Genomic DNA, 52236 nt, shown 5'->3' with positions numbered 1-52236 from the left:
GCGTCGACCCGCACGCCTGGCTCACTCAAACGCTTGACCGTATCGCAGGCGGCTGGCCAAACAGCCAGATCGCCGACCTCATGCCATGGAACTTCAGCCGGTAACGGCTCCGGCTAACCGCTTACATTGCATTGTTCCTTTGACAAGCCGCGTAACTGCGACGTCCGTACAACGTCAAAGGTATGGTGTAGTTGCGAGCTCGGTGATTTCGTGATCGGGCTCTAGCTTTTACATCAGACAGAAAAAGCCCGCCGGGTGGAGCGCCAGCGGGCTAGCTGGGCATGAATAAGGACTTGGGAGGAAGCGCGGCGCCGACGCTCTGGTTCCTCGCCCAAAGAAAACCCCGCTCGATGGCGGGGCTGAGTGACTTTGGAAACTGGTCAGGCGGGGGGCGGAAGCCTGGGGGCGATAAGCCCTCCCAGAGCCCAAAGGCCTATTATGATCAGGCATTGCGATAGTGGCAACAACAAGCCCGCTCGGGTAGGGAGATGGCGGGCGCCGGATTAGCTGTTAACGCGTCTCGTGGGAAAGAGGCTGACAAGCTGAGCAGACTTACGGCTTCTGCTGCTCAGGGCTCCTGAGAGCATAACTTTGACGGTTACATCAGCTGGCTTCCTGCCAAGTGGCAGCCTCATATTCCTGCCATCGATCTGAGCGTGGATGACGCCGCCCTCAACGAAGTATGAGGCAGATACGACCCGGCCCTCGTGTGTGACATCAACAGTTTGGACGACGTGTTCAAGGAGCATTTGAACCTCCGCATGGAGTTTCGACTTCCTCCGTGCATCGGGGAAGGGCACCTAGATAATTGCGCAGGGAGCGCCCGGAAAACAGCAATGCTGGAGGGGCCCGCAGGGCCGCAGCTTGGTCCGGTCGAGAGGGAGCGTAGGCCCGTTCCAGTCGAGAGTCGACCCCAGAGCTTGCCAACAAAAAAGCCCGATGGCAGAGGGCGGGTGTTCATTCCCCGAGCTTAGCGCGACCCTCGGCTGAAAGGGAATAGGGCCACCTGGCTGCCCGCTCCGACATGCTTTGAGTCGCCCGCAGGCGAACGTGCGGGGAACAGAATTGTCCCACATTAAAATGCCTTGAAAAATGTGGGACAATTTGGGGAGAAAACATCAGCGAAATCAACGTGCTGATAAATAGATGGCGATCCCGGGAGGACTCGAACCTCCGACCAACAGCTTAGAAGGCTGCTGCTCTATCCGGCTGAGCTACGGGACCGGCGCATGTGGCTTCATTTAGCGTATTTCGGCACAAAGGAAACGCCCTTGTTGCCGCAAGTTCATTCTGATGTGGCGGATTGGTCGAGGGCAGGGGCCCGCGCTGTGCTGCCCCGTATAATTATCTCCGAACTCAGCACCATATGCATCGGCACCCGGCTCTGCTGCTGGCCTTCGATGATATCGATCAGTGCGCCGGCCGCGATCCGGCCCAGCGCGGCGCGCGGCTGCCGCATGGTGGTCAGCGGCGGCCAGATATTGGACGCCACCTCCAGATCGTCAAAGCCGATCACCGAGATATCGCGCGGGCATTCCAGCCCGTTCCGGCGCAGCCCGGCAATGAAGCCGATGGCGCTCTCGTCATTCGCCGCGAAAACGGCCGTGGGCCGGTCATCCAGCGCCAGATAGTGCCGGGCGGCGGCCTGGCCCGACGCCATGTCGAAACCGCCCGCCAACAGCCACTCCGGGCGAATGGCGAGGTCGGCGGCTCTCATTGCCTGGGTGAAGCCGGTTTGCCGTTCGCCGGTCAGCACATTGTCGGCCGGCCCCCTGATATGGCCGATCTTGCGGTGCCCCAATTCGATCAGATGCCGCGTCGCTTGCGCCGCAGCGAAGACATTGTCGGTCTTGACGGTGTGGAACGGGGCGTGCGGAATTTCCTCGCAGGCCACGATCAACGGCACCGGCATCGGATCGCCGGCGAGCATCATCAGCTGCTCGAGGTCCACCGAGCCATCGAACAGCAGTAGGCCGTCGACCCGGTTGGATTGAAAATAGTCGCGCATCCGCCGCCCTGACTCGGCGCTCGAAAACCGGTTGGCCACCAGCACGCCATAACCGCGCGAAGCGGCCTCGCGTTCGATGGCATCGAGGATGGTTGAAAAGAACGGATTGCGGATATCGGGCAGCGCCACGAGGATAGTTCGGGCGGTTCGCTGGCGCAACGAGCGGGCCGATTGGTTGGGTGTGTAGCCGGTGACGCGCACCGCCTCGGAAATACGGTCGCGAGTGCTCTCGCTGACCCTTTCGGGGCTCGAAAGGGCGCGGCTCACGGTGGCGGTTGAAACCTCTGCAAAACGTGCAACGTCTTGAATCGTCGGTGTTTTGTTCACCAAATTCATGCCTGACAGCGCCCCCTTTCGCTGTCGGAAAGTCATTCTGTCTAAATCGGTATTGACAGGCGCGCAAGACGTGTATGAAACTAATGAAATCGATTGCAGAGATTTCGGGGACGGAGCATGCAATCGATTACACGCTCGCCAGCAGGGGAGGCCTCACAAGAAGGCAACCCTGTGGCTGGCAGGCTCGCAGGGGCGTTTCGCTCCAAGTGATCGTTGGGAGGACAACTATGAAGAAATTTGCAGTGGTTGCCGCTATGGCAACTGCTCTCCTCGGCTCCACGGCAGTCAATGCTGCGGATGTCGAAGTTATTCACTGGTGGACGTCGGGTGGCGAGCAAGCCGCCGTGTCCGTCTTCGCTCGCGAGTTCGACGCCCTGGGCGAAGACAAGTGGGTCGATACGGCCATTGCCGGTGGCGAAAACGCCCGCTCGGCCACGCTGCAGCGCACTCTTGGTGGCGATCCTCCGGGCGCCGCCCAGTTCAACATCAGCCGTCAGTTCGAAGAGCTGGCCCAGGCTGGTCTGCTGCTCGACCTGACCCCGCTTGCCACTGAAGAGGGCTGGAAGGACTTCATCCGTCCCGCCGCGATCCTCAATGTCTGCGAGTTCGAAGGCAAGATCTACTGCGTCCCTGTGAATATTCACTCGTGGCAGTGGGGCTGGGCTTCGGTTCCGGCGTTCGAAAAGGCCGGCCTGAGCCTGCCCAAGAACCTCGACGAATTCATCGCCGACGCGCCCAAGCTGCAGGAAGCCGGCATCATCCCCTTCGCCATCGGTGGCGAAGCCTGGCAGATCGGTGGCGCCATGGGCGTCGTCATGCTGAGCCAGCTCGGCAAGACCGGCCATGAAGCCATCTACAAGGATCGCAATCTCGACGTCGCCGGCGGGCCCGAAGTCAAGCACGCCATCGAAATCTTCAAGTCGCTCAAGCAGTATACCGACGAAGGTTCGGCCAACCGCACCTGGAACGACACCACCAACCTCGTGATCAATGATCAGGCAGCAATGCAGATCATGGGTGACTGGGCTCGTGGCGAGTTCGCCGTTGCCGGCGAGAAACCCGGCGTCGATTACGCCTGTATCGCAGGCCCGTCCGAGCAGCCTTATCTCGATACCGGCGGCGACATCTTCCTGTTCCCGAAACAGGATGACGCTGCGGTTGAAGCCGCTCAGCTGAAGATGGCCTCCATGATGGTCAATCCGCAGGTCCAGGCCCTGTTCAACAACGCCAAGGGTTCGCTCCCGGTGCGTGACGACGTTGACATGTCCCTGGCCGACGATTGCATGAAGGTCGGCCTCGAGATCCTCAAGGACCCCGATCACGTGATCCAGGGCGCCGGCATCTATCTGACCCAGGACTCGGTCGGCCAGATGGACGACCTTTGGGCCGAAGCCTGGGCCAACCCCGACCTGAGCGTCGAGGAAATCCAGCAGCGCTTCGTCGACATCATCGCGTCGGCTGAATAACCATCGCTGACAAGCCGGGTGGCTCCGCATAGGGCCGCCCGGCTTGGCATTTCGGGGCAAACCTGGTCGCGCCTGAGTCGGACCGCCCTTCACTACGACCCATAGGGAAATCGTCATGGCTCAGCTTGCTACGGCCAAAGAGGACGGGACTGCCGTTAGGGTAGTGTCTTCCTCTGGGCGGAAGCCGTTCCGCCTGTCGACGCTCATGTCCATCTTCGGCACCATCCCGATGATTGTCACGGCGGTCGGCGTTTTCGTCCTCTGCATCATCTACGCCTTCGTGCTGTCCTTCACCAATTCGCGCATTTTCCCGGCTTTCGCGCCGGAGAATTTCGTCGGGCTCGATCAGTATAAGCGCCTGTGGTCCACCGGCCGCTGGCTGGTCTCGGTCAACAATATCTGGTTCTTCGGCCTGCTCTCGATCGGCGCCAACATGACGGCAGGCTATCTGCTGGCTGTGTTCATGGATCAGCGCATCAAGGCAGAGGACTGGTTCCGCTCGATTTTCCTCTATCCCTTCGCCATGTCGCTGGTCATTACCGGCCTGGTCTGGCGCTGGATTCTCGATCCGAATTACGGCATCCAGGCCACCGTCCGCGGCCTTGGCTTCACCGAATTTGCCTTCGCGCCGCTGGTCAATTCCGGCACCGCCATTTACGGCCTCGTCGTCGCCGGCATCTGGAACGGCGTTGGCGTCACCATGGCGATCATGCTGGCCGGCCTGCGCGGCATCGACAGCGAAATCTGGAAGGCTGCCCGTATCGACGGCATCCCGACCTGGAAAACCTATCTCTTCATCGTGCTGCCGATGATGCGCGGCGCCATTCTCACCGCCTTCATCCTGCAATGCGTCGGCGTGGTCCGCGTCTATGACCTGATCGTCGCCATGACCCAGGGCGGCCCCGGCATCTCCACCCAGATGCCCGCCGTCTTCGTCATCCAGCACATTACCGACCGCTCCAATGTGGGGCTCGGCATGGCCGCCGCCACCATGATGCTGCTGCCGGTGATCGTGTTGCTCGGCATTCAGGCCTTTGCCCAGTGGCGTGCCAACCAGGTCAAGGAGAGCGCATAATGACCACCGAAATTCTCGCCGCCTCCGCCGCCACCCGTACCCGTATCGAAGCCGGCCCGCGCGGCGCCAAGCCCAAGACGCTGACCATCGGTCGCGTCGGCGTCTATGTATTCCTCGTCCTGGCCGCTCTGTTCTTCCTCATGCCCCTCTGGGTCATGGTGGTGACCTCGCTCAAGGCCATGCCGGAAATTCAGATGCGCCACATTTTCCAGTGGCCGCAGCAGATCACCTTCGAACCCTGGCTCAAGGCCTGGGACACCGCCTGTACCGGCCGTGACTGCAACGGCCTCAAGCCCGGCTTCCTCAATTCGGTGAAGATCACCCTGGTCGGCACCACCATTTCCATCGTCATCGCCGCCCTCAATGGCTACGCGCTGTCGTTCTGGAAATATAAGGGCGCCAATATCCTGTTCGGCCTGCTCGTGTTCGGCGCCTTCGTGCCCTACCAGGTGGTGATCTATCCGTTGATCATCGCCCTGCGCGAACTGGGGCTGTTCGGCACCTTCCCCGGCATCATCATCATCCACACCATCTTCGGCATGCCGATCCTGACGCTGCTGTTCCGCAATTTCTTCGCCTCGCTGCCGCCCGAACTGTTCAAGGCAGCGCGCGTCGACGGGGCAGGGTTCTGGCAGATTTTCTTCCAGATCATGGTGCCGATGGCGGTGCCGATCACCATCGTGGCCGTCATCCTGCAGGTCACCGGCATCTGGAACGACTTCCTGTTCGGCACCGTGTTTGCCGGTCGCGAGAACATGCCGATGACCGTGCAGCTCAACAACATCGTCAATACGACAACCGGCGTGCGCGAATACAACGTGCACATGGCGGCGACCATTCTGACCGCTGCCGTGCCGCTGGCTGTCTATTTCATCTCAGGCAAATGGTTCGTCCGCGGCATCGCCGCCGGTGCGGTGAAGGGTTAAGCAGATGCAACACAGTGTTTCCATCCGGGATCTATCGCTCAGTTTCGGCAGCGTGAAGGTTCTCGAACATCTCGACCTCGACATCGCGCAGGGTGAGTTCATCGTGCTGCTCGGGCCTTCGGGCTGCGGCAAGTCCACTTTGCTCAATTGCATCGCCGGTCTGCTCGACGTGTCCGATGGCCAGATTTTCATCGGCGGCAAGAACGTCACCTGGGAAGAGCCCAAGGATCGTGGCATCGGCATGGTGTTCCAGTCCTATGCGCTCTATCCGCAAATGACCGTGGAGCGGAACCTCAGCTTCGGCCTGCGCGTCGCCGGCATGAAGAAGGACGAGATCGACAAGCGCGTGCAGCGTGCTGCCGAAATTCTGCAGATTCAGCCACTCTTGCAGCGCAAGCCGGTGGAACTGTCCGGCGGTCAGCGTCAGCGCGTCGCCATCGGCCGGGCCTTGGTGCGCGACGTTGATGTGTTCCTGTTCGACGAGCCGCTGTCCAACCTCGACGCCAAGCTGCGCAGCGATTTGCGCGTCGAGATCAAGCGTCTGCATCATCGCCTGAAGAATACCATGATCTACGTCACCCACGACCAGATCGAGGCGCTGACCCTGGCCGACCGCATCGCCGTGATGAAAAACGGCGTCATCCAGCAACTGGCCGATCCGCACACCATCTATAACAAGCCGGTCAATCTCTATGTCGCCGGCTTCATCGGTTCGCCGCAGATGAACATGCTGCATGGCACGCTGGACGGCACGACCTTCACCGCCGACGATGGCACGGTAATTCCGGTGGGCACCTATCACTTCACCGATCCCGTCAGCGCCAGCACCAAGGCGGTGCTTGGCGTGCGTCCCGAACACATCGTGCTGGGTGAGGACGTCAAGAAGATGCCGTTCTCGCTCGAAATCGAGATCGAAATCGTCGAACCGATGGGCTCCGACACCTTGGCCTGGACCAAGATCGCCGGCCATCCGGTGACCTTCCGCGTCGATAGCGATGTCCATCTCAGCGTTGGTCAGAAGCTGGTCGTCGGCTTCGATCCGGCGCGCGGTTCGATCTTCAGCGCCGAGTCCACCAACCGTCTCTAAGTCGATTTTCCTGCATTGCGGCAGCGCCTTCGGGCGCTCCGCTTCTGTCTCGCCTCAATGCATCCGGCCAATGTTACTTTTGCGGTGATTGGTCTGCCGCGCAGGCGCGACGGCTTCCCGAAACCACGCTATCCCAAGCATCTCCAGCGGATGCGATTGCCCATTCTAACGTTACAACGAGGCCCTAATGACCGTTTTGTCATTCCAGCTCTACAGCGCCCGGAATACCCCGTCGCTTGAAGATTTTCTCAGCAAGCTTGGCGCGCTGGGCTACACCCAGGTCGAGGGCTATGGCGGGCTTTATGACGACGCTGCCGGCCTGGCCGCCAGTCTCAAGAAGAATGGCCTCGCCATGCCGACCGGCCATTTCGGCCCGGCCCAGGTGGCCGATGTGTCGACCACGCTCAAGACCGCCGAAACCCTCGGCATGAAGAAGATCTTCTGCCCCCATATCGGCCCTGAAGGCCGCAGCGCCGACGAGTCCAAATGGCTCGAACTGGCTGAAATGCTGGCCAAGGCCGGCGAGACCTATGCCAAGGAAGGCTATGGCTTCGGCTGGCACAACCATGATTTCGAATTCGTGCCCACCAGCTCGGGCCGCACGCCGATGGAAATCATCCTCGAAACCGCGCCCAATATTGAATGGGAATGCGACGTGGCCTGGGTGGTGCGCGGCAAGGCCGATCCACTCGCCTGGTTCGACCGCTATGGCAGCCGCATCACCGCCGTCCACGTCAAGGATATCGCCCCCGCTGGCGAATGCCTTGATGAAGACGGCTGGGCCGATGTCGGCCATGGCGTGCTCGATTGGGACAATCTGATCGGCAAGGTGCAGGCCAAGACCAAGGCGCAGTATTTCGTCGCCGAGCACGACAAGCCCTCTGACGAGCTGCGTTTCGCCACGCGCTCGATCGCTACCGCCAAGAAGTGGAAATAAGCTAAAATGGCCAAGACCTTTGGCGTCGGCATCATGGGTGCCGGCAATATCTCCAGTGCCTATCTGCGCCTCGCGCCCCTATTCAAGGGGCTCGAGGTGCGCGCTATCGCCGATATTCTGCCTGCCGCCGCTCAGACCCGCGCCGAGGAATTCGGCGTTCGGGCGCAGACGCCCGATGAGTTGCTCAACAACAGCGAAATCGACGTCATCGTCAACCTGACCATCCCGGCGACCCATTATTCGGTGTCGATGGATATCGTGTCGGCCGGCAAGCACGCCTATTCCGAAAAGCCCTTCGTGCTGTCGCTCGAAGAGGGCATGGCGCTGAAAAAGGCCGCCGATGATCGCGGCCTCAATGTCGGCTCGGCCCCGGACACCTTCCTCGGCGGTGCACACCAGCAGGCCCGTGAAATCATCGATAGCGGCAAGCTCGGCAAGATCATGAGCGGCACCACCCACGTCATGAGCCGTGGCATGGAGCATTGGCATCCCAATCCGGACTTCTTCTTCCAGCCCGGCGCCGGCCCGATCCTCGATCTCGGCCCCTATTATGTCACCGATCTGGTCCACCTGCTCGGCCCGGTGAAGCGCCTGTCGGCCTTCACCAACATGGCCCGCACCGAGCGCGAAGTGACCGCCGAAGGCCCCTATAAGGGGACTTTCGTCAAGGTCGGTACGCCCACCACCATCCATGGCATTCTCGAATTCGCCTCCGGCGCCATCGTCACTATCGGCGCCAGCTGGGACGTGGCGGCGCATGGCCACCACAATATCGAGCTCTACGGCACCGATGGCTCGATCTTCGTGCCCGATCCGAACTTCTTCGGCGGCGATCTGGTCACCGCCAACATCGCCGGCGAGCGCAGCAACGTCACGCCGTGGGATCACCCCTTCGGCAAGGCCAATCAGGAACTCGACAAGCCAATCCCGCGCGCCAATTACCGCGCGGCCGGCCTCGCCGACATGATGGCCTCCATCGAGGGCGGCTATCGCGCCCGTTGCGGGCTCGACGTGGCGCTGCATGTGGTCGACGTGATGACCAGCCTGCTCAAGGCCGGCGAGAGCGGTCAGGTGCTCACCCTGTCGACCACCTGCGAGCGCCCGCTGGCCCTCAGCCCGACTGACGCATTGGCGCTGCTGAAGTAATTGAGGTGCGTACCTCATTGACAGGCCCACGGGCCTGTCGAACAATGCAAATAACAACAGACCTCATCCTGGGCCAGTCAAAGGGGCAGGGTGGGGTTTCGTGCTGAATCGGTAAGGAACAAGGCGCCGCCATCTAGCAGGGGCCACACGAGGAGAATCGACATGCGCACCATCAAGGGGCCCGCAATCTTTCTGGCGCAATTCGCGGGCGACGCGGCGCCGTTCAATTCCTTCGACGCCATTTGCGGCTGGGCGGCTGGCCTCGGCTATAAGGGCGTGCAGATTCCGACCTGGGTCGGCAGCCTGATCGATCTCGAAAAAGCCGCCACCTCCAAGACCTATGCCGATGAACTGGCCGGCACCGCCGCCAAGCATGGCCTCGCCATCACCGAGCTTTCCACGCACCTGCAGGGGCAACTGGTTGCCGCGCATCCGGTTTACGACACCATGCTGGATGGCTTTGCCCCGGCTGCCGTCCATGGCAATCCCAAGGCCCGTCAGGAATGGGCGGTGCAGCAGCTGAACTGGGCGGCCAAGGCCTCGCAGAATCTCGGCCTCACCGAACACGCGACCTTCTCGGGCGCACTGGCTTGGCCGTTCCTCTATCCATTCCCGCAGCGCCCGGCAGGCCTGGTCGAAGAAGCCTTTGACGAACTGGCCCGCCGCTGGATGCCGATCCTCAATACATTTGACGATAACGGCGTCGACGTCTGCTACGAAATTCACCCCGGTGAAGATCTGCATGACGGCGTGACCTACGAGATGTTCCTCGAGCGTGTGAACAACCACCCCCGCGCCAATCTGCTCTACGATCCCAGCCACTTCGTGCTGCAGCAGCTCGATTATCTCGACTACATCGACATCTATCACGAGCGGATCAAGATGTTCCACGTCAAGGACGCCGAGTTCAATCCGACCGGTCGGCAGGGCGTCTATGGCGGCTATCAGAGCTGGATCAACCGAGCCGGGCGCTTCCGTTCGCTCGGCGACGGCCAAGTCGACTTCGCCTCGATCTTCTCCAAGATGGCGCAGTACGACTTTGCCGGCTGGGCCGTGCTCGAATGGGAATGCGCCATCAAGCATCCAGAGGATGGCGCTCGCGAAGGCGCCGAGTTCATCAAGAACCACATCATCCGCGTCACCGAACACGCCTTCGACGATTTCGCCTCGTCCGGCACCGACCTCGCGGCCAACCGCAAGATTTTGGGGCTAAGCTAAAGTCCGCAGTCGGGCCTCCCTCCCCCTTGAGGGGAGGGATCGAGGGTGGGGGTCGTTTGAGCTCTTGTGCTGAACTACGCCGACCCCCACCCTAGCCCTCCCCTTAAGGGGGAGGGGGCGCCCACTTGGATAACCTTGAACAAACAACGACAATAGGGAGGCTTCAATGGCTGAGAACGGCGCAAAGCGCATTCGCCTGGGCATGGTTGGCGGCGGCACGGGAGCCTTTATCGGCTACGTCCACCGCGTCGCGGCCCGCATCGATGGTGACTATGATCTGGTGGCCGGCGCCCTGTCGTCGCGCCCTGAGGTAGCCCTCGAATCCGGCCGCAATCTCGGCTTGGCCGAAGACCGCATCTACACCTCCTACGAGGAAATGGCCCGCGCCGAGGCCGCCCGCCCGGACGGCATCCAGGCGGTCGCCATCGTCACGCCCAACCATATGCATTACGGCCCGGCCAAGGCCTTCCTCGAAGCCGGCATCCACGTCATTTGCGACAAGCCAATCACCAGCACTTTGGAAGATGCTCGCAAGCTTGCTGCCATTATTCCCAAGAATGGCGCCCGGTTTCTTCTCACCCATAACTACACCGGCTTCCCGCTTATCCGGCAGGCCCGCGAGCTGGTCGAATCCGGTACGCTGGGCAAGATCCGCGTCATCCAGGTCGAATATCCGCAGGATTGGCTGACCGAACCCGCCGCCGACGACAACAAACAGGCCTCCTGGCGCACCGATCCGGCCCGTTCCGGCGCCGGCGGCGCCATCGGCGATATCGGCACCCACGCCTACAATCTGGCGCGCTTCGTCACCGGCCTCAAGACCGACTCGGTGTCGGCTGACCTCACCAGCTTTGTCGAAGGTCGGCAGCTCGATGACAACGTCCACATCATGCTGCGCTTCGAAGGCGGGGCCAAGGGGATGCTCTGGGCCAGCCAGGTGGCGGTCGGCTGCGAAAACGGCCTGCAACTGCGCGTCTATGGCGACAAGGGCAGCATCGAGTGGCGGCAGGATAACCCGAACTACATGTGGTTCGCCGAATTCGGCAAGCCGCGTCAGCAGCTTACGCGTGGCGGCGCCATTTCCGGCATTGCCGCCTCCACCATGAATGTGCGCATCCCCTCCGGCCACCCCGAGGGGTATCTGGAAGCCTTCGCCACGCTCTACAGCCAGTTCGCTGCGGTCATTCGTGGCGACGGCGCGGCCTATGAAGGCCTGCTGCCCACGCTGGCTGACGGCGTCGAAGGCATGCAGTTCATCATCGCCTCGGTGCAGTCCAGCCAGAACGACGGCAAATGGACCAGGCTCAGCGACGTCTGACAATCACAAAAATCCCCGCGCAAGCGGGGATTTTTTACTGCACCCGCTGCACCCGATACCCAGCCTGCTCCAGCAGATCGAGCACGCTGCCATCGCCGATCAGATGCGCCGCGCCGACAATGATCAGGTTTTCCTGATTCTCCGCCAGCATCGCCTCGATCGGCCCGAGCCAGTTCTGGTTGCGCGCATAGAGCAACCGATCGAGAAACGCCGTCTCAAAGCCGCCCAGCTCCATCAGGAACAGGTCGGCCAACTGCTCGGGTGTGCCGTCCACCCAGCGCGTTTTCATCTTGTCCATCAGCTTGGGTAGCGCGTCGAGCTGGTCGAGCGTCGCCTGTAGCATGGCCAGTTGCTCATCGTCCGGCGCCCCCGCCAGCACCTCCAGCTGCTCGGCGCCGGTTTCGAGAAACCCGAGCCGCTCCTCACTGATTTCCGGCTGCAGGATGAATTCGACGCCCTGGTCCTGATAGCCATGTGCAGCCAGCATCTGCACCGTGATGGTATTGGTCGCCATCCAGGGCCGCATGGCCAGCACCATCCCCATCGGCATATCCATCGCCGCCGCCTGCTGGCGCAATTGCGCTTCCAGCGCCTCGTCCATCACATCGGTCAGCAGCGTGCCATCGACATAGACGCCGCGCGCGAAAGCGTTGGCGCCCATCTGGGCAATGGCCGCCGGGCGCACATCGGTTTCGAACACCACACTGTCGGCTTCAGCCAGCACTCCGTCAAACAGCTCGGTCCGCCATTCCGTACCCTCGGGCAGGATGTGGAACGAGCCAAACAGCCAGATGGAACTATCGTCGTCACGCACTTCCCACAGGGCCGGATCGGCCAATACGGGACTGGCCAGAGCAAAACCCAAGAGGACCGGGAGCAGGCAGCGAGCAGACAGCGTCATCGGATACCTCTTAAACCCAGAGTACGACACTACCCCAGACCAGCGTCAAACCCGACACCAAGAGCAACATCAGAATCAGGCGGCGGAATGTCTGCGTCGCCAGCCGGCGGAACAGCAGCACGCCCAGCACCGCCGGAACCGACAAGACCGGGGTGATCCAGACAAACATCACCAGCGCCTCATTGGTAATGCCGCCGGACAGCGCATAGGCGGTGAGGGTGGTGATGTGCATGGCGATATTGAACGCCTGCAGCACGCCACGCTGGGTATCCTTGTCCCAGCCGCGCAGCGTGGTCCACAGCGCCGGCACCGGTCCAGAGATCCCGGCCAGCCCGCCCAGCACGCCACCGGCAAAGCCGGCCGCGCCATCGGCAATTTTGCCGCCATGATGCCAGGCATAGTCAGCCGGCATCAGCAGCATCACCGGGCAATACAGCAGCAGGAACACGCCCAGCGCGAATTTGAACAGTGTCGGGTCGACCCATTGCAGCAGCACCACGCCGAGCGGCACGCCGATCAACCCGCCAAGCACCAGTGGCACCAGCTTGCGGATATCAAAGCCGCGCCACACCCAGGGCAGGGCGACCAATTGTCCGATGAGCGAACCAAACACCGCCATCGGGGCCGCCAACTGCGGATCGATGGCCCAGGCCCAGATCGACAGCGCCACCATGGAAAAGGCAAAGCCGGAGACACCTTGGGCAAACCCGGCGGCGGCGGCCCCGAGCAGCACGATCACCATGACGCTATCCATGCGATCTCCCAAAAAACAAAAGCGCCACAATCACTTGCGGCGCGTTGCAGATTCTATGTCTGAGAAAACCCTAATGGGTCCAGGGCGTCTTGCGGTCGGAACGGAAATTGTCCGGGTAGCTCTGGCGCTTGGGGATGTCGTCATGCGCCGACAGCACCGAATAGGCGAGGCCATTCTTCTGTGCGTAGGCCTCGGCTTCGTCCTGGGTGTCGAAGCTCAGCTTGACCTGCTGGCGCGTATCGCCGGAGCTCGTATAGCCCATCAGCGGATCAATTTCCCGTGGTGAGGCTGGTTCGAAGACCAGTACCCATTGCTTGGAATTGCCGCGTCCCGACTGCATGGCATTGCGGGCCGGGCGGTAGATACGGGCGATCATGCAAAGTCCTCAACACGATGCAAATATGATGGTCGGAGTACAAAGATTCGAACTTTGGACCCCCGGTTCCCAAAACCGGTGCTCTACCAGGCTGAGCTACACTCCGAAATCGATCGACTGGTTAGCCTGTTCGTTTCCAAAGGGCAAGCGTGTGTTGGCATTGAGCTGCACTATTGACGGGAAAGATCGCTCCCCGCAAAACCATGGCATGACCGATCTTACCAAACGCTGGCCGCTGGGCCTCGATAGTCGCCGCTGGCCGTGGTTCTGCTTTGCCGTTGTCATCGGCGTCGCCCTGCTGTCGCAGATCGATATCTGGGCTTCGCGCGGCACCATCGCCTGGCCCGAGCAATGGCGCGCGCCATTCTTCTTCATCACCGATTATGGCCTGTCCGACTGGGTGCTGATTCCCACGCTGGTGCTGGTGCTTCTCGCCCTGCCGGCCGCGCCGCTGCTCAGGCATTTGTCGCGTCTGGTCGCCGTCGAAATTGCCATGCTGTCCGGCTTCATCTTTTTGGGCGTCGGCATCCCCGGGCTCATTGTCACCATTCTCAAGCGGATCATCGGTCGCAGCCGCCCGGTCGAATTCGACAATGTCGGCGCCTTTGCCTTCCATCCCGTCGCCAATGCCTGGGATTTCCAAAGCTTTCCCTCGGGCCACACCACCACGGCCATCGCCACGGCCTTTGTCATCGGTTTCCTGTGGCCCCGGCTGTTCCCGCTGTTCTTCGCCATTGGCATCGCGGTCGGCTTCTCGCGGGTGCCGGTGGGCATGCATTATCCCACCGACGTGTTTGCCGGGCTGATCGTCGGCATGCTGGGTGCCTATCTGGTGCGCAATCTATTTGCCCGCCGCCGCTGGCTGTTCACGATCCGGCCCGATGGCCGGATCGTGCGGCGTCGCTTCATCGCCCTGCGGCGCGCGGCCCAACGCGTTGGTCAGCGCGCCCGGGCATAGCGGGTGATAGCGGCCTTGAGGTCAGCCTTGAGGTCGTCGACGCCTTCCAGCCCGATATGCAGGCGGAACAGATTGCCCTCTTCGGTCCATGGCCGGGCCGTGCGGTTCTTGCCGAGCCTGACCGGCAGGCACAGGCTTTCATAGCCGCCCCAGGAATAGCCCATGGTGAACAGCTCCATCTCGTCCACAAAGGCGGCGACCGAGGCGCGCGGGGCAGGGGCCAGCACCACCCCGAACAGGCTCCCCGAGCCGGTGAAGTCGCGCTTCCACAATTCATGGTCAGGATGGCTGGGCAAAGCCGGGTGCAGCACTCGCACCACCTCGTCTTGCTGCTCCAGCCAGCGGGCAATCTCCAGCGCCCGCTCCTGATGCTCCTTCATGCGGATGGCCAGTGTGCGCAACCCGCGCGCCACGAGGAAGGCGTCGTCGCCCGAGGTAAAGAACCCCAGCTCCCGCCGCGTCCGCTCGACATTGGCCCAGGCTGCCTCGGTGGTCGAAATCGTGCCGGCAAACGTATCGGAGTGGCCGACGAACATTTTGGTGCCGGCATGCACCACGATATCGGCGCCCAGCGCCAGCGGCTTCATATAAAGCGGGCTGGCCCAGCTATTGTCGACGATCAGGCTGGCATTGCCCGCATGGGCCACCTTGGCCAGTGCCGGAATATCCTGCACTTCAAAGGTCAGCGACCCCGGGCTTTCGGCCAGCACCGCTTTGGTGTTGGGCTGCATCAGTTCCGCCAGCCCGGCGCCGATTCGCGGGTCGTAATAGCGGGTTGTCACCCCCATGCGCGCCAGAAAACCATCACTGAAGATGCGGCCGGGCTCATAGGCGCTGTCGCTGATCAGCAGGTCGTCGCCCGCCTTGACGCAGCTCAGCAGGGCAACGGTGATTGCCGCCAATCCGGAGGGCACCAGCTGGGTCCGGTGAGCGCCCTCTAGCGCGGTGATGATCGCTTCGACCCCTTCAGTGGTGGGGTTGCCTGCTCGCCCATAAAGAAAGCGCTGCTGTTGAGATTCCAGTTCTGCCAGTGATTTAAACAGTACCGTCGAGCCGCGATACACCGGCGTATTGACGAAACCGAACTGGTCATCTGGGTATCGACCGTGATGGGTCAATACCGTCTCAACCGACTGATCTAGTATAGTATTATTTTTATGGACGCTCATGCTTTGGCTCTGTGCTCAAAATCAGATCAATGTGAGAATAATGGCTATAAAAGAGACAGCTTTACTGTCTTAACTCCCCATCAGCTCTTGACGCAACGGTCAATAGACGCTTGCATGCTTAGCAGCATCAGACCGCCATACAAAGGCGGCGGTGCCACTGGAGACGCTGGTGCAAGCTGCTGCGCTCCGGGACACAGGGTCAGGAAACAAAAGGCAAAATCAATGCAAAAAACGCTCGTAACGTTCGCGGTCGCGGCCTCGCTCGGCCTCGTCGCGACGGCAGCGCAAGCGGCCATTCTCGATGACGTAAAGGCAAAGGGCTATATTCAGTGCGGCGTGACCGGCGGCGTGGCTGGCTTCTCGGCACCCGATTCGAACAACGTCTGGACCGGTATCGAAGTCGACTATTGCCGTGCGCTTGCCGCTGCGGTCTTCAACGACGCCGACGCAGTCCGCTTCACCTCGCTGACCAGCCAGGAACGCTTTACCGCGCTGTCCGCCGGTGAAATCGACGTGCTGTCGCGTACCACCACCTGGACCATGAGCCGCGATACCCAGCTGGGCATCAGCTTCATTGGCACAATGTTCTATGACGGTCAGGGCTTCATGGTCCGCAAGGACGATGGCATTGCCTCCGCTCTGGACCTCAGCGGCGCCGCCATCTGCATCGAATCCGGCACCACCACCGAGCTGAACGCGGCCGACTATTTCGCCGCCAACAACCTCGAATTCAACACCGTTGTGTTCGTTGACCAGGACGAAGTGGTGAAGGCCTACGAAGACGGCCGCTGCGACGTTTACACCACCGACTCCTCGGCTCTGGCCGCTGAGCGCTCCAAGTTCGCCGTGCCGGATGATCACATCATCCTGCCGGAAATCATCTCCAAGGAGCCGCTGGGTCCCGTGGTCCGCACCGGCGACTCGGGCTGGTTCAACATCGCTCGCTGGACCTATTTCGCGCTGCTCGAAGCTGAAGAACTGGGCGTGTCGCAGACCAATGTCGACGAAATGCTCGGCTCCGATAACCCGGCCATCAAGCGCCTGCTTGGCGTTGAAGGCGACTTCGGCACCCCGATCGGCCTGACCAAGGACTGGGCCTACCAGATCATCAAGCTGGTCGGTAACTACGCCGAAACCTACGACCGCAACGTTGGCCCAGCGACCCCGATCGGGCTGGAGCGTGGTCTGAACGCGCTGTGGCGCGATGGCGGCATCCAATACGCCCCGCCGATCCGCTAAGCTGAACAACGCCCGGCGCTCCCAATTGAGCGCCGGGTTTTTTGTTCCATCGCTCGTCGCCCCAGGGGCGACGCATGGAGCGGCCGTTACGGCCAGGGGACGTCTATCCTATGACCACTCTTGATACGGGGCCGGCCGCGGCCCCCCGGGTATCGTTCTACAACGACCCCGTGATCCGCGGCATTATATACCAGGTCGTCGTTGCTGCGCTGCTGCTTGCCTTTATCCTCTGGATCGTCGGCAACACCGCTGCCAATCTCGCTGCGCAAAACAAAACCACCGGCTTCGACTTCCTGTGGAAGACCGCCGGCTTCGACATCAGTTTTTCCCTGTTTCGCTGGACCCGTGAGTCCTACTACTGGGAAGCCTTCCTGGTCGGCATCACCAATACGCTGCTGGTGGCCTTTATCGGCATCTTCTTCGCCACGATTCTGGGCTTCACCATCGGCATTGCTCGACTGAGCAGCAACTTCATCGTCTCCAGTCTCGCCACCATCTATATTGAGACCATCCGCAATATCCCGCTGCTGCTGCAGCTGTTCTTCTGGTATTTCGCGGTGCTCAAATCGATGCCGGCGGTGGCTAAGTCCTACACCCTGCCATTCGATTCCTTCATCAACCAGCGCGGCATCTTCGTTCCGCGCCCCATGCCCGACGAACAGTTCGGCTTTGTCTGGATCGGCGTGGCGCTGGCCATCACGGCCATCATTTTCCTGCGCATCTGGGCCAAAAAGCGCCTTGAAACCACTGGCCACCGCTTCCCGGTGTTTCTCAGCTCGGTAGCCCTGCTGATCGCCTTGCCGGGCCTGGTCTGGTTCGTCAGTGGCGCCAGCGTCGCCTTCGACCCGCCGGTGCTGCAGCGCTTCAATTTCAAGGGCGGCGTGCAACTGCCCCCCGAATTCCTGGCGCTGTTGTTCGGCCTCACCATCTATACGGCAGCCTTCATCGCCGAGACGGTGCGTGCCGGCATTCTCGCCGTCAATCGCGGCCAGACCGAAGCGGCCCAGTCGCTCGGGCTCAAGGAAGGGGACCGGCTGCGGCTGGTCGTCGTACCGCAGGCCATGCGCATCATCGTGCCGCCGCTGACCAGCCAATATCTCAACCTGACCAAGAACTCCTCGCTCGGCGCCGCCATTGGCTACCCCGAATTGTTCAACGTCTTTGCCGGCACCGCGCTCAACCAGACCGGCCGCGCCATCGAATGTATCGCGCTGACCATGCTGGTCTATCTGACGTTCTCGCTGGCCACCTCGATGATCATGAACTGGTATAATGCCCGCGTCACTCTGGTGGAGAGGTGACAGCCATGACCGATATTGGATTCGTTCGCGGCGATTTGGTTGCAGCCAAAGCCCCGCCCCATCGCACCACCGGCGCCATCGCCTGGGCGCAGAAGAACCTCTTCGCCACCCCCAGCGATACCGTGCTGACGATTTTGGGCATGCTGTTCCTGCTCTGGATCGTGCCGCCGTTGTACAACTTTATCTTCGGCCACGCCGTTGGCCCCAATGGCACGGTGGAAGAGTGCCGGATGATCGATGCCGGCGCCTGCTGGGCCTACATCAACAGCGAGATGGAGTTCTTCATCTACGGCTTCTACGACATCCCCGAGCATTGGCGCCCCAACATCGTCTTTGCCATGGGCGCGCTGCTGTTCATCCCGCTGCTGATCCCCAGGGCGCCGTTCAAGCGCGTCAATGCGGTGCTCTTCCTCTTCGTCTTCCCTATCGTCAGCTATGTCCTGCTGATGGGCGGCATGTTCGGCCTCAAGCCGATGCCCACCGAAAAATGGGGCGGCTTGCTGGTCACGCTGATCATCTCGGTGGTCGGCATCACGGTGTCCTTCCCGCTCGGCGTCATCCTGGCGCTGGGACGGCAATCCAAGCTCCCGGTGATCCGCACGCTGTGCATCGCCTTCATCGAGCTGGTGCGTGCGGTGCCGCTGATCACCGTGCTGTTCATGGCGTCGATCATGCTGCCGCTATTCATGCCCCAGGGCATGACCGTCGATAAGCTGCTGCGGGCGCTGGTGGGCGTGACGCTGTTCACCTCGGCCTATATGGCCGAAGTGGTGCGCGGGGGGCTGCAGGCCATTCCGCGCGGACAATATGAGGCCGGCGCGTCGCTTGGCCTCGGCTACTGGCAACGGATGTATTTCATCATCCTGCCCCAGGCGCTCAAGCACGTGATCCCGGGCATCGTGAATAACTTCATCTCGCTCTTCAAGGATACGTCGCTGGTTTACATCGTGGGCATGAAAGACCTGCTCGAAGCCGTCAAAACCAAGAATGACTCGGCGCTGGAATGGCAATCCGCCAATACGGCGACCACCGGCTATCTGTTCGCCGCCATGGTCTTCTGGGTGTTCTGCTTCGGCATGTCGCGCTATTCCATGTATATGGAGCGCCGCCTCAATACTGGTCATAAAAGGTAGTTCAAATGTCCCATGCTTCCGAAACGACAGTTGATCGCCGCATCGACACGACACAGATGCAGGTCTCCGACACGCATGTGGCCATCGAGGTCATCGGCATGCACAAATGGTATGCCGACTTCCACGTGCTGCGCGACATCAACCTCAAGGTGATGGAAGGCGAACGCATCGTCATCGCCGGGCCTTCGGGCTCCGGCAAGTCGACCCTGATCCGCTGCATCAACCGCCTGGAAGAACACCAGGAAGGGCAGATCATCGTCAACGGCACCGAACTGACCGCCGACCTCAAGCGCATTGATGAAGTGCGCCGCGAAGTGGGCATGGTGTTCCAGCACTTCAATCTGTTCCCGCATCTGACCATTTTGCAGAACCTGACGCTGGCGCCGATCTGGGTGCGCGGGATTCCCAAGGCCGAGGCCGAAGATACCGCCATGCATTATCTCGAACGCGTCAAGATCCCGGAGCAGGCCAAGAAGTTCCCCGGCCAGCTTTCGGGTGGCCAGCAGCAGCGCGTGGCCATCGCCCGCTCGCTCTGCATGCAGCCGCGCATCATGCTGTTTGACGAGCCGACGTCGGCGCTGGACCCGGAAATGGTCAAGGAAGTGCTCGAAGTGATGATCAGTCTGGCCGAAGAAGGCATGACCATGATCTGCGTCACCCACGAAATGGGTTTTGCCCGTCAGGTGGCCAACCGTGTCATCTTCATGGATCAGGGCCAGATCATCGAGGAGAATGAGCCCGAGGCCTTCTTCTCCAATCCGCAGCATGAACGCACCAAGCTGTTCCTCAGCCAAATCCTGCACTGACGGCTTGCACCCGCCGCGCAAACAGAGGCCCTCCCGTCGGGAGGGCCTTTTTTTTGTTGGTGCGCAGAAATCTTCCGTCGTGAAATGCACAGGGCAATCCGCCATCCGCCTTGACCCTGAGTTGCCGACTGCCAATATGGTGGGACAAGGCAAGGGAAGCCCGCGGATTTTGACCATTTTTATCAAGCGATTGCTGTCGCTGGCAGTGGGTTGTGCCTGCATGCTGGCGCTTGCCCTTACCCCGGCCAGCGCCCAGACGCTGCAGACGGTGCGCGATCGAGGCTTTCTCATCTGCGGCGCCACCAATGCGCTGCCCGGCTTTGCCCAGCAGGACGCGCAGGGCCGCTGGGCCGGCTTTGATGTCGATCTGTGCCGTGGCATTGCCGCTGCCGTGTTTGGCGACCCCGACAAGATCGAATTCCGCGCCTTGCGCGGCGAGAGCCGCTTCGCCTCGCTGCAGACCGGCATGGTCGATGTGCTGACCCGCAATGGCCCCTGGACCGAGCGGCGCGATACGCTTTACGGCGCCAGTTTCGTCGGCACCGCCTTCTTCGATGGCCAGGCCTTTCTCGTGCCGCAGACCATGGGCGTGGTGTCCGCATTTGAGCTGGACGGCATCAGCGTCTGCGTCATCGATGGCGGCGAGGAACTGGAGCGCCTGCAGGAATTCTTCTTCGCCAATCAGGCGAGCTATTCCGAAGTGCCCTATGAGGACGTTTCTGATCTGGCGCTCGCCTATCAGGCCGGTCTCTGCCAGGCCGTCTCGGCCTCAGGCCGCCAGTTGCAGGCCATTCGGCGGGCGCTGCCCGATCCCTCGGCCCACCGCATCCTGCCCGAGCGCATCTCCAAGGAATTGCTCGGCCCGGTGGTGCGCGAAGGCGACCAGCAATGGTTCAATATCGTCCGCTGGACGCTGTTCACGCTGATCAATGCTGAAGAAGTGGGGATCACCGCGCTCAACGTGGATTCGCTGCTCGCCGCCCGCACCCCCTCCGTCCGCCGCATTCTCGGCGTCGAGGGCGATTTCGGCACCCCGCTGGGCCTGATGCCTGGCTTCATGGCCAATGTCATCCGCGCAGTGGGCAATTACGGCGAGCTCTACGACCGCCATTTCGGCCCCCAGACCGGCGCCGCCCTGCTGCGCGGCCAGAATGGCCTGTGGAGCAATGGCGGCCTGCTCTACGCCCCGCCGGTGCGCTAGCGGCTGGGGCTCCGCGCGAGTTGTGTCTTTAGCGCCAACCAGCCCCCACCCACGATGTCACCCCGGCCTTGAGCCGGGGCCCATCCCCAGATCTCGCCGATGCATTCATATCAGGATGGATCCCGGCTCAAGGCCGGGATGACATCGAGTCGGCTAGATGCCCCAACCGGATTCTATTCCGCAAACAACAGGCTTACGCGCCTGTTCTGCTTGCCCTTTTTCTCGATCTTGCCCAGCTTGAGCGCACCGATTTCACTCGTATTGCGCACATGCGTGCCGCCGCAGGGCTGCAGGTCGACATCGCCGATGCGGATCAGCCGCACGCGGCCCTGACCCATTGGCGGCTTGACGTTCATGGTCTTGATCAGCTCCGGATTGGCCGCCATCTCGTCGTCGCTGATCCATTCATGGCTCACCGCATAATTGCCCGCCGCCATGGCGTTGAGGGCGGCCTCCAGCTCGGCAAGGTCGTCGGGCACCGCTGGCATGTCGAAATCCAGCCGCCCCTTGTCGTCGCCCACCGAGCCGCCGGTCACCGGAAACGGAAACACCACACTCAGCAGATGCAGCGCCGTATGCATCCGCATCAGCCGATAGCGCCGCTCCCAGTCGATAACCGCCTCCACCGTTTCGCCGACCGCAACCGGGGCTTGCCCCTCGGCCGGCACATGCACGATGCGCGTCTTGTCGCCTTCGGGATGCACTGCGGTGGCGATGCTGATCGACGAACCATCCGCCCGTCTTATGTCCCCAGTGTCGCCCGGTTGCCCGCCCGAAGCGGCATAGAACACCGTCCGGTCCAGTACGATGCCGCCCTCGTCGGTCACCGCCGTCACAGTGGCGGATACCGCTTGCAGATAGCTGTCGTCGCGGAACAGAAATTCGGTCATGGCAAAAATCTCAGAGGACGGGGGAGAACAGGCGTGCGGCCTGGGTCAGGAAGCGCATCGGGACGGTGCGATTGCGGACCTCGTCCATGTCGACCTGGCGACAATGTTCGAAGTCTTCCACCAGCATGGCTTCCACATTGTCGATGGTCTGCTTGTCGGCAAACCACAACGTGATCTCGAAATTGATGGCAAAGGAGCGGTTGTCGAAATTGACGCTGCCGATGGAGGCAATCTGGTCGTCCATCAGCACCACTTTCTGGTGCAGGAAGCCGTTCTGGTAGCGATAGATCGACACCCCATGCTCGATCATGGCGTCGGCATGGGCGATGCTGGCCAGCCACACCAGCTTGTGGTCCGGCGCGTTGGGCAGCATCACCCGCACATCGACACCGCGCAGCTTGGCCGCGAACAAGGCCGTGCGGATATCGGTATCCGGCACGAAATAGGGGCTGACGATCCATAGCCGCTCGCGCGCCCGACCGATGATGTCGGTAAAGGCGATAGCGCATTCTTCAAGCTTATCCGCCGGCCCACTGCCCATCACCAGCACCGATTGATCGCCCGGCGTTTCCACGGTTTCAGGCGGCACCGCCGGCAGGGTTTCGCCAGTTGCCCATTCCCAATCTTCGCGGAACAGCAGGGCGCAGCCCAGCGCTGCCGGGCCGGAAACCCGCACATGGGTGTCGCGCCAATGGCCGAACTTTGGGTTCTCGCCGAGATATTCCACGCCCACATTATGCCCGCCGACCCAGGCATGTTCGCCGTCCGCCACGACGATCTTGCGATGGTTGCGATAATTGATCCGGGTCGGGCCATAAAAGCGCAGGAATTTGTGTCGCTGGTTGAAGCCGGCGACGCGAATGCCGGCCTCGCGCAATTGCGCTCGATAGCGCTTCGGCATGCCGCTGCTGCCAATGTCGTCATACAGCAGGAATACCTGCACCCCGGCATTGGCCCGCTCGATCAGCCGCTCGGCCAGTTCCTTGCCCAGCGCATCGTCGCGGACAATGTAAAATTGCACCAGCAGATAGGTCTTGGCCTTGGCGATGCCCTCGAAGATCGAATCGAAGGTCGCCTTGCCATCCACCAGCAGTTCGACCTCATTGCCATTGAGAAACGGCACTTCGGAAACCTTGGTCTGCACTGGCCATTTATGGCTGGTTTCGCGGTCGATCAGCGCCAGATCCTTGGCGCGCAGCGGTCGCGCTGCGCGGCCATTGCGAATGCGGTCGGTGGCGTAGTCGTCAAACGCCTTCCAGCCGAAGATGAGATAGAAAAATGCCGTGGGCACTGGCAATAGCGCCAGCGCCAGGATCCAGGCGATCGACCCCTGCGAGGTGCGCGACACCATGATTTCGCGCACGGCGCAGGTAAAGGCGAGCAGATAGACGGCGGCCGTAATGGCCGCGACCAGATGCAGGTCGGCGATGATTGCTTTTAAGATGTCGCCGATACCGATCAAGGCGCCTCGCCAGAGTTGTGAGGCGCCACTCTATCAGCCCGCAGCCATTGAACAATCCCGCGCGTGGTGGCGGCTCAGTCCGCCGCGATCACACTGGAAATATCCAGCGGCGTGCGCCCTTCCAGCCAGCTTGGCACCGGCAGGCCCTTGTCGTGGAGGAAGACCGGGTTGAACAGCTTGCTGGCATAGCGATTGCCATAGTCGCACAGCACGGTGACGATGGTCTTGCCCGGCCCCAAATCCTCGGCCATGCGCACCGCGCCGGCGATATTGATGGCGCTGGAGCCGCCCAGGCACAGGCCCTCATGTTCGAGCAGGTCGAAAATATAGGGCAGGGCCTCGGCATCGGAAATCTGGTAGGGATTGTCGATCGTCAGCCCTTCCAGATTGGCCGTGATGCGGCCCTGGCCGATGCCTTCGGTGATCGAATTGCCCGAGGATTTCAACTCGCCATGGGCATAATAATTATACAGGCCCGCGCCTTCGGGGTCGGCGAGGCCGATTTTGACGTCCTCGCTGCGAGCCCGCAGCGCCTGCGCCACACCGGCCAGCGTCCCGCCCGAGCCGACGGCGCAGATGAAGCCGTCGATCCGTCCCGCCGTCTGCTGCCAGATTTCGGGGCCTGTGGTTTCGGCATGCGCCCGCCGATTGGCAGTGTTGTCGAACTGGTTGGCCCAGATCGCGCCGCCCGGCAGCTCGCGATTGAGCTTCTCGGCCAGCCGGCCGGAAATCTTGATGTAATTATTGGGGTCTTTATACGGCTTGGCCGGAACCTCGATGACCTCGGCGCCATAGAGGCGCAGCGCGTCCTTCTTTTCCTGGCTCTGCGTCTCGGGGATGACGATCACCGATTTGAAGCCCAGCGCATTGGCCACCAGCGTCAGCCCGATGCCGGTATTGCCCGCCGTACCCTCGACAATGGTGCCGCCGGGCTTCAGCGCGCCCGATTTCACCGCATCATGGATGATGAACAGCGCGGCGCGATCCTTCACCGACTGGCCGGGATTGAGAAATTCCGCCTTGCCCCAGATATCGCAGCCGGTGCGTTCGGATACCCGGTTGAGGCGGATCAGCGGCGTATTGCCGATGGCGGAAATAAGGTCTTGATGCTTGGCCATGGATCGATCTGGAAAATCTTACAAAGATCGGATGCTAGGGGGCGCTCCCTTGGGCCGCAAGCCACAACCACCTCAGTCGGCACGGCTTTCCGCCCCGGCGTGCTGGCGCGCAACCGCAATGCGCCAACCGCCGGGAAGCAGAAAATCATTCCGTGTCAGGAATGGTCTATTCCATCACCTCGGCCAGATGCTCCAATGCGGAGCTCCACGCCTCGATGGAAAAGATGCGCGATTCCGGATCGCTATGGGCCAGCCCGCGTTCGGTGATCGTGACGCTGGTCTGCTCGTCGCCAATGGCCTTGAAGCTCACTTCCACCACAAAGATCAGCTCTTCCCCGTCCTCGTCGTCATCCTTGTGGACCCACGACATCACCAGCTTCTCGTTCTCGACGAATTGCAGGATTTCTCCGCTGACCGTGTGGTCCTCGGGGTCTTCGTCATCGCCAAAGGTGGTGAACTTGTATTCGCCGCCCTCGAAGGCATCGAGTTCGGCTTCGTCGGCCTGCCATTGCTCGATCAGCGCCGGGTCGGTCCAGGCGGCGAACACGTCGTCGATATGGGCGTCGATGGTGCGGGTCAGCGTGATCTGGCTGGCTTCGTCGGTGTGGCTACCATTGCTCATGGGGTGTCTCGATGCAGTTCTGCCGAGCGCGGCAGGAAGATGGTGAGGATGCCGAGGAACGGCAGGAAGGCGCAGATGCCGAAGACGGTGATGATGCCGATATGGTCAGCCAGCAGCCCCAGCACCGCTGCGCCGATGGCGCCGATGCCGAAGGCAAAGCCGAACACGAAACCCGAGATCATGCCCACCTTGCCCGGCACCAGTTCCTGCGCATAGACCACGATGGCCGAAAACGCCGAGGACAGGATCAGCCCGACCGCGACACTGACGATCGCCGTGCCCGTCAAGTTCATATGGGGCAGCAGCAGGGTGAAGGGTAGGGCGCCCAGGATGGAATACCAGATGACGGTGAGCCGGCCGAACCGGTCGCCGACCGGGCCGCCGATAAAGGTGCCCGCCGCAATCGCTCCGAGGAACAGGAACAGATAAAGCTGCGCCTCCTCGGCGCTCAGCCCGAATTTCTCGATGATGAAGAAGCTGTAATAGCTGGTGATCGAGGAAATATAGACATATTTGCTCAGCAGCAGCGCCCCGATGACCAGGAACGCCACCGTCAGCCGGCGCGGCGACAGCACCTGCCGCGCGACCTTGGCCACTGGCTTGCCGATGTTCGCCCGCTGATGCGCCGCATACCAGCGGCCCACCGCGCTCAGAATCACCAGTCCGGTAATGGCCACCAGCGCAAACCAGATCGTGCTGGATTGCCCGCGCGGCAGCAGGAAATAGGCTGCGGCCAGCGGTCCGAGCGAGGTGCCCAGATTGCCGCCGACCTGGAACAGCGATTGGGCAAAGCCCAGCCGCCCGCCCGATGCCAGCCGCGCCACGCGCGATGCTTCGGGATGGAAAATGGCCGAACCGACGCCGCCGATCATGGCCGCGAGAATCAACAGGCCGAAATTATTGGCCGTGGCGATGAGCACCACGCCCGCCAGCGCGAACAGCATGGAGACGGCCAGCGCAAACGGCTTGGGATTGCGGTCGGTGTAATAGCCGACCAGCGGCTGCAGCAGCGAGGCGGTCATCTGCTGGGCGAGGGTAATCAGCCCGATCTGCAGATAGTCCAGCCCATAGGCGTCCTTGAGCAGCGGATAGAGCGCCGGCAACAGGAACTGCATGAGGTCGTTGAGCAGGTGGGAGGCGCTGACCGCCAAAATGATGATGAGCGATGTCCGCTGCACCGCTGCGGGTGCGGTCTTGCTCGAAACGGCGTCCATGGGGGAAAAATCCAATGCCTGAATGACACGCAGCCCTACCGCGCCGAAGTGGCGCTGGCAATGGCGGGGCAAGGTGGAATTGGGGGTAGGAAGAAATGGCTCCGCGAGCTGGACTCGAACCAGCGACCATTCGATTAACAGTCGAACGCTCTACCAACTGAGCTATCGCGGAACACACATTTCAGATGCCTTCTGGGTGAAGGCGAGGTCCGTTTAGCGAACTTGATTTGGTTTGCCAAGCCCCATTTGCAGGCTAATCATTTTAGTTGTGGTTAGAGCGGCTTATCGCGGGCCAATCTTTCCAGCGAGAGCAGATCGGCCAGCGTGTTGAGATTGGCGAATGGGTTGTCGGTGTAGTGGGGCGCCCAATCCACCCGCCGCGGGCCCAGTGCTTCATGCAGCGCCTTGAGGCTTTTCGGGCCTTCGCCCCGCAATACCTGCTGTGGCAGGCCAGCCAGCGCCGCAAGCTGCCAGATGGCATTGGGCGGATAGAACTCCGCGCCCCAGGCCGCGTAGGCAGCCGGCGCATCGCCCAGACCCGCCTCCATCGCCGCGACAAAGTCGCCCGGCAGGAATGGCGTATCCACCGTCACCGAAATCAGCAGCCCCGCATGAATGCCGCGCCGCTGCAAGTTATCCACAGCGGCGGCCAATCCGGCCAGCGGTCCCCCCACCGGTCCCGGCAGATCATCCACCGCAAGGGAATCGCCTGACGCCACCGCGCGCCCAGAATCAGGCCCGGTCGAAATCATCAGCGGTGTGGCCACGCCGCCCAGCGCCGCCGTGACCCGCTCCAGCAGCCGTTTCCCGCCGATACGCAGATCCGCTTTGCGCACCCCGCCTAGCCGCGCGCCCTGGCCGCCGGCAATGATCACGGCATGCGGCAGGCTCACTTGCCGGTGGTCCCGAGCGCCGGTTTGAGTCCGAACCGCAACAGCAGCAACATGCCGATACCGGCCACCAGCCCCCAGAACGGTGCGCCGACTCCCATTATGGTGATTTCCGAGGCCGTGGTGACAAAGGTCAGAATCGCCGGCAACCGCGTTTCTTCCTGCACCAGCGCGCCCGAGAGCGCCGCCGCCAGGCTCGATAGCAGCGCCAGCCCCGCCACGGCCTGAATCAGCAAGGGTGGCGATGCGGCGATGAAAGCCGCCGCCAGCGCCGCGCCGGGTGCCAGCAGCAGATACACCACGCCGGCCGAGATCGGCGCCGGCCAGCGGTGATTCTTGTCGGGATGCGCCTCCGGCCCGGCGCAGATCGCCGCCGTGATCGCCGCCAGATTGCTGCTATGGCCGCCAAAAAACGCGGTAATGGCGCTAGCGATGCCGGTCAGCACGAACAAGGGCGCCGGCCGCACCGAATAGCCATTGGCCTGCATCACCGCCAAACCCGGCAGATTCTGCGACGCCATGGTGACGATATAGAGCGGCAGCCCGATGCGCAGAATCGCGTCCATAGTGAATACCGGCATCACCAGCACCAGGCTGGGCCAGCTGCCATCCAGCGCCCCCGGCGGCAGATTCGTCGTGCTCGCCAGCACAATGCCGGTCACCACCACGGCAATCGGCACCGCATAGCGCTTGGCAAAGCGCAGCCCGAGCATCCATGCCAGCAGAATCGGCAGCGCCAGCGCCGGCATTTCCGCCACCGCCTGGATCGGCGCCAGACACAATGTCAGCAGCATGCCAGCCAGCATGGCATTGGCCAGCGGGGCAGGGAGCGCCGCAATCAGCCTGGCCAGCGGCTTGATCAGCCCGGTCAGTATGATCAGCACCGCCGCCACGAGGAACGCGCCCGCCACGGCCGGAAATCCCCCGACTGGTTCGCCCACCGTCAGGATGAAGGCCACGCCCGGCGTCGACCAGGCAAAGCTCACCGGCAGTTTGACCCGCGCGCTGACCACGATGTTGAGAATGCCGATGGCGATACACACGCTCATCAGCCCCGAACCCGCCTGCTGCGGCGAGGCTCCGGTGGCCGTCAGCGCCGCCAGCACCAGGGTGAAGGTGCTCGCATAACCCACAATGGCCGCCAGCGCTCCGGCCATGATGGGCTGGAAGTAATTGCGCTGTCCCGCGCCGATTGCCGCTTGTTCTGTCACCGCTGCGTCCCCATGTCCTTGGGAGCAACCTAAGCAAGCCTGCCGCAGTGGTGAAGCCATAAACCGCATCGCTGCGCGGTGACCCCGCGCCGCCCGCCAGCGCCGCTTTTTGGGCCAAATCTGGGCCTGAATCGCGCTGTTTTGGGGCGAAGGGTAGCTTTTTGTGGTCACTGCCTATATGTAGAGCGGGCTGCGTGGCAGCAAACTCTGATGAGCGACCTGTTCTCGTTCGTCCTTTTGGATGGCTTTGCCGTCCCCGTTGTCAGCAGTCAGTTGGCACCCAAACCGAGCCCCGATGTGCCGCAACTTTTTGTTGCTGGCTACGCTATTGCCGTTTGCGCATCGGATTAAACAGCAACGCCACCAAGAGGCTAAATGCAACTCCAACAATTAGGGACACCCCTAACTCTTTTCCTGCTCCTGATCTTTTTCGGCGGCACGTTTTTTATCTCCCTCTCCATTGGCAAGAAGAAAGAAAACGCCGACAATTACATGACTGCCGGCAATAATGTCGGACTTGGCGTCTCGGCCGCGTCGATGACCGCCACCTGGATCTGGGCTTCCTCCCTCTACGCCTCGGCCACCTCTGGCTACACTTACGGCGTCTCCGGCCCCATCCATTACGGCCTCTGGGGCGCTCTGATGATCCTGTTCATCTACCCCTTCGGCAAGCGCATCCGCAGCCTCGCCCCCAAAGCCCATACTCTCGCCGAAATCCTGCATGCGCGGCATGGCCAATCCAGCCAGTTGATCCTGGCCGGCTCCAATATTCTGGGGAGCCTGTTGAGCCTGACCTCCAATTTCATCGCGGGCGGCGCGCTGATCGCCATGCTCTCCCCCTTGTCCTTCACCGCCGGCATTCTCATGGTTGGCAGCGGCGTGCTGCTCTACACCCTGTGGTCCGGTCTGCGTGCATCCATCCTGACTGACTTCATTCAGGTCGTGGCCATGCTTGGCGCGGTGGTGATCATTGTGCCGGCTGTGTTCTTTGCCGCCGGCGGGACGGAGATCTTCGTTGTCGGCGCAGTCAATCTGACGGCTCAGCAAAGCTCGTTCTTCTCTTCCGATGCCTTCATGAACCAGGGCGCGCCCTATATCGCCGCCGTGCTGGCCTATGCCATCGGTAACCAGACCATCGCCCAGCGGCTGTTCGCCGTGCGCGAGGACATGATCAAGCGCACCTTCGTCACCGCCACTATCGGCTATGGCGCCACGGTGATCGGGGTCGGCATTCTGGGCGTGCTCGCGCTCTATCTCGGCGTCGAGCCGCTGGATGGTGATGCCAACAACCTTATTCCGCAGCTCGCCTCGAGCTATCTGAATATCGGTTTCCTCTGCATCTTCTTCATCATGATCATCGGCTCGCTCGCCTCGACTGCCGACTCCGACCTGTCTGCACTGTCGTCCATCATGATGGCCGACATCTATGGGCGGAACCTGGCGAAAAAGGATGCGGCCAATCCCAAGCTGATGCTGCTGATCGGGCGCATCACCATGATCGTCGCCACGATCGTCGCGCTCTTCTTTGCCAGCAACAAGTTCAACATTCTGGACCTGCTGGTGCTGGTTGGCGCGATCTGGGGCGCTCTGGTGTTCCCGGTGATTGCCAGCTTCTACTGGAACAAGGTCACCAATCCGGCCTTCACCACCTCGGTGCTGGTTGCGCTCGCCGTGTTCTTCCCGGTGCGCTTCGGCTTCATCGAACTGGTCGGTCCCGTCGCCTTTGTCTCCGACATACTGGCGGTGATCGGGGTCGGCGTGGTTGCCGGGCTGATGGCCTTCGGCTTCTTCGGCGGCAAGGTGGCCCGCATCGTCGGCGTGGTCGCCATCATCGCTGTGGCGCCGTTCGGCATCGGTGCGCTGCATGCCTATCCGGTGCTGACCGCTTCGCTGCTGGCCTACGCCATCAGCGCCATCATCTGCACCCTGATGTCATGGCGCAGCGACATGAATTTCGACTTCTCTTCCATCGCGAAAAACACCGGCAATTTCGATGAGGCGGAAATTCTCGCCGCGTCGTCCAGCCGTTAATCCTGAAAGGAAATCTCATGACCCCCATTCTTCTCACCGCCTATGTGCTGGCTTTCCCCGTGATCGTCGCATTCGTGCTGTTCTACCTCGTCCGCGCCTTCCACGCCGACTGGCTGCAGGCCAAGGCTGAAAACCGCTCGATGATCTAATAATAGCGAAGGCCCCGGCAGAAACGCCGGGGCCTTCGCTATTTGCTCGATCCGCAGCGACCTGTTCAGAAAATTCACCGTCCAATCGCCGGGGTCTTGCATAAGCCAATGCAGTCCAATAGGTACTGCGCATGTGAGGCCACGTGGCGGAGTGGTTACGCAGCGGATTGCAAATCCGCGTACTCCGGTTCAATTCCGGACGTGGCCTCCAATTATTTCCCCACATTGCTATTTTGCCCGCAGCGCCTCAGCGTCAGGCTCGCCAAAGCGCATGGCCCGGGCTTCTGGGAAGCGCCGGGCCATGGTGATGGGTCTTAGGGGCGAACTGCGGTCACTTCGATTTCCACCAGCCAGCCGGGGCTGACCAGGCCCGCAACGGTCATCACCGAGCGGGATGGCAGATTGGGCTGGGCTTCAGTGCCGAAGAACTGGCTGTAGCCCTTCATGAAGCCCTGGAAATCCACCGGCGTTCCATCGGGCGCCACCAGAAATGCCTGCATCTTGATGACGTCGCCCATGGTGAGGTCCAGGTCAGCCAGCGACTTTTCGATCGATTGCAGCACGCTGACGGTCTGGGCTTCCATGTCGCCAAAGGCGGCAGTGGTCGAACGATCAGCGGCGCTGTCGATCACCGACGGCACCGCACCGCTCAGATAGACCGTGGTCATGCCGGCCGGCACTTCTACCGCCCGGGCGATGGGGAAATTGGAGCCAGGCGTGGTGTGGCGAATCACGTCCTGCGCTTGTGCTGCACCCAACAGTGCCAGCGACAGACCGGCGGCAATCAATATCGACTTCATGAATTATGCTCTCAATATGAACAATGTTAAGACCGGGGGGACCCGGTGCCATTCCTGACCTGTCCCATAGGTGTCGCGAATTCGGCAAGAGTTTGATCAATCCACTGGTCTGCCGAATTATCCCCAGTCTGTTCAACACTTTGCACTGATTGCATCTCACCGCTTGTCAGCCCGGCGCGCGGACGATATTCACGGCCGGCATATGAACTTGCGAGCAGGGCGGTTTTGATGGTCGATTTCGAGCGCGCACGCGCCCACATGGTGGATAGCCAGCTGCACACCAGCGGCGTCATCAATGTGCGTATCCTGGGGCAGATGCGAGCCCTGCCGCGCGAGAATTTCGTCCCCGCCAGCCGCCGCGACATCGCCTATGTCGATGATATCCACTGGTTCGGCGCCCGGGGCGCCAGCCGCTTCATGGCTGCGCCGGCCACGCTGGGTAAACTCCTGCAGCTTGCCGACATCGCCGAAACCGACGCCGCACTCGATATCGGCGCCACCACCGGCTATTCCACCGCGGTGATCGCCGGCCTGGCCTCCAGCGTTATCGGCATTGAAGCCGACGCCGCTTTGGCCGCCCAGGCCGCCGCCAATCTGGCAGCCAGCGGCCTGAGCAATGCCAGCGTGGTGACCGGCGCCGTCGGCCAATTCGGCAAGGCGCGCTTCGATGTCATCATGGTGCAGGGCGCACTTGCGAGCGTGCCTCAGGACTATATCGATGCGCTCAAGGATGGTGGTCGTCTGGTCGCCATGGTGGCGTCGGGCGGCGTCGCGGTGGCCAATGTGTTCGTCAAATCCGGCGGCAAGGTCACGGCCCGCGCCGAGTTCAATGCGTTTTTGCCGCCGCTGGTTACGGCGCCAGCGGATCAAGTCTTCGTTTTTTGAGAAAATACCGCCGCCGGTGTGACCTGTGGAGCACGACGGTGGACTAATCGTACACGAATGTTCGGTAATGATTGCTATGGCTGATTGTGAACCCTATCTGCCGCGCATAAAGTTCTGGGGTTATTGGAGTCGGGCAATGGGTCTACGCGGAAAATTGGTGGTCAGCGGTCTGGCCCTGGCGTTGGCAGCCGCTTCGGTCGGCGCTGCGCAGGCTCAGTCGATCACCCAGGCGCTGACGATCGCCTATGATCATGCTCCCGATTTGCAGGCGGCGCTGCTCAGTGCCAAGGCCTCGGCAGAAAATGTGGCGCTGGCAAATGCCGGCAAACGCCCGACCATCGGCGCCTCGCTCGGCGGCAGCTATGACTGGACCACCGCTGGCGGCAGCTTTGCCGCCTCCCAGTCGGTGACCGCGGGCCTCTCCTACAACCAGACTATTTTCGACAATTACAAAACCGACGCCCAGATCGAGGCCGCCCGCGCCGGCGCCGAGGCGGCTGAATACCAGATCCGCAATACCGAGCAGAACGTGCTGCTCGCCGTCGTCCAGGCCTATATGTCGGTGCTGCGCGATCGCCAGCTGGTTGCCCTGCGCCAGGAAAACACCAATTTCTTCCAGGCCCAGCTCCAGTCCGCCCGCGATCGTCTCGAAGTAGGCGAGGGTACTCGGATCGATGTGGCGCAGGCCGAAGCCCGGCTGGCCCAGGGTGACGCGACCTATCGCGCCGCACAGAGCAGCCTCGAAATGAGCCAGGCGACCTTCCAGCGCTATGTTGGCGTGGCGCCGAAAAACCTCGAGCCGGCGCATAATTACGGCCGTCTCATTCCCAATTCGCTGCAGGCGGCCATGTCCGAGGCCGAAGTCGGCCATCCGGCAATCCTGCTGTCCAAGGCCGCCATCCGCGCCGCGCAGGCCGGCAGCGATGCGGCCCAGGCCAGCTTCGGTCCTTCGGCCAGCGTTTCGGGCACGATTGGCACCGGTTTCAGCAGTGTCGGTGGCGCTCAGGGCGTTGGCGGCAAGCTGGGTTTCCAGATCACCGTGCCGATCTATGCCGGCGGCGCCATCGGCGCCAATGTGCGCAAGGCTAATATCGAGCAGATCAAATCCGAGGTCGACGCCATGTCGGCCTATGACCAGATTCGCGAAGCGGTGATTTCCGCCTGGGCCGGCATCCAGAGCGCCGACGCACAGATTTCCGCCGCCAACGCCGCTGTTTCGGCCGGCCGCACCGTGCTGGATGGCGTGATTCAGGAACGCGATCTGGGCACCCGCACCACGCTGGACGTACTCAACGCCCAGGCCGAGCTGACCACGGCGCGCGAGGGGCTGATCAACGCCTCCACCAATAAGGTGATCGCCACCTTCTCGCTGCTCTCCGCCATGGGCCGCCTCACCGCCACCGATCTGGCGCTCAATGTCGAGGTCAAGTCGGCCGTGCATTACAATCAGGTCGTCGAAGACGTCTGGCAGGAATTGCGCACCGTCGCCGATTAGAGCTGCCTCGGCGCAAGTCGTCACGCTCCAACATCCAGAATTGGTGGCCGGGTCATTCCCGGCCACAAGTTTTAGTGGAAGACCTGCTTGTGGACAGCCTCAGCGATTCCTAATTGTGGCAACCGGGTTTAAGGTGTTGGTGACGAATCAGCTCAGTCGCCTCCGGCGGAGGGCGCTGACTGGTACGGGCGCGCACGAGTAAGAGGCACTGATGAACAAGCCGGCACCCAAAGAACCCTCTATGGACGAAATCCTGTCGTCCATCCGGCAGATCATTGCTGATGACGATGCCGCCGGGGTGCCGCGTCGACCCTCCATCCAGGCGGCGCCACCGCCGATGCAGGCCGCACCCGCCCGCCCCATGGCCGATTCGATCGACCGCGACCTCAGCGACATGCTTGACGATATCGAGCCGCTGGCCCTGTCGCCGGCGCAGATCGTCGATGCGGGCGATGACGATGTCGGTGGTTTCAGCTTTGACTCCATCCTGGCCGATACCGCTGTCGACGAGGAGCCCGTTGCTGCCGCGCCGCAGCTGGTCGATCCCGATGATATTGCCTTCGACCTGACCTCCATCGAAGACGAGGAAGAAGAAGAGCTTCCCGCTTTCGATCCGCCGGCTCCCGCTTTCGTGGCCCCCGAGCCGCCGCCGCGCCCGCTGGCCAGCGTCGCCCAGGCCGCGCCGCTCCCCGATCCGACCCTGTCCAGCGACATGGCCGATCAATTGCTCGAGCCCGCCACCCAGGCTGCGGTTCGCAGTTCGATCACCCGGCTGCATGGCCTTGGCCTCGGCAATTCCGGCGCCACCATCGAGTCGCTGATGCGCGACATGCTGCGCCCCATGCTCAAGGAATGGCTGGACGAAAACCTGCCCTCCGTCGTTGAGCGCATGGTCGAAAAAGAAATTTCGCGTATCTCCCGCGGCGAACTCTAGCCGTCCACCCACCGGGTTCACCCTCCCCCTTGCGGGGAGGGAGAGCGAGATAGGACTTAGCTCTTCGCTAAGTCCGTCATCGAGCCGGGAGGGGGTACGAGAGCCCCGGTATCCCGACCAAACCACCCCCACCCTTGATCCCTCCCCGCAAGGGGGAGGGTGTCGACTGCAGCTGCAGTGACCACAATTGCCTCCGCACGTCACCCTCGGGCTTGACCCGAGGGCTCTACACTTCCCGTACCGCAGCAATTGCAACCCCCTCGGGTCAAGCCCGAGGGTGACGATCCGGGTTAAACTTGCGAACGCACCCACCACCGTCATCACCGGGCCTGTCCCGGTGATCCATCTTCCTGCCCCCACTTATCCATCTTATCCCCGCCCCCAATTCCTCCCGCATACTCCCCCTCATCTTCCGGGATACAGGCGGCGCTGCAGCGACCGGTGTCCGGATTGACGGTCGGGAGGGGGGAGGTCGCGCTCCGCCCTGGGCTGCGCGGATGGGGCTTTCTGGCATGGGGCTACGGGTCCATGCTGGGGCTTGCGGTCTGCCTTCCGAGAAAAACCCGACGCCCCGAGGCGATTGCCGTCTCACTATTTTACATTACATCGAGGCGGTCGCCGCCTCGGGGCTCCGCCTGTTTCCAAGCCGACCGGCTGTTGCCGGGCGGGGCATAGCCATGCGTGTGTTCCTGTTGACCGCACCCCGCGCATTTGATTGAAGTCAGCCAACCTATTTGTTCGGCCCGCCAATCCCTTCTCACTTGAGAAGGCTCCCTTGGCTTGTCGCTGCTGTTGCGAGTGATCCATGCTTGAAAAGTCCTATGAGCCCGGCGCCGTCGAGACCCGTATCTATGCCGATTGGCTCAAGGCGAATGCCTTTGCCGCCGGGGCCGGAGCCGCGCCCGGCGCCGAGACTTTCACCATTGTCATCCCGCCGCCCAACGTCACCGGCTCGCTGCATATCGGCCACGCCCTGAACAACACCATTCAGGACATTCTGGTGCGCTTTAACCGGATGCTGAAAAAGGACGTGCTGTGGCAGCCGGGCATGGATCATGCCGGCATCGCCACCCAGATGATCGTCGAGCGCCAGTTGATGGAGCGCCAGCTTCCCGGCCGCCGCGAGATGGGCCGCGAGAAATTCCTTGAGCGCGTCTGGGAATGGAAGGGCGAAAGCGGCGGCACTATTTTCAATCAGTTGCAGCGCCTGGGCGCCTCGGCGGACTTTTCCCGCGAACGCTTCACCATGGGCGAAAACGGCGCGCCGGACGATCAGATGGTCCGTGCCGTCACCAAGGTGTTTGTCGAACTGCACCAGCGCGGCCTGATCTATCGCGCCAAGCGCCTGGTCAATTGGCACCCGGGTCTCGAAACCGCCATCTCCGATCTCGAAGTCGAAAACATCGAGATCAAGGGCCACATGTGGCACCTGCGCTATCCCCTGGCCGATGGCGTCACTTACCAGTTCCCGATCGCGCATGACGAAGAGGGCCAGCCCACCGAGTGGGAAACCCGCGACTACATCATCGTCGCCACCACGCGCCCGGAAACCATGCTCGGCGATAGTGGCATTGCCGTGCATCCCGAAGACGAGCGTTACGCGTCGCTGGTCGGCAAGTTTGTCGACCTGCCGCTGGTCGGTCGCCGCATTCCCATCGTTGCCGACGACTATGCCGATCCGGCGCTCGGCACCGGCGCGGTCAAGATAACCCCGGCCCATGATTTCAACGACTTCGAAGTCGGCGTTCGCAACAATCTCGAGCAGATCAACGTCTTCACCACGCGCGGCGAGATCATCGCCGACGAGTTCATCCCCGCCGCCTATCGCGGCATGGATCGCTTTGCCGCCCGCAAGGCCATCGTCGCCGACCTGACCGCGCTGGCTGAAGAAAACCCGACCCGTGGCCTCGATCACATCGAGGACAAGAAAATCATGGTGCCGCATGACGAGAAGTCCAAACTCGTTGTCATCGAGCCCTTCCTGACCGACCAATGGTGGGTCAAGGCCGACGTGCTGGCCCAGCCCGCCATGGCTGCCGTCCGCGAAGGCCGCACCAAATTCGTGCCCCAGCAATACGAAAACACCTATTTCGCCTGGCTGGAAAACATCAAGCCGTGGTGCATTTCGCGCCAGCTGTGGTGGGGCCATCAAATTCCAGCCTGGTACGGCCCGGATAACCACGCCTTTGTCGCCGCCAGCGAAGCCGAAGCCCAGGCTCAGGCCGACGCGCATTACGGCGCGCCGACGACCATCACCCGCGACGAAGACGTGCTAGACACCTGGTTCTCCTCGGCACTCTGGCCCTTCTCCACTCTGGGCTGGCCTGACGAGACCGCCGAGCTGCGCCGCTACTACCCGACTGACGTGTTGGTCACCGGCTTCGACATCATTTTCTTCTGGGTTGCCAGAATGATGATGATGGGTCTTGAGTTTTTGGATGAAGAGCCGTTCCACACGGTTTACATGCATGCGCTGGTCCGCGACGAAAAGGGCCAGAAGATGAGCAAGACCAAGGGCAACGTCATCGACCCGCTGGAGCTCATCGGCCAGTACGGCGCCGACGCCACCCGCTTCACCCTGGCCGCCATGGCTGCACAGGGCCGCGACCTCAAGCTGTCGCTGCAGCGCGTCGAGGGCTATCGCAACTTCGTCACCAAGATCTGGAACGCCGCACGCTTCCTCGAAATGAACGAGTGCCGCCGCGTCGACGGCTACGATCCCAAGGCCAATACGCTCCCGCTCAACCGCTGGATCGTTGGCGCCACCGCCCGCGCCGCTGCCGCCGTCACCCAGGGCATTGTCGACTACAAGTTCAACGAAGCCTCCAACGCCGCCTATGACTTCGTCTGGGGCACCTTCTGCGACTGGTATGTCGAATTCGCCAAGCCCGTCTTCATGGGCGAAAACGAAGCCGCCAAGGCCGAAACCCGCGCCACCGCTGCCTGGGCGCTGGATCAGATCCTGGCCATCCTGCATCCCTTCATGCCCTTCGTCACCGAAGAGCTGTGGGCGGAAACCGGCAAATTCGGGCCGGCTCGTGAAGCGATGCTGATTCTGAGCCAATGGCCCGATCTGGCCGGCCTCGAAGACCCGGCCGCCGATGCCGAACTGACATGGCTGATCGACGTCATCACCAATGTCCGCTCGGTCCGCAGCGAAATGAACGTGCCCGCCAGCGCCAAGCTGCAAATGGTCGTGGTCGGGGCAGGGGACGAAACCCTGCGCCGTCTCGTCGCCGGCACCTCGCTGATCACCCGGCTGGCTCGCCTTGAGGAAATCTCGCCACAATCGACCGTTCCGGGCGAATCCGCCCAGTTCGTCGTCGGCGAAGCCACCTGGGCCCTGCCGCTGGCCGGCGTCATCGACATCGCCGTCGAAAAGGCCCGCCTCGAAAAGGAAGTCGGCAAGCTCGACGCCGAGATCGCCCAGATCGACAAGAAGCTCGGCAACGAGCAGTTCGTCGCCAAGGCGCCCGAGGAAGTCATCGAAGAGCAAAAAGCCCGCCGCGACGCCGCCATCGAACGCCGCCACCACATCACCGAAGCCCTCAAGCGCCTGAGCTGACGGGCACCATCTAGCCCGGCCCACCAAACGATACCTCCCCCTTGATGGGGGAGGCTACGAGGGGGTGACGGAGAGCCCCGATAGCAGGGGCCTCTCCTCCCACCACCCATATGTGACGATTCCGCAACAGCCCGTATGAATCGATTTCACTGCCCCCTGCGGCAACCATTTGGCGATGTTTGTCGCCACAATCTCCCCATACACGAGACGGTGTAGGCATCTGGGGGCGGATGACTGCAAGCGATGCGGAGGAATCCGTGTTCTTGCGCGTTTTTCTCCCTTTGAGGCCGCAACCCGGCCGCGACGATCCAGCCCGATTCTGCTTTGTGGCAGGCAAGGGCTCGGTTTTGCGCCGGTTTGACGGTGAAACGACGATGAGACCGGTAGCGCCTGCCAAGGCAATACCTTCCGAGCGCCACGCGCTCGGCCGAATGCGGTCACAAACGGAGTTTACCAAATTGTTAACACTCGCTTTCCCTGCCCGATGCAGGGGCTAGATTGGGCACAAGATTTGGCAGCGTCGCCGTTTTGGCTGGCGCGCGCAGTGGAGCCGAAACACCGGCTTCGGGAACATGGCTCGCCAATCGCCCGGCGAGCAAAAGGAGTATGATGCGGACCGTTAGGGACCACTCCCTGATTTCCGTGACCACGGCAGCGTTTCTCGCCATTGCGGCGTCGATCCTGCCCGTGCACGCCCAGACCGCTGCTGATGCTGCGCTCAACATGGCCAACATGTTGGACGGGGCAGGGGGCGGTATTTCGGGTGATGATCTGCTGGCGGCGCTCGAAAATGCCGCCGACGCCGGTCAGCCGATGGCCATGTGGCAGCTGGGCACGATGTATGAGAATGGCGAAGGCGTCGACCGTGACCCGGTCAAGGCCTTTGGCTATTTCGCCCAGATTGCCAACCAGCATGCCGATGCCGCGCCCAAGGGCGTCGAGGCCGATATTGTGGCGCAATCCTTCGTCAAGGTTGGCGATTATTACCGTCAGGGCCTGCCCGGCGCCGGCATCCCCGTCGATGCCGAACGCTCGCACGCTCTGCTGCTGCATGCCGCCACCTATTTCGGCGATGCCGATGCCCAGTATCGCGTTGGCCTGCTCTACACCCGCGCCGACGAAATGGGCATCAACCCACTGCAAAGCGCCCGCTGGTTCTCGCTGGCCGCCCGTAAGGGCCATTGCCCGGCCCAGGCCCATCTCGGCGATATGCTGTTCAACGGCGTTGACGGCATTGAAGCCCAGCCGGTGGAAGGCCTGATGTGGCTGGCCATCGCCCAGCAGCGCTGTGCCGGCACCGGTGATGCGGCCTGGATCGACGAGATGTTCAACCGCGCCGTCTCCCACGCCACCCCCGAGCAGAACACCGAAGCCCTCGCCCTCGCCGACAGCATCGCCCCGCAATTCGCCGGCTTCTAAGCTTCCCGCCGATCAGCCGCGGGAAACTAAAACGCGAACTGCCCTTCCACCGGCACGTGGTCGCTCGGCTTGTCCCAGCCGCGCACATCCTTATGCACCGTCACATCCTGCAGCCGGTCGGCCGCCTGTGGCGACAGCATCAGATGGTCGATACGGATGCCGGCATTGCGCCGCCAGGCGCCCGCCTGGAAGTCCCAGAATGTATAGGACGGTTCGGCCGTGGTCGCCCGCAACGCATCGGTCAGCCCCAGATGGCTCAGGGTACGCCAGCGTTCCAGACTCTCCGGTCGGAACAGGGCGTCGCCCCACCACGCCTTGGGATCATGCGCATCAATTGGCTCGGGAATGAGGTTGAAGTCGCCCAGCAACACAAAGGGTTCTTCCAGCGCCAGCCGTTCGGCGACAAAGGCCTCCAGCCGCCGCATCCAGCCCAGCTTATAGGGGAATTTTTCGGTATCCACCGGGTTACCATTGGGCAGGTAAATCCCGCAAACCCGCACCACGCCGCTCTCCACCGAGAACACGCCCTCGATCAGCCGCGCCTGCTCGTCTGCATCGTCGCCCGGCAAGCCGCGCGTCACTTCGTCAAACGGCAGCAGCGACAGGATGGCGACGCCATTCCAGCTCTTCTGGCCATGCGTTTCCAGATTATAGCCCAGCGCCTCGATCTCGGCCCGCGGGAACGCTTCGTCGATCGATTTGATCTCCTGCAGCACCACGATGTCGGGCTTTTCTTCTTCCAGCCAGCGCAGCAGCACTTCCAACCGGGCCTTGATGCCGTTGATATTCCAGGTGGCGATGCGCATGGGAGAACTCCGAACTAGGGGCGGCGAACAAAATCGGCATAGAGCGCATCGCGAACGTCGCGGGGATAGCGCCCGGTGCAGCCTTCGAGCGCCGTATTGCTCATGGAGATCATTATAAACCCGTTGGCCGGATCAACCAGCCAGGAATGGCCATAGACCCCGCCCCAATTGACGCTTCCCACCGCTTCCGGTGTTTCCGCCGCCACAGGATCGGCCACAATGGCTCCCAGATAGCCAAAACGTCGCCCGGCATCGCGGGGCAGCTCGCCGATCTGGTTACTCATCGCCGCCGTCAGCAGTTCGCTGCCGATGATTCCCTGCCCACCGCTGCGCAATCCCTCCAGCAGCAGCAGAAAATCACTGGCCGTACTGGCCATGCCCGCGCCGCCCGATTGGAACGCCTTGGGATTGAAGATGCGGTTCGGCGCGAAAATCTTCTCGTCGCCATTTGCATCGCGAATCGAGTGTCGCGCCGTCATGCGCGCCGGCTCCGGCGCGTCGTCGCCATAGGGCACGGCCAGCCGCTCGACGTCGCCTACCGAAAAATTACTGTCACTCATGCCCAGCGGGCCGGTCACATAGTGGCGCACCGCATCGGCCAGTGTCGTGCCATGCACCTTGGCCAGCACCGCGCCCAGCACATCGGTGGCTGTGGAATAATTCCACGCCGTACCGGGGGCGAACAGCAACGGCTGGCGGGCCAGGCGGGTGAAATTGGCTTCGTGGTCAAGATCGGTATCCTGCAGGCCGGTGGTGAGCTCCGGGTCGCCCCGATAGCCATAGCCGAGCCCGGCCGTATGGGTCAGCAAGTGACGGACGCGGATATCGCCGAAGCTGCCGTCGGGCGAGCGTGGGGTGAAATAGGGCAGGTGGCTCGATACCGCATCGTCAAGCTGCAGCAGGCTCCGCTCGATCATCGCCAGCGCCGTCATCGCCACAATGGGCTTGGTCAGCGACGCCAGTCGATAGATAGCGTTCTTGGGCATAGGGATGCCGGCTTCGCGGTCAAAATGCCCCGCCGCCCGGTGATAGATCACCTTGCCGTGCTGGGTTGCCAGCACTTCCATGCCGACGATTTTCTTGTTGGCTAAAGCGGCATCGATAACGCTGTCGACCGACTGAGACATGGCAAAACTCCCTCGCGGAAACTTATGCGAAGTCTCGGTCGAACCAGCAAGAGGCTAGACGGCGAAGCTGGTGCCGCAGCCGCAAGAGGCCACCACATTGGGGTTCTTGATCTGGAAGGACTGGCCGATCAGATCATCGACATAGTCGATTTCCGCCCCGCCCATGAACTCCAGGCTCATCGAATCGATCAGCACCACGGCGTCGCCCTTGCTCAAAACGATGTCGTCGCCCGCCGGCTTTTCCTGTACGAGGTTGTATTCATACTGAAACCCGGAGCAGCCGCCCCCCGCCACCGAGATGCGCAGCACCGTCCCTTCGGGCTCTTTCGCAAGAATGCGCGAAACGCGCTTGGCGGCGCGGTCGGTCAAAACGACTTGGGGGGAGGCAAGGGCGGTGGCGGTCATTCTCAGGTCCTAGCCGTAATGTCATAACGGTCAGGCTAAAATAGTAACTCTTGCCGAAAATGAAAAGGGCCTTGTCAGCACCGATGAGCGATACCGCCCCCTACGCCAGTAAACCTGCACTGTCGCTCGGCCGTCTCTACGGCGCCGGCCCGAGCCCAACCCGCTCCGAATATCAGCGCGACCGCGACCGCATCATCCATTCCACCGCCTTCCGGCGGCTGCAGCACAAGACCCAGGTGTTCCTGCATCACGAGGGCCGCCATTTCCGCAATCGACTGACCCATACGCTCGAAGTCAGCCAGATGGCCCGCTCCATGGCCCGCGCCCTGCGCCTGGATGAGGATCTGGCCGAGGCCATCGCGCTGTCGCATGATCTGGGCCACACGCCGTTCGGCCATGCCGGCGAGCGCGCGCTGCACCGCGCCATGGCGCCCTATGGTGGCTTTGATCACAATATCCAGGCCATGCGCGTCGTCACCCGGCTGGAGAACCGCTATGCCGAGCATGACGGGCTCAATCTCACCTGGGAGACGCTGGAGGGCATTCTCAAGCACAACGGCCCGCTGATCCATGTCGACGGCACGCCCTGTGGCCGCTACGCCGCCGAGGGCCTGCCCAGCGGCCTCGACGACATTCCTGCTATCGCCGATCTGCGCCTCGCCAGCCACGCCTCGCTCGAAGCCCAGATTGCCGCCATTGCCGACGATGTGGCCTATAACGCCCACGATATCGACGATGCCCTGCGCGCCGGCCTCATCGTGCTGCCGGATCTGGCTGATGTAGCTTTGGCCGGTCCCATCGTGCGCGAGGTGCTGACTCGCTATCCCGATATTGAGCCCAACCGGCAGGCTCACGAGGTCCAGCGCCGCCTGATCACCAGCGCCATCGAAGACGTGATCGCCACCACAACAGCCAATATCGCCGCCGCCGGTGTCACCTCGGCCGAAGAAGTGCGCACGGCCGGCAAAACCCTCGTCACCTTCTCCTCCGATACTGCGGCGGCCGAACGCGGCCTTAAATCCTTCCTTTTCGAGCGCGTCTATCGCCACGAAGCCGTCATGGTCCCGGTACGCGAAAGCGAGGCGGTGATCGAACGCCTCTTCGCCCGCTACATGGAGCAGGCCGACATGCAGGGCCGCTGGGGCGACGCCGGCCAGGCGGTCACTGGCGCCGCCCGCGCCCGCATCGTGGCCGATTTTATTGCTGGCATGACCGACCCTTATGCCCTCGATGAATATGCGCGCCTGTTTGACGCTCGCCCGGAATTCCGTTAACCCCGGCCCACCCTAGCCTTCAGGTATGTCATGGACGTTTTTGCTCTATTTTCCGCGCGCGTCGCCAATGCGATGCAGGTTCTCTACCCCGAAGTCGGCGCCGACCTGCTGGCCCGCATCGTGGTCGAGCCCCCGCGCGATTCCGCCCATGGTGACCTGTCCACCAACGCCGCCATGGTCGTGGCCAAGCCGCTGGGCAAAAATCCCCGCGAAATCGCCACCACCCTGATCGAACATTTCCGTCACGATGCCGACGTGATCTCCGTCGAAATCGCCGGCCCCGGCTTTATCAATTTCCGTCTGGCCAACCCGATCTGGCACCAGGTGCTGCGCTCTGTCGGCCAGCTCGGCGCTGATTATGGTCGCTCGACGCTCGGGCAGGGCGAGCCGGTCAATATCGAATATGTCTCGGCCAATCCCACCGGCCCGATGCATGTCGGCCATACGCGCGGCGCCGTCTTTGGCGACACGCTCGCCTCCCTCATGGCCTATTCCGGCTTTGAGGTGACCCGCGAATACTACATCAATGACGCCGGCAGCCAGATCGACACGCTCGCCAATTCCACCCTGCTGCGCTACCGTCAGGCGCTGGGCGAAACCATCGAAATCCCGCCCGGCTTCTATCCCGGCGATTACCTGATCCCGGTTGGGCAGGCGCTCAAGGACGAATTCGGCGATACGCTGCTGACGAAGCCGGCCGGCGAGGCATTGGCCCTCGTCAAGGAGCGGGTGCTGGTCGCCATGCTCGAGCTGATCAAGGCCGATCTGGCGCGCCTGGGCATCCACCATGACGTGTTCTTCTCGGAGCGTCAGCTGCACGGGCAGGGGGGCGATATCGAGCTCACGCTGGCCTGGCTGCGCGAGCAGGGCATGGTCTATGAAGGCCGCCTCGAAGCCCCAAAGGGCAAGACGCCCGAAGAGTGGGAAGATCGCGAGCAGACGCTGTTCCGCGCCTCGGACTATGGCGACGATACCGATCGGGCGCTGATCAAGTCGGACGGCTCCTACACTTATTTCGCGGCTGACATCGCCTATCACCGCAACAAGTTCTTGCGCGGCTTCAAGCACATGATCAACGTGCTCGGCGCCGATCACTCGGGCTATGTGAAGCGCCTGCAGGCGGCCACCAAGGCCGTCTCGCTTAATGCCGCCGATATGGATGTGCGCATCTGTCAGCTGGTCCGCCTGCTCAAGAACGGCGAGCCGTTCAAGATGAGCAAGCGCTCCGGCGATCTGGTGACCCTGGCCGACGTGGTCGAGGAAGTCGGCGCCGACGCCACCCGTTTCATGCTGATGTATCGGCGTAATGACGCGGCGATGGATTTCGATTTTGCTGTGGTCAAGGAGCAGACCAAGGACAATCCGGTATTCTACGTTCAGTATGCCCATGCCCGGGCCTATTCCATCTTCAAGACTGCCGCGCGTGATCTGCCGGCGCTCGATTTCTCCCCGGCAGCATTGGCTGCTGCCGAAATCGATCGCCTCGTTACCCCGGCCGAACTTGACCTGGTACGCGTGCTGGCCGCCTGGCCGCGCACCGTCACTGCGGCCGCAATTGCCCATGAACCGCACCGCATTGCCTTCTATGTTCATGAGCTGGCGGCGGCTCTCCACGGCTTCTGGGCCAAGGGTAAGGATGACCCGCAGTTACGGTTTGTTAACGTTGACGACCCAAAGCTGACTTTGGCTCGACTCGCGCTAGTCGACGCTGTGCGCCAGGTAATCGTGAACGCACTTGCTATTCTGGGCGTCTCGGCGCCTGAGGAGCTTTCATAATTCGGGCGTATTACTATGATGACTCCCGGCACAATGCCCCTGTTTGGGCGCCGTAGTCGCAATCTAGAGGGCGCTGCTTGATGACAGCGAAAACGCAGCCGATGGCCGGACAACCCGACGCCGCCGACGATCTGATCGCCGAGCTGGCCAAACTCATGGCAGAGGATGCCCGCCCCGGCGAACGCCCAGCGGCAGCGCCGTCGTTTTCGGTCCGTATTCCCGGCGGCGACGATGCACCCAAGCCGACTCCGCCGCCGCGTTTTGATTTTGAACGCCCGGCAGTGACGCCGCCTGCCGCGGAGCCGCCTGCGCCGCGCGTTGCCGAAACAAGTGTCCGGCCCGATCCCGTGGTCGAGACGCCAGAGCCTTTCCATTTCGACTTTGACCTTGGTGGCTCCAAGCCGGTTGTCGCACCGACGCCGAGGCCGACGCCGCCTGCACCGGCAGCTGCGCCTGTAGCGCCGCCCGAAGCGCAGGACCACGACAGCATTGCCGATCTTATCGCGGCCGAGCTGTCGGCTGATCCGCATCCTGCCGCACCGGCACCCGTCAAGCCTGCCGAACCGGCCCCTGTACCGCAACCCGCCATGAGCCGGGCCAGCAGTACCGATTTTGGCGGGCAGGGGGCATCGCCTGCTCCAATCCCGCATCCGGTTCAGCCGCAGGCTGCCCCGAAAGCTGAAGCGGCACCCGAGCAGGACCGCTTCAAGGTGGCCCCGGTATTTGGGCTCGCCACAAGGACCGCGCCAGTGGCGCCGCCGGTCACCCCCGTCGTCGCCGAACCCGCCCCCGTGGCGCCGGTTCGCGCCGCCGCTCCGATCGAGCCCAGCGTTGCGTCGGCACCGGCCGCACCGCTGTCGCCGGATGATGATCTGGGCCGCGATCCGATCGACGAGATCGAAAATCTCATCGGCCGCGCCATGCGGGTCGAGTTCGACAAACCGGCCGCGCCGGTTGCCGAAGAGCGGCCAGCGCCGAGCCCGGCGCTACGCAGCCTGGCCACCCCTACAATTCCCGCCACACCAGCCAATAACGCAGCCAGCGCTGCGCGCTCGCTGTCTGGCGCCGATGAAGCCATCATGGCCGCCGCCCAGGCGACCGGTGCCGAAATCGGTTGGGTTGACGCCCCCGAAGTCGACGAGCCTGCGCCCATCGCTGCCAGGCGTCAGCGCGCGCCGCGCGCCCTGGGTATCAGCCGGGCTGCCGCTGGCCCGCTGGTTGCGGTAACGCTGCTTTTGGCCGCTGGATTCGGGCTCTATTGGGTGCTCGGCCTTGGCCGCGATGCCGGTCCTGCGCCGCTGCTCACTGCCGATGCCACTCCGTCCAAGGAAACCCCGGCTGCTCCGGCCGAGGCTGAAGCGTCGCAATCGATCGTGTTCAACGAGATCAATGGCGTGGTCCCTGGGGCCGAAGAACAACTCGTCTCCCGCGATCAGGCCGACGTCAACGAGGTCACCCAGACTCCGCCCACGGCTGATGTCAGCGAAGAAGGCCTCGCCAATCGCAAGGTGCGCACCGTTACCGTGCGCCCCGATGGCACCATTGTCAGTGGCGACGATAGCGTGGCCGGCAGCACGATTTTGCCGGTGGCGCGCCCCAACGTTCCCGAAGTGCCCGGCGCCGAACCCGTCAGCCCTGAGCTGCTGGCCACGCCTGCTCCAGCCCCGGCTGCGACACCCGCGCCGACGCCAGCACCAGCACCAGCCGCCACAGTGGTTCCGGTGACGCCCGGCTCCACCGTTCCGGCCGTCGATCTGGCCGGCAATCCGGTCGCGGGCAAGACTGCACCCGTGCCGCGTCTGCGCCCGTCCGGGCTGGTGGCGCAGGCCGCCGCGCCGACCTCGCCGATCAACGCCGTGGTCGATAGTCCGGTGTCCACCGGCAACACCCTGCCGCCGCCGCCCGCGGCGTCGCAGCTGTCGGCTCCACCCGCTGCGGCCATTCCGCAGGCTGTCGAAGTCAACGCCTTGCCCAATGATGCACCGGCCTATGTCCAGCTGGCCTCCCAGCGCAGCGAAGCCGAGGCCCGCGCCAGCGCCCAGGCCATGGTCAACCGCTTCGGTCCGCTCTTCGGCGGCGCCAATATGGAAGTCCAGCGCGTCGATCTCGGCGCCAAGGGGATCTATTACCGTGTCCGCGTGCCCGCCAATTCCCTGCAGGACGCCAACACGATCTGCACCAACGTCAAAGCCGCCGGCGGCGACTGCTTCACCATGTAGTCGCCGGCCTCCGGGCCGGGGCTTGCCCACCCTATCGCCGCTTGACGCGCCCGGACCGAGCGGCCAAGGATGACGCAATTGTCCTGCAGCGCGGCCCTGAATTCATGACGACTGCCCAGACCGACTGGTTTGACACGCCCGCCCCACCGGCGGACGAGGATGTCATGTATGTCGATGTCGACGGCTATGAAGGCCCGCTCGACCTGCTGCTTGATCTTGCCCGCCGTCAGAAGGTCGATCTGGCGTCCATTTCCGTGCTGGCTCTGGCCGAGCAATATCTGGCTTTCATCGAAACCGTGCGCGAGAAACGCATCGAGGTCGCCGCCGATTATCTGGTGATGGCCGCCTGGCTGGCCTATCTCAAGAGCCGCCTGATGGTGCCGCAGGCCCCGTCGGACGATGAGCCGTCCGGTGAAATGCTGGCCGCCATGCTGCAATTCCGGTTGAAGCGCCTCGAAGCCATGCGCCGCGCCGCCAGCCAGCTGATGAACCGGCCCCGGCTTGGCTTCCAGATCTATGCCCGCGGCATGCCCGAGCCGATCCAGATCCAGCGTACCAGCCTGTGGGAAGCCTCGCTCTACGATGTGCTCAAAGCCTATTCCACCCAGCGCGAACGCGGCGTCTCCACCGACTATTCCCCCATTCAGCGCACCGTCTGGTCGCTGCAGGAGGCACGGGACATCCTCCAGCGCTTGATCGGCGATAGTTTTGAGTGGGTGTCGATGGATTCCTATCTGGCCGAATATCTCGCCATGCCGGCCGAGCGCGCCACCATCCGCGCCTCGAGCTTTGCCTCGAGCCTCGAACTGGTTCGCCTCGGCCAGATCGATTTGCGCCAGACCGAGACCTTTGGCCCGCTCTTCATGCGCCGCCGCAAGGCCGACCAGCAATGACCGACCCGATTGATGAGCCCAACCAGGTGCTTGAGCGCCATCTCCGCGTGCTTGAAGCGCTGCTTTTTGCCGCGAGTGAGCCGCTCGATGCCAACAGCCTGCGAGCCTATGTAGGGCCCGAAGCGAACATTGCGGCCCTGCTGCTGACGCTGCAGCAGCGCTATGCCGGGCGGGGAGTGAACCTGGTGCGACGCGCCGATAAATGGGCCTTTCGCACCGCCGAAGACCTCGGCTTTCTGCTGCGCCGCGACGAGCAGGAGACGCGTCCGCTCTCCCGTGCGGCGCTCGAAACCCTCTCCATCATCGCCTACCACCAGCCCACCACCCGCGCCGAGATCGAGGAAGTCCGCGGCGTTGCCACCGGCAAGGGCACCATTGACCTGCTTCTGGAAGCCGGCTGGATTCGCCTGCGCGGTCGTCGTCGCACGCCCGGTCGCCCGGTAACCTACGGCACCACCGACGCTTTTCTCGATCACTTCGGTTTGGAAAGCCTTGGCGATCTGCCCGGTCTCGACGAATTGAAGGGTTCTGGCCTGCTTTCCGGCCGCCTGCCGCCCAATATGCAGATCCCGCTTCCCTTCGACGGTGCGCTGCGCGATGACGAAGACCCGCTCGACCCCGACGATGCCGGCGGCGACGAGGAGCAGGACTGATGGCTGAAAAATCCAGTTCGGACTGGGGCTTGCGCGGCACCACCGGCGTCAGCTTCGCCGCCACCTTGGAGTTCGACGCCGTCGATGTCCGGCTCGGGGGCAGGGTGGTGCTCGACCGCTTCAGTCTGACCCTGAAACCCGGCGAAATCGTCTGCCTGCTCGGCGAATCGGGCTCCGGCAAATCCACCGCCTTGCGCGTTGCTGCCGGCATCCAGCCCATTCATGGCGGCGCCGTCCGCATCAATGGTAGCACCGTCTCGGCCCCCGGCGTCACCACGCCGCCGGATCGCCGCGGTATCGGGTTGATGTTTCAAGACTTTGCGCTATTCCCGCATTTGAGCGTCCTGCACAATGTCCTGTTCGGCCTGCGCAAGCTCGGGCGCGTCGCTGCGCTGGCCCAGGCCCGCGCTGCCCTGCGCCGGGTGGGGCTGGCCGACCGCGAGGCCGACTTCCCCCATATGCTCTCCGGCGGCCAGCAACAGCGCCTGGCGCTGGCCCGCAGCGTCGCTCCGCGCCCCGGCGTGCTGCTGCTCGACGAACCCTTCTCCAGCCTCGACGCCCGCCTGCGCGAGACCGTCCGCGAGGAAACCCTTGCCGTGCTGCGGGAAACCCACGTCACCAGCCTGATCGTCACCCATGACCCCGAAGAGGCCATGGTGCTGGGCGACCGGGTTGCGCTGCTGCGCCATGGCCGCATCGCCCAGATCGGCACCGCCACCGAAATCTACCGCCATCCCATCGACCTCAGCGCCGCCCGCTTCTTCTCGCCGCTCAGCGAGATCGACAGCGTGGTGTCCGGCGGCCGCGTTTCGACCCCGCTGGGCTCCGTGCCGGCGCCGGGTCTGACCGATGGGGCTGCGGTCACGGTTGCCATTCGGCCCGCCGGCGGCGTGTCCATGACGGCGCGTGGCACGGGCACGCTGGGCCGCATCGTCGGCAAGCGCGATGCCATTGGCATTGATATCTGCGAGCTGATGGTCGATGGCCTGGACACCCCGTTGGGCCTGCGCCAGCCATCAGATGCCGAACTAGTTGTGGGCCAGGACGTCTTCGTGACGCTTAATCCCGAGCACGTTCTTGTGTTTGCCCGCGATTGAACCTATTTCTGACCCATCTATCGCGTGTAACGCGCATAAACGAATTCTAGGGAGACTAAAATGCACGCGCCAGGAATTTGGGGCATTCTCGTTGTCGCCGTTGTTGTGATCCTGCTGTTTGGTCGCGGGAAGATTTCCGGCATGATGGGTGAAGTTGCTTCGGGCATCAAAGCCTTCCAGAAGGGCATGAAGGACGACGACAAGCCGGTGGAGCAGGTTACCACCACCGCTGACGCCACCCTTCGCGAGACCGAGAAGAAGGACGTCTAAGGACGCTTCTGCCGGCCGCGCCGTTGCTGTGTAAGGATTAGAACTATGCTCGGCTTGGGCTGGACAGAGATGCTGGTGATCGGCGTTGTTGCGCTGATTGTCATCGGGCCTAAGGACTTGCCGGTGGTGATGAACCGCGTCGGCAAGATCGTCGGGCAGATCAGGCGCATGGGCAACGACTTCCAGCGTGAGATCAACAAGACGACCGGAATGGACGAGGTGCGCAATCTGCGCAACTCGATCACCGCGCCGCTCAAGAAGACCTCCGACGAAATTCGCAAGGAGTTCAACGCCATGACGCCGACGGGGCCAAAGCCCAGCGGCGTCATCAAGCCGACTGATCCCAAGGCGGAAAGCGTCGTCGATGAGATCAAGGCCGCCGCTGGCATGACGCCGCCCAAGACGGCGGATCAGGTCGCCGCCGAATCCGGCTTCAAGTCCGCCGCCACGACGCCCAAGGCGCCCGTGGCCGCTCCGGCCAAGAAAGTCGTGGCCAAGAAGGCTCCGGTGAAGGCCAAGGCCGCCCCAACCCGCCCGGTGATCACCACTGAACTCGCTCCGCTGGAAAGCCCGGCACCGGCTGATAAGCCGGTGAAGAAGCCTGCCGCCAAGAAGACCGCGACGGCCAAGCCTGCGGCAGCGGCAAAGCCGGCCAAGGCCGTGGAGGCTGAACCAGCCGTTGCCAAGCCCGCGCCCAAGAAACGCGCCGCCGCCAAGCCGAAGGCAGCTCCTGTCGAAGCCGCCAAGGCTGGGGACGTATAAATTATGGCCGACACCAAGCAGATCGAAGACAAGAGCAAGACTGCCGAAGACGAACTCGCCGGCAGCGAGGCTCCGCTGCTCGAGCACCTGGTCGAGCTGCGCAAGCGGCTGATCTATTCGGCGGTGACCATCGTCGCGCTGATGGCCTTCTGTTTCATTTTCGCCAGCACCATCTATGACTGGCTGCTGATCCCCTACAAGCACTCCGTGCCAGGCGCGAACCTGATCTTCACCGCGCCGCAGGAGCTGTTTTTTACCTATCTGAACGTCGCATTGTTCGGGGCGGTCTTCCTTGGCTTTCCCATGGTGGCCAGCCAGATTTACATGTTCGTGGCACCCGGGCTCTACAAGCATGAGCGTAAAGCGTTCATCCCATACCTCATTGCCACACCGATCTTTTTCGTAGCCGGCGCGGCCCTGGTCTATTTCGTCGTGCTGCCGATGGCGCTGAGCTTCTTTGCCGGCATGCAGACCGCCGATATCGAGATGCTGACCAGCGTCAGCGAATATCTCGGCCTCGCCATGCTGCTGATCCTGGCCTTCGGCGTCTGCTTCCAGCTGCCGGTGGTGTTGACGCTGCTGGCCCAGATCGATCTCGTGCATGTCGACATGCTCCAGAAGGGCCGTCGCTACGCCATCGTCGGCATTCTGATTTTCGCGGCTTTCATCACCCCGCCTGATCCGATCTCCCAGATCGGCTTGGCCGTGCCGATGTATCTGCTCTACGAACTTTCGATCCTGTCGGTTCGCATGGTCGAAAAGCGCCGTGCTGCCAAGCTGGCGGCACAGGAAGCCGAGCTGTCCAAATCATCATCTGAATAGTCGCCAAGGGCCTCATGGTTGGCGCGGCCAGCCGTGGGGTCTTGCTGCGCCGTTCGGTGGCATTGGCGCTTTGGGGATTGCCGGGCGTCCCT

General features: G+C 62.6%; 48 protein-coding genes and 4 tRNA genes. 33 read left to right on the top strand and 19 right to left on the bottom strand.

Going from position 1 to position 52236, the window contains the following annotated elements:
- Nucleotides 1-104, top strand: a 104-nt coding sequence (locus ACX3OZ_RS10645) for a transposase domain-containing protein (RefSeq protein ID WP_459104487.1), incomplete at its 5' end; no start/stop codon positions are given.
- Nucleotides 105-1147: 1043 nt separating this feature from the next.
- On the opposite strand, the gene ACX3OZ_RS10640 is transcribed toward ACX3OZ_RS10645, so the two are convergent.
- Nucleotides 1148-1224: transfer RNA gene (locus ACX3OZ_RS10640), tRNA-Arg, on the bottom strand.
- Between the two features lie 61 nt (nucleotides 1225-1285).
- Nucleotides 1286-2344, bottom strand: a complete 1059-nt coding sequence (locus tag ACX3OZ_RS10635; RefSeq protein ID WP_459104481.1) for a LacI family DNA-binding transcriptional regulator — start codon at nucleotides 2342-2344, stop codon at nucleotides 1286-1288.
- 227 nt (nucleotides 2345-2571) lie between these two features.
- Here ACX3OZ_RS10635 and ACX3OZ_RS10630 point away from each other — a divergent pair, with 227 nt between their 5' ends.
- The 8 genes from ACX3OZ_RS10630 (at nucleotide 2572) to ACX3OZ_RS10595 (ending at nucleotide 11517) form a co-directional block, all read left to right on the top strand.
- Nucleotides 2572-3810, top strand: coding sequence for an ABC transporter substrate-binding protein (locus ACX3OZ_RS10630; protein ID WP_459097681.1), 1239 nt, complete (start codon nucleotides 2572-2574; stop codon nucleotides 3808-3810).
- 205 nt (nucleotides 3811-4015) lie between these two features.
- Entirely contained in the window at nucleotides 4016-4885 is an 870-nt protein-coding gene (locus ACX3OZ_RS10625) for a carbohydrate ABC transporter permease (protein WP_459097739.1), read from the top strand.
- The gene (locus ACX3OZ_RS10620; protein WP_459097682.1) at nucleotides 4885-5811 is read left to right on the top strand and encodes a carbohydrate ABC transporter permease; all 927 of its coding nucleotides are present in this window, start codon (nucleotides 4885-4887) and stop codon (nucleotides 5809-5811) included. The genes ACX3OZ_RS10625 and ACX3OZ_RS10620 overlap by 1 nt, the downstream gene beginning before the upstream one ends.
- A gap of 4 nt (nucleotides 5812-5815) precedes the next feature.
- A complete protein-coding gene (locus tag ACX3OZ_RS10615) occupies nucleotides 5816-6898 on the top strand; it encodes an ABC transporter ATP-binding protein (protein ID WP_459097683.1) in 1083 nt (360 codons plus the stop codon).
- Nucleotides 6899-7085: 187 nt separating this feature from the next.
- Complete coding sequence (locus ACX3OZ_RS10610) at nucleotides 7086-7835, top strand: sugar phosphate isomerase/epimerase family protein (RefSeq protein ID WP_459104480.1); 750 nt, start codon at nucleotides 7086-7088, stop codon at nucleotides 7833-7835.
- 6 nt (nucleotides 7836-7841) lie between these two features.
- Nucleotides 7842-8981 carry a Gfo/Idh/MocA family protein gene (locus ACX3OZ_RS10605; RefSeq protein WP_459097685.1) on the top strand — a complete coding sequence of 380 codons (1140 nt, stop codon included), beginning with the start codon at nucleotides 7842-7844 and terminating at the stop codon, nucleotides 8979-8981.
- Nucleotides 8982-9143: 162 nt separating this feature from the next.
- Nucleotides 9144-10199 (top strand): sugar phosphate isomerase/epimerase family protein, encoded by a 1056-nt coding sequence (locus ACX3OZ_RS10600; protein WP_459104479.1) that lies wholly within the window; start codon nucleotides 9144-9146, stop codon nucleotides 10197-10199.
- 166 nt (nucleotides 10200-10365) lie between these two features.
- Complete coding sequence (locus ACX3OZ_RS10595; protein ID WP_459104478.1) at nucleotides 10366-11517, top strand: Gfo/Idh/MocA family protein; 1152 nt, start codon at nucleotides 10366-10368, stop codon at nucleotides 11515-11517.
- 34 nt (nucleotides 11518-11551) lie between these two features.
- Here ACX3OZ_RS10595 and ACX3OZ_RS10590 read toward each other — a convergent pair whose 3' ends face one another.
- From ACX3OZ_RS10590 to ACX3OZ_RS10575, 4 genes are all read right to left on the bottom strand, one after another.
- Nucleotides 11552-12418, bottom strand: coding sequence for a TraB/GumN family protein (locus ACX3OZ_RS10590; protein WP_459104477.1), 867 nt, complete (start codon nucleotides 12416-12418; stop codon nucleotides 11552-11554).
- 10 nt (nucleotides 12419-12428) lie between these two features.
- Complete coding sequence (locus ACX3OZ_RS10585) at nucleotides 12429-13172, bottom strand: sulfite exporter TauE/SafE family protein (RefSeq protein WP_459097689.1); 744 nt, start codon at nucleotides 13170-13172, stop codon at nucleotides 12429-12431.
- Nucleotides 13173-13242: 70 nt separating this feature from the next.
- On the bottom strand, nucleotides 13243-13548 hold the full coding sequence (locus ACX3OZ_RS10580) for an ETC complex I subunit (protein WP_459097690.1): 306 nt from the start codon (nucleotides 13546-13548) through the stop codon (nucleotides 13243-13245).
- A 29-nt stretch (nucleotides 13549-13577) separates the two neighbouring features.
- A tRNA-Pro gene (locus tag ACX3OZ_RS10575) sits at nucleotides 13578-13654 on the bottom strand.
- Nucleotides 13655-13756: 102 nt separating this feature from the next.
- Between ACX3OZ_RS10575 and ACX3OZ_RS10570 the strand changes: the two genes are divergently transcribed.
- Entirely contained in the window at nucleotides 13757-14506 is a 750-nt protein-coding gene (locus tag ACX3OZ_RS10570) for a phosphatase PAP2 family protein (RefSeq protein WP_459097691.1), read from the top strand.
- On the opposite strand, the gene metC is transcribed toward ACX3OZ_RS10570, so the two are convergent.
- Nucleotides 14488-15675, bottom strand: a complete 1188-nt coding sequence (gene metC, locus ACX3OZ_RS10565) for a cystathionine beta-lyase (protein WP_459097692.1) — start codon at nucleotides 15673-15675, stop codon at nucleotides 14488-14490. The genes ACX3OZ_RS10570 and metC overlap by 19 nt on opposite strands.
- Nucleotides 15676-15897: 222 nt before the next feature.
- On the opposite strand from metC, the gene ACX3OZ_RS10560 reads away from it, so the two are divergent.
- The 5 genes from ACX3OZ_RS10560 to ACX3OZ_RS10540 all read left to right on the top strand — a co-directional run bounded on the left by ACX3OZ_RS10560 (nucleotide 15898) and on the right by ACX3OZ_RS10540 (nucleotide 21355).
- Nucleotides 15898-16914 carry an amino acid ABC transporter substrate-binding protein gene (locus tag ACX3OZ_RS10560; RefSeq protein WP_459097693.1) on the top strand — a complete coding sequence of 339 codons (1017 nt, stop codon included), beginning with the start codon at nucleotides 15898-15900 and terminating at the stop codon, nucleotides 16912-16914.
- A gap of 110 nt (nucleotides 16915-17024) precedes the next feature.
- Entirely contained in the window at nucleotides 17025-18215 is a 1191-nt protein-coding gene (locus ACX3OZ_RS10555; RefSeq protein WP_459104476.1) for an amino acid ABC transporter permease, read from the top strand.
- Between the two features lie 5 nt (nucleotides 18216-18220).
- Nucleotides 18221-19348, top strand: a complete 1128-nt coding sequence (locus tag ACX3OZ_RS10550; protein WP_459097695.1) for an amino acid ABC transporter permease — start codon at nucleotides 18221-18223, stop codon at nucleotides 19346-19348.
- A 5-nt stretch (nucleotides 19349-19353) separates the two neighbouring features.
- Complete coding sequence (locus ACX3OZ_RS10545; RefSeq protein WP_459097696.1) at nucleotides 19354-20154, top strand: amino acid ABC transporter ATP-binding protein; 801 nt, start codon at nucleotides 19354-19356, stop codon at nucleotides 20152-20154.
- A gap of 169 nt (nucleotides 20155-20323) precedes the next feature.
- A complete protein-coding gene (locus ACX3OZ_RS10540) occupies nucleotides 20324-21355 on the top strand; it encodes an amino acid ABC transporter substrate-binding protein (RefSeq protein WP_459104475.1) in 1032 nt (343 codons plus the stop codon).
- A 173-nt stretch (nucleotides 21356-21528) separates the two neighbouring features.
- Here the strand turns inward: ACX3OZ_RS10540 and ACX3OZ_RS10535 are convergent, their stop codons facing one another.
- The 8 genes from ACX3OZ_RS10535 to ACX3OZ_RS10500 form a co-directional block, all read right to left on the bottom strand.
- The gene (locus ACX3OZ_RS10535) at nucleotides 21529-22245 is read right to left on the bottom strand and encodes an alanyl-tRNA editing protein (RefSeq protein WP_459104474.1); all 717 of its coding nucleotides are present in this window, start codon (nucleotides 22243-22245) and stop codon (nucleotides 21529-21531) included.
- 10 nt (nucleotides 22246-22255) lie between these two features.
- Nucleotides 22256-23707, bottom strand: coding sequence for a cardiolipin synthase (gene cls / locus ACX3OZ_RS10530; protein ID WP_459104473.1), 1452 nt, complete (start codon nucleotides 23705-23707; stop codon nucleotides 22256-22258).
- A gap of 74 nt (nucleotides 23708-23781) precedes the next feature.
- On the bottom strand, nucleotides 23782-24825 hold the full coding sequence (locus tag ACX3OZ_RS10525) for a cysteine synthase A (RefSeq protein ID WP_459104472.1): 1044 nt from the start codon (nucleotides 24823-24825) through the stop codon (nucleotides 23782-23784).
- A 166-nt stretch (nucleotides 24826-24991) separates the two neighbouring features.
- Nucleotides 24992-25447 carry an SRPBCC family protein gene (locus ACX3OZ_RS10520; protein WP_459104471.1) on the bottom strand — a complete coding sequence of 152 codons (456 nt, stop codon included), beginning with the start codon at nucleotides 25445-25447 and terminating at the stop codon, nucleotides 24992-24994.
- The gene (locus tag ACX3OZ_RS10515) at nucleotides 25444-26661 is read right to left on the bottom strand and encodes an MFS transporter (protein ID WP_459104470.1); all 1218 of its coding nucleotides are present in this window, start codon (nucleotides 26659-26661) and stop codon (nucleotides 25444-25446) included. The genes ACX3OZ_RS10520 and ACX3OZ_RS10515 overlap by 4 nt, the downstream gene beginning before the upstream one ends.
- A gap of 96 nt (nucleotides 26662-26757) precedes the next feature.
- Nucleotides 26758-26833 (bottom strand) — tRNA-Asn (locus ACX3OZ_RS10510).
- A 100-nt stretch (nucleotides 26834-26933) separates the two neighbouring features.
- Complete coding sequence (mobA, locus tag ACX3OZ_RS10505; protein ID WP_459104469.1) at nucleotides 26934-27554, bottom strand: molybdenum cofactor guanylyltransferase; 621 nt, start codon at nucleotides 27552-27554, stop codon at nucleotides 26934-26936.
- A complete protein-coding gene (locus tag ACX3OZ_RS10500; protein WP_459104468.1) occupies nucleotides 27551-28762 on the bottom strand; it encodes a benzoate/H(+) symporter BenE family transporter in 1212 nt (403 codons plus the stop codon). Before ACX3OZ_RS10500 ends, mobA begins: the two co-directional genes overlap by 4 nt.
- 210 nt (nucleotides 28763-28972) lie before the next feature.
- Here ACX3OZ_RS10500 and ACX3OZ_RS10495 point away from each other — a divergent pair, with 210 nt between their 5' ends.
- The 4 genes from ACX3OZ_RS10495 (at nucleotide 28973) to ACX3OZ_RS10480 (ending at nucleotide 31153) form a co-directional block, all read left to right on the top strand.
- Entirely contained in the window at nucleotides 28973-29113 is a 141-nt protein-coding gene (locus ACX3OZ_RS10495; protein WP_459104467.1) for a hypothetical protein, read from the top strand.
- 24 nt (nucleotides 29114-29137) lie between these two features.
- Nucleotides 29138-30793 (top strand): sodium:solute symporter family transporter, encoded by a 1656-nt coding sequence (locus ACX3OZ_RS10490; protein WP_459104466.1) that lies wholly within the window; start codon nucleotides 29138-29140, stop codon nucleotides 30791-30793.
- 17 nt (nucleotides 30794-30810) lie between these two features.
- Complete coding sequence (locus ACX3OZ_RS10485; RefSeq protein WP_459097707.1) at nucleotides 30811-30942, top strand: putative transporter small subunit; 132 nt, start codon at nucleotides 30811-30813, stop codon at nucleotides 30940-30942.
- Nucleotides 30943-31079: 137 nt separating this feature from the next.
- Nucleotides 31080-31153 (top strand) — tRNA-Cys (locus ACX3OZ_RS10480).
- 103 nt (nucleotides 31154-31256) lie between these two features.
- Here the strand turns inward: ACX3OZ_RS10480 and ACX3OZ_RS10475 are convergent.
- The gene (locus ACX3OZ_RS10475) at nucleotides 31257-31742 is read right to left on the bottom strand and encodes a RidA family protein (RefSeq protein ID WP_459097708.1); all 486 of its coding nucleotides are present in this window, start codon (nucleotides 31740-31742) and stop codon (nucleotides 31257-31259) included.
- A gap of 228 nt (nucleotides 31743-31970) precedes the next feature.
- Between ACX3OZ_RS10475 and ACX3OZ_RS10470 the strand changes: the two genes are divergently transcribed.
- From ACX3OZ_RS10470 to ACX3OZ_RS10450, 5 genes are all read left to right on the top strand, one after another.
- Nucleotides 31971-32627 carry a protein-L-isoaspartate O-methyltransferase family protein gene (locus ACX3OZ_RS10470; protein ID WP_459097709.1) on the top strand — a complete coding sequence of 219 codons (657 nt, stop codon included), beginning with the start codon at nucleotides 31971-31973 and terminating at the stop codon, nucleotides 32625-32627.
- A 136-nt stretch (nucleotides 32628-32763) separates the two neighbouring features.
- A complete protein-coding gene (locus ACX3OZ_RS10465) occupies nucleotides 32764-34122 on the top strand; it encodes a TolC family outer membrane protein (RefSeq protein ID WP_459097710.1) in 1359 nt (452 codons plus the stop codon).
- Between the two features lie 211 nt (nucleotides 34123-34333).
- On the top strand, nucleotides 34334-35056 hold the full coding sequence (locus ACX3OZ_RS10460; RefSeq protein WP_459097711.1) for a PopZ family protein: 723 nt from the start codon (nucleotides 34334-34336) through the stop codon (nucleotides 35054-35056).
- Nucleotides 35057-35861: 805 nt separating this feature from the next.
- Nucleotides 35862-38621: a valine--tRNA ligase gene (locus tag ACX3OZ_RS10455; RefSeq protein ID WP_459097712.1), complete on the top strand. Its 2760-nt coding sequence runs from the start codon at nucleotides 35862-35864 to the stop codon at nucleotides 38619-38621.
- A gap of 606 nt (nucleotides 38622-39227) precedes the next feature.
- Complete coding sequence (locus ACX3OZ_RS10450) at nucleotides 39228-40040, top strand: tetratricopeptide repeat protein (protein ID WP_459097713.1); 813 nt, start codon at nucleotides 39228-39230, stop codon at nucleotides 40038-40040.
- Between the two features lie 26 nt (nucleotides 40041-40066).
- Here ACX3OZ_RS10450 and xth read toward each other — a convergent pair whose 3' ends face one another.
- From xth to ACX3OZ_RS10435, 3 genes are read right to left on the bottom strand one after another with little or no spacing between them, the layout of a single operon-like run.
- Nucleotides 40067-40846: an exodeoxyribonuclease III gene (gene xth, locus ACX3OZ_RS10445; protein ID WP_459097714.1), complete on the bottom strand. Its 780-nt coding sequence runs from the start codon at nucleotides 40844-40846 to the stop codon at nucleotides 40067-40069.
- Between the two features lie 14 nt (nucleotides 40847-40860).
- Entirely contained in the window at nucleotides 40861-41973 is a 1113-nt protein-coding gene (locus tag ACX3OZ_RS10440) for a serine hydrolase domain-containing protein (RefSeq protein ID WP_459097715.1), read from the bottom strand.
- A gap of 54 nt (nucleotides 41974-42027) precedes the next feature.
- Nucleotides 42028-42378: a HesB/IscA family protein gene (locus ACX3OZ_RS10435; RefSeq protein WP_459097716.1), complete on the bottom strand. Its 351-nt coding sequence runs from the start codon at nucleotides 42376-42378 to the stop codon at nucleotides 42028-42030.
- A 59-nt stretch (nucleotides 42379-42437) separates the two neighbouring features.
- On the opposite strand from ACX3OZ_RS10435, the gene ACX3OZ_RS10430 reads away from it, so the two are divergent.
- The 9 genes from ACX3OZ_RS10430 to tatC all read left to right on the top strand — a co-directional run bounded on the left by ACX3OZ_RS10430 (nucleotide 42438) and on the right by tatC (nucleotide 52144).
- Nucleotides 42438-43652 carry a deoxyguanosinetriphosphate triphosphohydrolase gene (locus tag ACX3OZ_RS10430; RefSeq protein WP_459097740.1) on the top strand — a complete coding sequence of 405 codons (1215 nt, stop codon included), beginning with the start codon at nucleotides 42438-42440 and terminating at the stop codon, nucleotides 43650-43652.
- A gap of 30 nt (nucleotides 43653-43682) precedes the next feature.
- The gene (gene argS / locus ACX3OZ_RS10425; RefSeq protein WP_459097717.1) at nucleotides 43683-45428 is read left to right on the top strand and encodes an arginine--tRNA ligase; all 1746 of its coding nucleotides are present in this window, start codon (nucleotides 43683-43685) and stop codon (nucleotides 45426-45428) included.
- A gap of 80 nt (nucleotides 45429-45508) precedes the next feature.
- Nucleotides 45509-47647 (top strand): SPOR domain-containing protein, encoded by a 2139-nt coding sequence (locus tag ACX3OZ_RS10420; protein WP_459104465.1) that lies wholly within the window; start codon nucleotides 45509-45511, stop codon nucleotides 47645-47647.
- Nucleotides 47648-47751: 104 nt separating this feature from the next.
- Entirely contained in the window at nucleotides 47752-48540 is a 789-nt protein-coding gene (locus ACX3OZ_RS10415; RefSeq protein WP_459104464.1) for a segregation and condensation protein A, read from the top strand.
- On the top strand, nucleotides 48537-49193 hold the full coding sequence (scpB, locus tag ACX3OZ_RS10410) for an SMC-Scp complex subunit ScpB (RefSeq protein ID WP_459097720.1): 657 nt from the start codon (nucleotides 48537-48539) through the stop codon (nucleotides 49191-49193). The genes ACX3OZ_RS10415 and scpB overlap by 4 nt, the downstream gene beginning before the upstream one ends.
- Nucleotides 49193-50290 carry an ABC transporter ATP-binding protein gene (locus tag ACX3OZ_RS10405; protein WP_459104463.1) on the top strand — a complete coding sequence of 366 codons (1098 nt, stop codon included), beginning with the start codon at nucleotides 49193-49195 and terminating at the stop codon, nucleotides 50288-50290. Before scpB ends, ACX3OZ_RS10405 begins: the two co-directional genes overlap by 1 nt.
- A 60-nt stretch (nucleotides 50291-50350) precedes the next feature.
- Nucleotides 50351-50560, top strand: a complete 210-nt coding sequence (gene tatA, locus ACX3OZ_RS10400; protein WP_459097722.1) for a twin-arginine translocase TatA/TatE family subunit — start codon at nucleotides 50351-50353, stop codon at nucleotides 50558-50560.
- Between the two features lie 45 nt (nucleotides 50561-50605).
- Nucleotides 50606-51322 (top strand): Sec-independent protein translocase protein TatB, encoded by a 717-nt coding sequence (gene tatB, locus ACX3OZ_RS10395; protein ID WP_459097723.1) that lies wholly within the window; start codon nucleotides 50606-50608, stop codon nucleotides 51320-51322.
- A 3-nt stretch (nucleotides 51323-51325) separates the two neighbouring features.
- On the top strand, nucleotides 51326-52144 hold the full coding sequence (gene tatC, locus ACX3OZ_RS10390) for a twin-arginine translocase subunit TatC (protein WP_459097724.1): 819 nt from the start codon (nucleotides 51326-51328) through the stop codon (nucleotides 52142-52144).
- Nucleotides 52145-52236: the final 92 nt, after the last annotated feature.

The sequence above is a fragment of the Devosia sp. A369 genome (genome assembly GCF_054489345.1).
The sequence above is the reverse complement of the archived record's forward strand: the minus strand, read 5'-3'. Positions and strand labels throughout refer to the sequence as shown.

Bases quoted from the DNA above. Each gene is read 5' to 3' on its own strand.
- ACX3OZ_RS10635 (WP_459104481.1), bottom strand. From the start codon at position 2,344: ATGAATTTGGTGAACAAAACACCGACGATTCAAGACGTTGCACGTTTT.
- ACX3OZ_RS10630 (WP_459097681.1), top strand. From the start codon at position 2,572: ATGAAGAAATTTGCAGTGGTTGCCGCTATGGCAACTGCTCTCCTCGGC.
- ACX3OZ_RS10625 (WP_459097739.1), top strand. From the start codon at position 4,016: ATGTCCATCTTCGGCACCATCCCGATGATTGTCACGGCGGTCGGCGTT.
- ACX3OZ_RS10620 (WP_459097682.1), top strand. From the start codon at position 4,885: ATGACCACCGAAATTCTCGCCGCCTCCGCCGCCACCCGTACCCGTATC.
- ACX3OZ_RS10615 (WP_459097683.1), top strand. From the start codon at position 5,816: ATGCAACACAGTGTTTCCATCCGGGATCTATCGCTCAGTTTCGGCAGC.
- ACX3OZ_RS10610 (WP_459104480.1), top strand. From the start codon at position 7,086: ATGACCGTTTTGTCATTCCAGCTCTACAGCGCCCGGAATACCCCGTCG.
- ACX3OZ_RS10605 (WP_459097685.1), top strand. From the start codon at position 7,842: ATGGCCAAGACCTTTGGCGTCGGCATCATGGGTGCCGGCAATATCTCC.
- ACX3OZ_RS10600 (WP_459104479.1), top strand. From the start codon at position 9,144: ATGCGCACCATCAAGGGGCCCGCAATCTTTCTGGCGCAATTCGCGGGC.
- ACX3OZ_RS10595 (WP_459104478.1), top strand. From the start codon at position 10,366: ATGGCTGAGAACGGCGCAAAGCGCATTCGCCTGGGCATGGTTGGCGGC.
- ACX3OZ_RS10590 (WP_459104477.1), bottom strand. From the start codon at position 12,418: ATGACGCTGTCTGCTCGCTGCCTGCTCCCGGTCCTCTTGGGTTTTGCT.
- ACX3OZ_RS10585 (WP_459097689.1), bottom strand. From the start codon at position 13,172: ATGGATAGCGTCATGGTGATCGTGCTGCTCGGGGCCGCCGCCGCCGGG.
- ACX3OZ_RS10580 (WP_459097690.1), bottom strand. From the start codon at position 13,548: ATGATCGCCCGTATCTACCGCCCGGCCCGCAATGCCATGCAGTCGGGA.
- ACX3OZ_RS10570 (WP_459097691.1), top strand. From the start codon at position 13,757: ATGACCGATCTTACCAAACGCTGGCCGCTGGGCCTCGATAGTCGCCGC.
- metC (WP_459097692.1), bottom strand. From the start codon at position 15,675: ATGAGCGTCCATAAAAATAATACTATACTAGATCAGTCGGTTGAGACG.
- ACX3OZ_RS10560 (WP_459097693.1), top strand. From the start codon at position 15,898: ATGCAAAAAACGCTCGTAACGTTCGCGGTCGCGGCCTCGCTCGGCCTC.
- ACX3OZ_RS10555 (WP_459104476.1), top strand. From the start codon at position 17,025: ATGACCACTCTTGATACGGGGCCGGCCGCGGCCCCCCGGGTATCGTTC.
- ACX3OZ_RS10550 (WP_459097695.1), top strand. From the start codon at position 18,221: ATGACCGATATTGGATTCGTTCGCGGCGATTTGGTTGCAGCCAAAGCC.
- ACX3OZ_RS10545 (WP_459097696.1), top strand. From the start codon at position 19,354: ATGTCCCATGCTTCCGAAACGACAGTTGATCGCCGCATCGACACGACA.
- ACX3OZ_RS10535 (WP_459104474.1), bottom strand. From the start codon at position 22,245: ATGACCGAATTTCTGTTCCGCGACGACAGCTATCTGCAAGCGGTATCC.
- ACX3OZ_RS10525 (WP_459104472.1), bottom strand. From the start codon at position 24,825: ATGGCCAAGCATCAAGACCTTATTTCCGCCATCGGCAATACGCCGCTG.
- ACX3OZ_RS10520 (WP_459104471.1), bottom strand. From the start codon at position 25,447: ATGAGCAATGGTAGCCACACCGACGAAGCCAGCCAGATCACGCTGACC.
- ACX3OZ_RS10515 (WP_459104470.1), bottom strand. From the start codon at position 26,661: ATGGACGCCGTTTCGAGCAAGACCGCACCCGCAGCGGTGCAGCGGACA.
- ACX3OZ_RS10495 (WP_459104467.1), top strand. From the start codon at position 28,973: ATGAGCGACCTGTTCTCGTTCGTCCTTTTGGATGGCTTTGCCGTCCCC.
- ACX3OZ_RS10490 (WP_459104466.1), top strand. From the start codon at position 29,138: ATGCAACTCCAACAATTAGGGACACCCCTAACTCTTTTCCTGCTCCTG.
- ACX3OZ_RS10485 (WP_459097707.1), top strand. From the start codon at position 30,811: ATGACCCCCATTCTTCTCACCGCCTATGTGCTGGCTTTCCCCGTGATC.
- ACX3OZ_RS10475 (WP_459097708.1), bottom strand. From the start codon at position 31,742: ATGAAGTCGATATTGATTGCCGCCGGTCTGTCGCTGGCACTGTTGGGT.
- ACX3OZ_RS10470 (WP_459097709.1), top strand. From the start codon at position 31,971: ATGGTCGATTTCGAGCGCGCACGCGCCCACATGGTGGATAGCCAGCTG.
- ACX3OZ_RS10465 (WP_459097710.1), top strand. From the start codon at position 32,764: ATGGGTCTACGCGGAAAATTGGTGGTCAGCGGTCTGGCCCTGGCGTTG.
- ACX3OZ_RS10460 (WP_459097711.1), top strand. From the start codon at position 34,334: ATGAACAAGCCGGCACCCAAAGAACCCTCTATGGACGAAATCCTGTCG.
- ACX3OZ_RS10455 (WP_459097712.1), top strand. From the start codon at position 35,862: ATGCTTGAAAAGTCCTATGAGCCCGGCGCCGTCGAGACCCGTATCTAT.
- ACX3OZ_RS10450 (WP_459097713.1), top strand. From the start codon at position 39,228: ATGATGCGGACCGTTAGGGACCACTCCCTGATTTCCGTGACCACGGCA.
- xth (WP_459097714.1), bottom strand. From the start codon at position 40,846: ATGCGCATCGCCACCTGGAATATCAACGGCATCAAGGCCCGGTTGGAA.
- ACX3OZ_RS10440 (WP_459097715.1), bottom strand. From the start codon at position 41,973: ATGTCTCAGTCGGTCGACAGCGTTATCGATGCCGCTTTAGCCAACAAG.
- ACX3OZ_RS10435 (WP_459097716.1), bottom strand. From the start codon at position 42,378: ATGACCGCCACCGCCCTTGCCTCCCCCCAAGTCGTTTTGACCGACCGC.
- ACX3OZ_RS10430 (WP_459097740.1), top strand. From the start codon at position 42,438: ATGAAAAGGGCCTTGTCAGCACCGATGAGCGATACCGCCCCCTACGCC.
- argS (WP_459097717.1), top strand. From the start codon at position 43,683: ATGGACGTTTTTGCTCTATTTTCCGCGCGCGTCGCCAATGCGATGCAG.
- ACX3OZ_RS10420 (WP_459104465.1), top strand. From the start codon at position 45,509: ATGACAGCGAAAACGCAGCCGATGGCCGGACAACCCGACGCCGCCGAC.
- ACX3OZ_RS10415 (WP_459104464.1), top strand. From the start codon at position 47,752: ATGACGACTGCCCAGACCGACTGGTTTGACACGCCCGCCCCACCGGCG.
- scpB (WP_459097720.1), top strand. From the start codon at position 48,537: ATGACCGACCCGATTGATGAGCCCAACCAGGTGCTTGAGCGCCATCTC.
- ACX3OZ_RS10405 (WP_459104463.1), top strand. From the start codon at position 49,193: ATGGCTGAAAAATCCAGTTCGGACTGGGGCTTGCGCGGCACCACCGGC.
- tatA (WP_459097722.1), top strand. From the start codon at position 50,351: ATGCACGCGCCAGGAATTTGGGGCATTCTCGTTGTCGCCGTTGTTGTG.
- tatB (WP_459097723.1), top strand. From the start codon at position 50,606: ATGCTCGGCTTGGGCTGGACAGAGATGCTGGTGATCGGCGTTGTTGCG.
- tatC (WP_459097724.1), top strand. From the start codon at position 51,326: ATGGCCGACACCAAGCAGATCGAAGACAAGAGCAAGACTGCCGAAGAC.